The sequence below is a fragment of the Microbacterium sp. NPDC007973 genome (assembly GCF_042958465.1).
Classification (GTDB): domain Bacteria; phylum Actinomycetota; class Actinomycetes; order Actinomycetales; family Microbacteriaceae; genus Microbacterium; species Microbacterium galbum.
In genome coordinates, this window is the sequence record NZ_JBIBJJ010000001.1 from 111114 (window position 1) to 166802 (window position 55689).

57 protein-coding genes and 1 tRNA gene (2 of these 58 running past the window's edge) are annotated in these 55689 nt (G+C 71.4%); 23 read left to right on the forward strand and 35 right to left on the reverse strand.

The genetic code is table 11. The annotated features are described in order from the left end of the window. Positions 1-1908, reverse strand: the 5' portion of a protein-coding gene (locus tag ACFZA2_RS00575) for a pyruvate carboxylase (protein ID WP_391399257.1). 1500 nt of this gene lie to the left of the window's left edge; the window shows 1908 of its 3408 coding nt (coding positions 1-1908); it begins with the start codon at positions 1906-1908; its stop codon lies beyond the left edge, outside the window. Positions 1909-1976: 68 nt separating this feature from the next. Here ACFZA2_RS00575 and ACFZA2_RS00580 point away from each other — a divergent pair, with 68 nt between their 5' ends. Then, positions 1977-2789: a ParA family protein gene (locus tag ACFZA2_RS00580; RefSeq protein ID WP_298875452.1), complete on the forward strand. Its 813-nt coding sequence runs from the start codon at positions 1977-1979 to the stop codon at positions 2787-2789. A 280-nt stretch (positions 2790-3069) separates the two neighbouring features. On the opposite strand, the gene ACFZA2_RS00585 is transcribed toward ACFZA2_RS00580, so the two are convergent. The 3 genes from ACFZA2_RS00585 to ACFZA2_RS00595 form a co-directional block, all read right to left on the reverse strand. Beyond that, entirely contained in the window at positions 3070-3615 is a 546-nt protein-coding gene (locus ACFZA2_RS00585) for a MerR family transcriptional regulator (protein ID WP_315992998.1), read from the reverse strand. A 96-nt stretch (positions 3616-3711) separates the two neighbouring features. Next, positions 3712-4398: a MerR family transcriptional regulator gene (locus ACFZA2_RS00590; protein WP_391399262.1), complete on the reverse strand. Its 687-nt coding sequence runs from the start codon at positions 4396-4398 to the stop codon at positions 3712-3714. Further along, positions 4398-4886 (reverse strand): FHA domain-containing protein, encoded by a 489-nt coding sequence (locus tag ACFZA2_RS00595; protein ID WP_391399266.1) that lies wholly within the window; start codon positions 4884-4886, stop codon positions 4398-4400. The genes ACFZA2_RS00590 and ACFZA2_RS00595 overlap by 1 nt, the downstream gene beginning before the upstream one ends. A 514-nt stretch (positions 4887-5400) precedes the next feature. Between ACFZA2_RS00595 and ACFZA2_RS00600 the strand changes: the two genes are divergently transcribed. Together ACFZA2_RS00600 and lpdA are read left to right on the forward strand one after the other, a co-directional pair. Next, on the forward strand, positions 5401-6048 hold the full coding sequence (locus ACFZA2_RS00600; protein ID WP_391399269.1) for a copper resistance protein CopC: 648 nt from the start codon (positions 5401-5403) through the stop codon (positions 6046-6048). Positions 6049-6057: 9 nt separating this feature from the next. After that, complete coding sequence (gene lpdA, locus ACFZA2_RS00605; RefSeq protein ID WP_315993001.1) at positions 6058-7455, forward strand: dihydrolipoyl dehydrogenase; 1398 nt, start codon at positions 6058-6060, stop codon at positions 7453-7455. Between the two features lie 63 nt (positions 7456-7518). On the opposite strand, the gene ACFZA2_RS00610 is transcribed toward lpdA, so the two are convergent. After that, on the reverse strand, positions 7519-8166 hold the full coding sequence (locus ACFZA2_RS00610) for a CYTH domain-containing protein (RefSeq protein WP_391399273.1): 648 nt from the start codon (positions 8164-8166) through the stop codon (positions 7519-7521). After that, positions 8163-8390, reverse strand: a complete 228-nt coding sequence (locus ACFZA2_RS00615; RefSeq protein ID WP_315993003.1) for a response regulator — start codon at positions 8388-8390, stop codon at positions 8163-8165. Before ACFZA2_RS00615 ends, ACFZA2_RS00610 begins: the two co-directional genes overlap by 4 nt. A gap of 237 nt (positions 8391-8627) precedes the next feature. Here ACFZA2_RS00615 and ACFZA2_RS00620 point away from each other — a divergent pair, with 237 nt between their 5' ends. Further along, complete coding sequence (locus ACFZA2_RS00620) at positions 8628-9383, forward strand: glutamine amidotransferase (protein WP_391399276.1); 756 nt, start codon at positions 8628-8630, stop codon at positions 9381-9383. Positions 9384-9407: 24 nt separating this feature from the next. Here ACFZA2_RS00620 and ACFZA2_RS00625 read toward each other — a convergent pair whose 3' ends face one another. From ACFZA2_RS00625 to ACFZA2_RS00650, 6 genes are all read right to left on the reverse strand, one after another. Continuing rightward, positions 9408-10145 (reverse strand): NAD(P)H-hydrate epimerase, encoded by a 738-nt coding sequence (locus ACFZA2_RS00625; RefSeq protein WP_391399279.1) that lies wholly within the window; start codon positions 10143-10145, stop codon positions 9408-9410. Then, entirely contained in the window at positions 10138-11199 is a 1062-nt protein-coding gene (locus ACFZA2_RS00630) for a YihY/virulence factor BrkB family protein (protein ID WP_391399282.1), read from the reverse strand. The genes ACFZA2_RS00625 and ACFZA2_RS00630 overlap by 8 nt, the downstream gene beginning before the upstream one ends. Before the next feature lie 82 nt (positions 11200-11281). Further along, positions 11282-11770: a prepilin peptidase gene (locus ACFZA2_RS00635; RefSeq protein ID WP_391399285.1), complete on the reverse strand. Its 489-nt coding sequence runs from the start codon at positions 11768-11770 to the stop codon at positions 11282-11284. 13 nt (positions 11771-11783) lie between these two features. Then, positions 11784-12080 (reverse strand): DUF1905 domain-containing protein, encoded by a 297-nt coding sequence (locus ACFZA2_RS00640; protein WP_391399288.1) that lies wholly within the window; start codon positions 12078-12080, stop codon positions 11784-11786. A 140-nt stretch (positions 12081-12220) separates the two neighbouring features. Further along, on the reverse strand, positions 12221-12613 hold the full coding sequence (locus ACFZA2_RS00645) for a DUF2809 domain-containing protein (protein WP_391399291.1): 393 nt from the start codon (positions 12611-12613) through the stop codon (positions 12221-12223). Further along, a complete protein-coding gene (locus ACFZA2_RS00650) occupies positions 12610-13176 on the reverse strand; it encodes a mismatch-specific DNA-glycosylase (protein WP_391399294.1) in 567 nt (188 codons plus the stop codon). The genes ACFZA2_RS00645 and ACFZA2_RS00650 overlap by 4 nt, the downstream gene beginning before the upstream one ends. 56 nt (positions 13177-13232) lie before the next feature. On the opposite strand from ACFZA2_RS00650, the gene ACFZA2_RS00655 reads away from it, so the two are divergent. Then, entirely contained in the window at positions 13233-14027 is a 795-nt protein-coding gene (locus tag ACFZA2_RS00655; protein WP_391399297.1) for an alpha/beta fold hydrolase, read from the forward strand. A 172-nt stretch (positions 14028-14199) separates the two neighbouring features. Here ACFZA2_RS00655 and ACFZA2_RS00660 read toward each other — a convergent pair whose 3' ends face one another. Both ACFZA2_RS00660 and ACFZA2_RS00665 read right to left on the reverse strand, forming a co-directional pair. Continuing rightward, a complete protein-coding gene (locus tag ACFZA2_RS00660; protein ID WP_391399300.1) occupies positions 14200-16236 on the reverse strand; it encodes an ArnT family glycosyltransferase in 2037 nt (678 codons plus the stop codon). Positions 16237-16411: 175 nt separating this feature from the next. Then, on the reverse strand, positions 16412-18130 hold the full coding sequence (locus tag ACFZA2_RS00665; RefSeq protein ID WP_391399303.1) for a cellulase family glycosylhydrolase: 1719 nt from the start codon (positions 18128-18130) through the stop codon (positions 16412-16414). Between the two features lie 168 nt (positions 18131-18298). Here ACFZA2_RS00665 and ACFZA2_RS00670 point away from each other — a divergent pair, with 168 nt between their 5' ends. From ACFZA2_RS00670 to ACFZA2_RS00700, 7 genes are all read left to right on the forward strand, one after another. Further along, positions 18299-18769, forward strand: a complete 471-nt coding sequence (locus ACFZA2_RS00670; RefSeq protein WP_391399306.1) for an Lrp/AsnC family transcriptional regulator — start codon at positions 18299-18301, stop codon at positions 18767-18769. Next, positions 18766-20160, forward strand: a complete 1395-nt coding sequence (locus ACFZA2_RS00675) for an aspartate aminotransferase family protein (RefSeq protein WP_391399308.1) — start codon at positions 18766-18768, stop codon at positions 20158-20160. Before ACFZA2_RS00670 ends, ACFZA2_RS00675 begins: the two co-directional genes overlap by 4 nt. A gap of 261 nt (positions 20161-20421) precedes the next feature. After that, the gene (locus tag ACFZA2_RS00680; RefSeq protein WP_391401462.1) at positions 20422-21783 is read left to right on the forward strand and encodes an APC family permease; all 1362 of its coding nucleotides are present in this window, start codon (positions 20422-20424) and stop codon (positions 21781-21783) included. 170 nt (positions 21784-21953) lie between these two features. Next, on the forward strand, positions 21954-23966 hold the full coding sequence (locus ACFZA2_RS00685) for an ArnT family glycosyltransferase (RefSeq protein ID WP_391399311.1): 2013 nt from the start codon (positions 21954-21956) through the stop codon (positions 23964-23966). Positions 23967-24040: 74 nt separating this feature from the next. Beyond that, the gene (locus tag ACFZA2_RS00690) at positions 24041-25522 is read left to right on the forward strand and encodes a DUF3375 domain-containing protein (RefSeq protein WP_391399314.1); all 1482 of its coding nucleotides are present in this window, start codon (positions 24041-24043) and stop codon (positions 25520-25522) included. Then, complete coding sequence (locus tag ACFZA2_RS00695) at positions 25515-26273, forward strand: DUF4194 domain-containing protein (protein WP_391399317.1); 759 nt, start codon at positions 25515-25517, stop codon at positions 26271-26273. Before ACFZA2_RS00690 ends, ACFZA2_RS00695 begins: the two co-directional genes overlap by 8 nt. Then, positions 26270-29614, forward strand: coding sequence for an ATP-binding protein (locus ACFZA2_RS00700; protein ID WP_391399320.1), 3345 nt, complete (start codon positions 26270-26272; stop codon positions 29612-29614). The genes ACFZA2_RS00695 and ACFZA2_RS00700 overlap by 4 nt, the downstream gene beginning before the upstream one ends. Before the next feature lie 42 nt (positions 29615-29656). Here ACFZA2_RS00700 and ACFZA2_RS00705 read toward each other — a convergent pair whose 3' ends face one another. Then, on the reverse strand, positions 29657-30436 hold the full coding sequence (locus tag ACFZA2_RS00705; protein WP_391399323.1) for a hypothetical protein: 780 nt from the start codon (positions 30434-30436) through the stop codon (positions 29657-29659). Between the two features lie 260 nt (positions 30437-30696). Between ACFZA2_RS00705 and ACFZA2_RS00710 the strand changes: the two genes are divergently transcribed. Next, positions 30697-32469: a Na+/H+ antiporter gene (locus tag ACFZA2_RS00710; protein WP_391399325.1), complete on the forward strand. Its 1773-nt coding sequence runs from the start codon at positions 30697-30699 to the stop codon at positions 32467-32469. Positions 32470-32592: 123 nt separating this feature from the next. On the opposite strand, the gene ACFZA2_RS00715 is transcribed toward ACFZA2_RS00710, so the two are convergent. The 3 genes from ACFZA2_RS00715 to ACFZA2_RS00725 all read right to left on the reverse strand — a co-directional run bounded on the left by ACFZA2_RS00715 (position 32593) and on the right by ACFZA2_RS00725 (position 35628). Then, positions 32593-33618 carry a hypothetical protein gene (locus ACFZA2_RS00715; RefSeq protein ID WP_391399328.1) on the reverse strand — a complete coding sequence of 342 codons (1026 nt, stop codon included), beginning with the start codon at positions 33616-33618 and terminating at the stop codon, positions 32593-32595. 139 nt (positions 33619-33757) lie between these two features. Then, on the reverse strand, positions 33758-34426 hold the full coding sequence (locus ACFZA2_RS00720) for a response regulator (RefSeq protein ID WP_391399331.1): 669 nt from the start codon (positions 34424-34426) through the stop codon (positions 33758-33760). After that, positions 34423-35628 carry a sensor histidine kinase gene (locus tag ACFZA2_RS00725; RefSeq protein ID WP_391399333.1) on the reverse strand — a complete coding sequence of 402 codons (1206 nt, stop codon included), beginning with the start codon at positions 35626-35628 and terminating at the stop codon, positions 34423-34425. Before ACFZA2_RS00725 ends, ACFZA2_RS00720 begins: the two co-directional genes overlap by 4 nt. Positions 35629-35761: 133 nt before the next feature. Here ACFZA2_RS00725 and ACFZA2_RS00730 point away from each other — a divergent pair, with 133 nt between their 5' ends. After that, complete coding sequence (locus tag ACFZA2_RS00730) at positions 35762-36469, forward strand: ABC transporter ATP-binding protein (protein ID WP_391399335.1); 708 nt, start codon at positions 35762-35764, stop codon at positions 36467-36469. After that, complete coding sequence (locus ACFZA2_RS00735) at positions 36466-37767, forward strand: ABC transporter permease (RefSeq protein WP_391399337.1); 1302 nt, start codon at positions 36466-36468, stop codon at positions 37765-37767. The genes ACFZA2_RS00730 and ACFZA2_RS00735 overlap by 4 nt, the downstream gene beginning before the upstream one ends. Positions 37768-37861: 94 nt before the next feature. Here the strand turns inward: ACFZA2_RS00735 and ACFZA2_RS00740 are convergent, their stop codons facing one another. Further along, complete coding sequence (locus ACFZA2_RS00740; RefSeq protein WP_391399340.1) at positions 37862-38257, reverse strand: ribonuclease inhibitor; 396 nt, start codon at positions 38255-38257, stop codon at positions 37862-37864. A 328-nt stretch (positions 38258-38585) separates the two neighbouring features. Next, positions 38586-38933 (reverse strand): YnfA family protein, encoded by a 348-nt coding sequence (locus ACFZA2_RS00745; protein WP_391399343.1) that lies wholly within the window; start codon positions 38931-38933, stop codon positions 38586-38588. Between the two features lie 161 nt (positions 38934-39094). Between ACFZA2_RS00745 and ACFZA2_RS00750 the strand changes: the two genes are divergently transcribed. The 5 genes from ACFZA2_RS00750 (at position 39095) to ACFZA2_RS00770 (ending at position 41014) form a co-directional block, all read left to right on the forward strand. After that, positions 39095-39283 (forward strand): alternative tryptophan synthase beta-subunit, encoded by a 189-nt coding sequence (locus tag ACFZA2_RS00750; RefSeq protein ID WP_363578867.1) that lies wholly within the window; start codon positions 39095-39097, stop codon positions 39281-39283. 102 nt (positions 39284-39385) lie between these two features. Then, positions 39386-39631, forward strand: a complete 246-nt coding sequence (locus ACFZA2_RS00755; protein WP_315993028.1) for an alternative tryptophan synthase beta-subunit — start codon at positions 39386-39388, stop codon at positions 39629-39631. Between the two features lie 320 nt (positions 39632-39951). After that, entirely contained in the window at positions 39952-40098 is a 147-nt protein-coding gene (locus ACFZA2_RS00760; RefSeq protein WP_315993029.1) for a hypothetical protein, read from the forward strand. 91 nt (positions 40099-40189) lie between these two features. Next, positions 40190-40531, forward strand: coding sequence for a hypothetical protein (locus tag ACFZA2_RS00765; protein WP_391399348.1), 342 nt, complete (start codon positions 40190-40192; stop codon positions 40529-40531). Between the two features lie 108 nt (positions 40532-40639). Then, a complete protein-coding gene (locus ACFZA2_RS00770) occupies positions 40640-41014 on the forward strand; it encodes a hypothetical protein (RefSeq protein ID WP_391399351.1) in 375 nt (124 codons plus the stop codon). Between the two features lie 148 nt (positions 41015-41162). Here ACFZA2_RS00770 and ACFZA2_RS00775 read toward each other — a convergent pair. Further along, positions 41163-41236, reverse strand: a tRNA-Pro gene (locus tag ACFZA2_RS00775). Positions 41237-41375: 139 nt separating this feature from the next. On the opposite strand from ACFZA2_RS00775, the gene ACFZA2_RS00780 reads away from it, so the two are divergent. Together ACFZA2_RS00780 and ACFZA2_RS00785 are read left to right on the forward strand one after the other, a co-directional pair. Further along, positions 41376-41954 carry a GNAT family N-acetyltransferase gene (locus ACFZA2_RS00780; RefSeq protein ID WP_391399354.1) on the forward strand — a complete coding sequence of 193 codons (579 nt, stop codon included), beginning with the start codon at positions 41376-41378 and terminating at the stop codon, positions 41952-41954. 42 nt (positions 41955-41996) lie between these two features. After that, positions 41997-42380: an RNA-binding S4 domain-containing protein gene (locus tag ACFZA2_RS00785; protein ID WP_391399357.1), complete on the forward strand. Its 384-nt coding sequence runs from the start codon at positions 41997-41999 to the stop codon at positions 42378-42380. A gap of 121 nt (positions 42381-42501) precedes the next feature. Here the strand turns inward: ACFZA2_RS00785 and ACFZA2_RS00790 are convergent, their stop codons facing one another. Further along, positions 42502-43404 (reverse strand): NUDIX domain-containing protein, encoded by a 903-nt coding sequence (locus ACFZA2_RS00790; RefSeq protein ID WP_391399359.1) that lies wholly within the window; start codon positions 43402-43404, stop codon positions 42502-42504. 80 nt (positions 43405-43484) lie between these two features. Between ACFZA2_RS00790 and ACFZA2_RS00795 the strand changes: the two genes are divergently transcribed. Next, a complete protein-coding gene (locus ACFZA2_RS00795) occupies positions 43485-43898 on the forward strand; it encodes a GNAT family N-acetyltransferase (protein WP_391399362.1) in 414 nt (137 codons plus the stop codon). A 148-nt stretch (positions 43899-44046) separates the two neighbouring features. Here the strand turns inward: ACFZA2_RS00795 and ACFZA2_RS00800 are convergent, their stop codons facing one another. The 13 genes from ACFZA2_RS00800 to ACFZA2_RS00860 all read right to left on the reverse strand — a co-directional run. Further along, positions 44047-44490, reverse strand: a complete 444-nt coding sequence (locus tag ACFZA2_RS00800) for a DUF805 domain-containing protein (RefSeq protein WP_391399365.1) — start codon at positions 44488-44490, stop codon at positions 44047-44049. Between the two features lie 115 nt (positions 44491-44605). Then, positions 44606-45043: a DUF805 domain-containing protein gene (locus ACFZA2_RS00805; protein ID WP_391399367.1), complete on the reverse strand. Its 438-nt coding sequence runs from the start codon at positions 45041-45043 to the stop codon at positions 44606-44608. A gap of 153 nt (positions 45044-45196) precedes the next feature. Next, the gene (der, locus tag ACFZA2_RS00810; protein WP_391399370.1) at positions 45197-46723 is read right to left on the reverse strand and encodes a ribosome biogenesis GTPase Der; all 1527 of its coding nucleotides are present in this window, start codon (positions 46721-46723) and stop codon (positions 45197-45199) included. Beyond that, positions 46713-47450: a (d)CMP kinase gene (gene cmk / locus ACFZA2_RS00815; RefSeq protein ID WP_391399373.1), complete on the reverse strand. Its 738-nt coding sequence runs from the start codon at positions 47448-47450 to the stop codon at positions 46713-46715. The genes der and cmk overlap by 11 nt, the downstream gene beginning before the upstream one ends. Beyond that, entirely contained in the window at positions 47443-48576 is a 1134-nt protein-coding gene (locus ACFZA2_RS00820) for a prephenate dehydrogenase (RefSeq protein ID WP_391399376.1), read from the reverse strand. The genes cmk and ACFZA2_RS00820 overlap by 8 nt, the downstream gene beginning before the upstream one ends. 55 nt (positions 48577-48631) lie before the next feature. After that, positions 48632-49429 carry a pseudouridine synthase gene (locus ACFZA2_RS00825; RefSeq protein ID WP_391399379.1) on the reverse strand — a complete coding sequence of 266 codons (798 nt, stop codon included), beginning with the start codon at positions 49427-49429 and terminating at the stop codon, positions 48632-48634. Further along, entirely contained in the window at positions 49426-50088 is a 663-nt protein-coding gene (gene scpB, locus ACFZA2_RS00830; protein WP_391399382.1) for an SMC-Scp complex subunit ScpB, read from the reverse strand. The genes ACFZA2_RS00825 and scpB overlap by 4 nt, the downstream gene beginning before the upstream one ends. Continuing rightward, on the reverse strand, positions 50078-50839 hold the full coding sequence (locus tag ACFZA2_RS00835; RefSeq protein ID WP_391401464.1) for a segregation and condensation protein A: 762 nt from the start codon (positions 50837-50839) through the stop codon (positions 50078-50080). The genes scpB and ACFZA2_RS00835 overlap by 11 nt, the downstream gene beginning before the upstream one ends. A gap of 184 nt (positions 50840-51023) precedes the next feature. Further along, positions 51024-51926 (reverse strand): ParA family protein, encoded by a 903-nt coding sequence (locus ACFZA2_RS00840; RefSeq protein WP_315993052.1) that lies wholly within the window; start codon positions 51924-51926, stop codon positions 51024-51026. Between the two features lie 228 nt (positions 51927-52154). Further along, positions 52155-52946 carry a DUF4184 family protein gene (locus ACFZA2_RS00845; RefSeq protein WP_391399386.1) on the reverse strand — a complete coding sequence of 264 codons (792 nt, stop codon included), beginning with the start codon at positions 52944-52946 and terminating at the stop codon, positions 52155-52157. A 1-nt stretch (position 52947) separates the two neighbouring features. After that, a complete protein-coding gene (gene tyrS / locus ACFZA2_RS00850; RefSeq protein ID WP_391399389.1) occupies positions 52948-54261 on the reverse strand; it encodes a tyrosine--tRNA ligase in 1314 nt (437 codons plus the stop codon). 160 nt (positions 54262-54421) lie between these two features. Continuing rightward, complete coding sequence (locus ACFZA2_RS00855; RefSeq protein WP_391399392.1) at positions 54422-55330, reverse strand: DUF2510 domain-containing protein; 909 nt, start codon at positions 55328-55330, stop codon at positions 54422-54424. A gap of 60 nt (positions 55331-55390) precedes the next feature. Continuing rightward, a protein-coding gene (locus ACFZA2_RS00860; RefSeq protein ID WP_391399395.1) for a hypothetical protein crosses the window boundary here: on the reverse strand, positions 55391-55689 show its end. It continues 409 nt past the right edge of the window; only the last 299 of its 708 coding nucleotides appear in the window; its start codon lies beyond the right edge, outside the window; its stop codon occupies positions 55391-55393.

Genomic DNA, 55689 nt, shown 5'->3' on the forward strand with positions numbered 1-55689 from the left:
CCCGGATGCCGCCGCCTCGGCCACGAAGGCGTCGGTGACCTCCGTCGGGTACGGCGTGTACCCCACCGTGTTGCGGCCGCGCAGCAGCATCTGGATCGCGACGTTCGGAAGAGCCTGACGCAGCGCATCGAGGCGCTCCCACGGGTCCTCGCCGAGGAAGCGCAGCGCGACGTCGTAGGTCGCACCTCCCCAGGCCTCCACCGACAGCAGTTCAGGAGTCATGCGAGCGACGTAGGGGGCGACCCGGACGAGATCCCGCGTGCGGACCCGCGTGGCCAGCAGAGACTGGTGCGCGTCGCGGAAGGTCGTCTCCGTGACGGCGAGGGCGGTCTGCTCGCGCAGGGCGCGGGCGAAGCCCACCGGACCCAGCTCGCGCAGGCGCTGGCGCGAGCCCGCGGGTGCGGCATCCGTCAGATCGATCCGCGGGAGCTTGGCGCCGGGGTCGATCGAGAGGGGGTTGTCGCCGTGGGGGCGGTTCACCGTCGTGTCGACGAGCCACGACAGGATCTTCGTGCCGCGGTCCTTCGACTCCCGGCCCTTCAGCAACTCGGGGCGTTCGTCGATGAACGATGTGCTGAGATCCCCCGCAACGAACGCGGGGTCATCGAGCACGGCCAGCAGGAACGGGATGTTGGTGGAGACGCCACGGATGCGGAATTCGGCGAGGGCCCGGCGGGCACGCGCGACGGCCGCGGGGAAGTCACGTCCGCGGCACGAGAGCTTCGACAGCATCGAGTCGAAGTGCGGGCTCACCTGCGACCCCGCCGCGGTCGTGCCGCCGTCGAGACGGATGCCGGCTCCGCCGGGCGAGCGGTAGGTGGTGATCTTGCCGGTGTCGGGGCGGAAGCCCTGCGTGGGATCCTCCGTGGTGATGCGGCACTGCAGCGCGGCGCCGCGCAACTGGATGTCGTCCTGCTGCAGGTGGAGCTCGGCGAGGGTCTGCCCCGCGGCGATGCGCATCTGCGACTGCACGAGGTCGACGTCGGTGACCTCCTCGGTCACGGTGTGCTCGACCTGGATGCGGGGGTTCATCTCGATGAAGACGACCTCGCCGGCGCGCGGTCCCGCGGTCTCGAGCAGGAACTCGACGGTGCCCGCGTTCTGGTACCCGATCGACCGGGCGAAGGCGACGGCGTAGCGGTGGAGGTCCTGCCGCACGGCGTCGTCGAGGTTCGGCGCCGGGGCGATCTCGATGACCTTCTGGTGGCGGCGCTGCACCGAGCAGTCGCGCTCGAAGAGGTGGACGGTCTCGCCCGTGGCATCCGCGAGGATCTGCACCTCGACGTGACGTGGACGCTGCACGGCCTGCTCGAGGAACATCCGCGGGTCGCCGAACGCGCTCTGCGCCTCGCGCATCGCCTCGGCCAGAGCCGGCGCGAGCTCGCCCATGGCCTCCACGCGCCGCATGCCGCGGCCGCCGCCGCCGGCGACCGCCTTGGCGAAGAGGGGGAAGCCGATCTCCTCCGCCTGCGCCAGCAGGGCGTCGATGTCATCGGACGCCGGGGTCGAGCGCAGCACCGGCACGCCGGCTGCGATCGCGTGCTCCTTGGCGGTGACCTTGTTGCCGGCCATCGACAACACCTCGGCGGGAGGGCCGATGAAGGTGATGCCGTTCGCCGCGGCCTTCTCGGCGAGCTCCGGGTTCTCCGAGAGGAAGCCGTACCCGGGGTAGATGGCATCCGCTCCGCACTCCCTGGCGACGCGGATGATCTCGTCGACGTCGAGGTAGGCGCGTACGGGGTGACCGCGCTCGCCGATCTGGTAGGCCTCGTCGGCCTTCAGCCGGTGCAGCGACGCCCGATCCTCATACGGGTAGACCGCGACGGTGCGCGCTCCGACCTCGTAGGCGGCACGAAAAGCGCGGATGGCGATCTCTCCGCGATTGGCGACCAGGATTTTCGAGAACATGCGCACCTCACGTCAAGCTGGCGGGGCTGAATGTGCTCACAGCCTAGGGGACGGTAACGTGGACTCTCGTGCACGTACTCTCCGTCAGCTCTCTCAAAGGCGGGGTCGGCAAGACGACCGTGACACTGGGGCTGGCTTCGGCCGCCTTCGCGCGTGGCGTTCGCACTCTCGTCGTCGACCTCGACCCCCAGTCCGACGTGTCGACCGGGATGGACATCCAGGTCGCCGGTCGGCTCAACATCGCCGATGTCCTGGCGAACCCGAAAGAGAAGGTCGTCCGTCAGGCGATCACCTCGAGCGGGTGGGCGAAGGTGCATCCCGGCACCATCGACGTGCTGATCGGCAGCCCGTCGGCCATCAACTTCGACGGGCCGCACCCGAGCGTCCGCGACGTCTGGAAGCTCGAAGAGGCCCTCGCGACGATCGAGAGCGAGTACGACCTCGTTCTCATCGACTGCGCCCCCTCGCTGAACGCCCTCACGCGCACCGCGTGGGCCGCGAGCGACCGCGTGGTCGTCGTGACCGAGCCGGGACTGTTCTCCGTCGCCGCCGCCGACCGCGCGCTGCGCGCGATCGAGGAGATCCGCCGCGGTCTCTCGCCTCGACTGCAGCCCCTCGGCGTCGTGGTCAACCGCGTGCGCCCGCAGTCAATCGAGCACCAGTTCCGCATCAAGGAGCTGCGCGACATGTTCGGCCCCCTCGTGCTCAACCCGCAGCTGCCCGAGCGCACGTCGCTGCAGCAGGCCCAGGGAGCCGCGAAGCCGCTGCACGTGTGGCCGGGCGACTCGGCGCAGGAGCTGGCCGCCGATTTCGACGCGCTGCTCGACCGCATCGTGCGCACGGGCCGTATCCCGGTCGACAACGAGGCCCCGCAGGCCTGACCTCTTCTCGAGACGCCGTCCCGCTGCCGCGCAGCCGGGGCGGCGTTTCCTTTCGACACCGGACCGTCGAGAAGTCAGTCGACCCCGCCGGCACCGGTGGCTTCGACAGGCTCAGCCACCTCCGACGCGAAAAACCCTGCGCCCCGCGGCGAGTCCGGGAGACCGCCGGTACCCACGCGAGGGCCCTGAGCCTGTCGAAGGGTCCGGGCCGCGCGTGGGGTCGCTGCGCGCGGCCGCGCGACGAAACCCCGGATGCCGAGGCGTCCGGGAAGGGCGTGCCTCAGGCGGTGCGGGCGGCGCGACGGGCGGCGAGCTCGTCGACGGCCTCGGGCGTCGCGGCTTCGAAGTCGACGAGCGTCGACTCGACCTCGCGGAGCACCTTGCCGACGGCGATGCCGAAGACGCCCTGGCCGCGGCTGACGAGGTCGATGACCTCGTCGTTCGAGGTGCAGAGGTACACCGACGCTCCATCGCTCATGAGGGTGGTGCCCGCGAGATCGCGGATACCGGCGGCACGGAGCTGGTCGACGGCCGTGCGGATCTGCTGCAGCGAGATGCCGGTGTCGAGGAGTCGCTTCACGAGCTTCAGGACGAGGATGTCGCGGAAACCGTAGAGGCGCTGCGAGCCGGAGCCGCTGGCTCCGCGGACGGTGGGGACGACCAGTTCGGTGCGGGCCCAATAGTCGAGCTGGCGGTACGTGATGCCGGCGGCACGCGCGGCGACCGCGCCCCGGTAGCCGGTCTCGTCGTCCATCTCGGGCAGACCGTCGGTGAAGAGGAGGTCGGCGGCGAACCGGGGTTCACCGAGTGCATCGCCAGCGTTCATGCTCGCGTCCCTCCTCATCGGCTCGTTGGTTCCACGCTAGATCAGCGCGGGTCCCCCGGCAATGACATCCGCTCCGAGGGCCGCGGCGTGTCGCGATCAGGACAGCATTCGCTCGATCGCGTCGCGCACGAACAGGGTGCGCACCTCGTCGAGACGACCCGCGAGTTCGGGCGCGAGCTCGCTCGCGCGGGCCCGGGAGGCGGCGTCGGGGCGACGCAGGAGCGCGGAAAGGGCGGATTCGACGAGCGACACCTCGCGCTCGGCACTCTGGCGCAGCGTGCGGACGTGCCGCGGCTCGATCCCGTGACGGTCGAGGGCGACGAGGGCGCGCAGCAGCGTCACGGTCTGCTCGGAGTAGGTGTCGGCCCCCGCGATCACGCCCGTGCTCACGGCGTCGTTCAAGAGCTGCGGGCGTGCTCCGGCGGCAGTGAGCAGCTCGTCGCGGCGGTACCGGCGCGGCGCGGAGGTCATCGACGGGATCGACGTCGGCGGGGCGGGGTTGCGCCCCGCGTCGAGGTCTTCGAGATACTCGCGGATGACGACGAGCGGCAGATAGTGATCGCGTTGCAGCGTCAACGCGAGGCGCAGCCGTTCGAGATCGGCCGGCGAGAACTTGCGGTACCCCGACTCGGTGCGGGTGGGCGAGACGATGCCCTGCACCTCGAGGAAGCGCAGCTTGCTCGAGGTCAGCGCCGGGAAGTCGGGGGTCAGGCGCGCGAGCACCTGTCCGATGCTGAGCAGCCCCGCAGCCGCCTGACGACCACGGGAGGGGGCTGCCGCCATCAGCGCTCTGCCGCGGGCAGGTCGACCGGCGAACCGAAGAAGTTCAAGCGGAACTTGCCGATGCGCACCTCGGAGCCGTTCACGAGAGCGGAGCGGTCGACCCGCTCGCCGTTGACGTAGCTGCCGTTGAGGGAGCGCTGGTCGACGATCTCGAACGCCGAACCGGAGCGGATGATCTCGGCGTGGCGACGCGACACGGTCACGTCGTCGAAGAACAGGTCGGCCTCGGGATGACGCCCCACGGTGGTGACGTCGGTGTCGAGCAGGTACCGGGCACCGGTCGTGGGACCCGACCGCACGATCAGCAGCGCCGCCCCGGAGGGCAGCGCACCGATCGCTTCGAGCTCGGCCTCGGTGAGGTCGGCTCCGAAGGGGACGAACGACAGGTCGGCGTCGTGGGTCTGGGTCGTGTCGTGCGAACTGTCGCGGGCGACGGCGTCGGCCGCGCGTCGGATCTCGTCTCGATCGAATCGGCTGGTCTCGTCCACGGCTTCTCCTTCATATTCACCATAACCGATCGGTTCAGATCGAACGGGGGGAACCGACCGCGCGCGGGCCATGGTGATGCGTGATGTGTCTTCATTTCGTCGACACCGGACACCGCGGTTCGGGGCGCGGAAACGGCCGACGAGACACTCGAACCTATCGACCCGGGGTCCGTCGTGTCGAGTCCGGTGACGCCACGGGTGTGGCGGGTGAGGAGCGCGAGGACGCAGGTGACGAGAGCCTGAGCCGGTGAGGCCGCCGCCGGAGGACCCTCAGAGGGGCTCGGAGTCCCGCGCGCCGGGTGGGCGGAACCGCCGCGGGGTCCCGGCCCCTTCGACAGGCTCAGGGTCCTGGGGCACCGAGGTCGGGGTCCTGTGCGGGAGGTGGCTGAGCCCGTCGAAGCCACCGGAGCCGACGAGGTCCCGGCCCCTTCGACAGGCTCAGGGTCCTCCGGCGGGGAGAAGGGCCGGCACCCGGGGCGACCCGTCGCGCCGACGCCCTCGTTAGGGTCGAAGGATGACGTCCACCTCGGCGCCGCGTCGGCGCAGCCTCCCCGCCGTCCTGGCATCCCTCCTGTTGGCCGCCGCCGTGCTGTTCGTCCCCGCGACGCCGGCCTCCGCGCACGACGAGCTGGTGTCGACCGATCCCGCGGCCGACGCGGTGCTCGAGGCCGTGCCGCAGCGCATCACCCTCACCTTCAGCGCCGACGTCCTCACCGACCCGGGCGCCACGGTGGTCGAGGTGACCGATGCGAGCGGCGCGTCGCTCGCGGAGGGTGCCCCCGAGCCGTCGGGCACCGAGGTGACCCAGGCGCTGGCGGGGTCGGCATCCGGTGCCGTCACCGTGAAGTGGCGCGTCGTCTCCAGTGACGGACACCCGATCGACGGCTCCTTCGCGTTCACCGTCCCCGAGGCCGCCCCGACCCCGACGGCGACGCCCACGACCTCGGCGTCGGCAACCCCCTCCCCCACCGCCTCCGCCTCGGCCGCGCCGACGGAAGCGGAGACCCCCGCCGCGGCGCCGGTCGAGGAGTCGTCGGCGAGCTCTCCCCTCCCGTGGATCCTGCTGGCCGTGGCCCTGGTGATCGTCGCGGGCGTGCTCGTCTACGTCTTCGCCTCGCGCGGGCGTCGGAACGCCGCCGGTGGCGGCACGACCGGGCGATAGGCTGGAGCCATGCCTCATTACGATCTGGTCATTCTTGGTGCGGGTCCCGGCGGGTACGTCGCCGCGGTCCGCGGTGCGCAGCTGGGACTGTCGGTTGCGATCGTCGAAGAGAAGTACTGGGGCGGTGTCTGCCTCAACGTCGGCTGCATCCCCTCCAAGGCGCTGCTGCGCAACGCCGATCTCGCCCACACCTTCCACGCGAAGGCCGACCTGTTCGGCATTTCGGGCGACGTCACCTTCGACTTCGGCAAGGCGTTCGACCGCAGCCGCAGCGTGGCCGCCGGTCACGTCAAGGGCATCCACTACCTGATGAAGAAGAACAAGGTCACCGAGTACGAGGGTCGCGGATACTTCGCCGACGACCACACCATCGACGTGACCAAGACCGACGGCTCCAAAGAGCAGGTCACCTTCGACAACGTCATCATCGCCACGGGCTCGACAGTGCGCCTCCTCCCCGGCGTCACCCTGAGCGAGAACGTCGTCACCTACGAGGAGCAGATCCTCACCCGCGAGCTCCCCGAGTCGATCGTCATCGTCGGCGCCGGCGCCATCGGCATGGAGTTCGCCTACGTCATGACGAACTACGGCGTGAAGGTCACGATCATCGAGTTCCTCGACCGCGCCCTCCCGAACGAGGACGCCGAGGTCTCGAAGGAGATCCAGAAGCAGTACAAGGGCTACGGCGTCGACATCCTCACCTCGACGAAGGTCGACTCCGTCACCGACCACGGCGACAAGGTCACCGTCGCGTACACCGCGAAGGACGGCTCGACCGGCTCGATCGACGCCGACCGCGTGCTGATGTCGATCGGGTTCGCCCCCAAGGTCGACGGCTTCGGTCTCGAGAACACGGGCGTGAAGCTCACCGAGCGCGGCGCCATCGACATCGACGACCACATGCGCACCAACGTGCCGCACATCTACGCCATCGGCGATGTCACCGCGAAGCTGCAGCTCGCGCACGTCGCCGAGGCGCAGGGCGTCGTCGCCGCCGAGACCATCGGCAACGCCGAGACGCAGACCCTGGGCGACTACCGCAACATGCCGCGCGCCACCTTCTGCAACCCGCAGGTCGCGTCGTTCGGCCTGACGGAGCAGCAGGCCCGCGACGCCGGCCACGACATCAAGGTCGCGAAGTTCCCCTTCTCGGCCAACGGCAAGGCCAACGGCCTCGGCGAGCCGGTCGGCTTCGTCAAGCTCGTCGCCGACGCCGAGACGCTCGAGCTCATCGGCGGCCACCTCATCGGTCCCGACGTCTCCGAGCTGCTGCCCGAGCTCACCCTCGCGCAGAAGTGGGACCTCACCGCGCTCGAGGCGGCCCGCAACGTCCACACGCACCCGACGCTGTCGGAGGGCCTGCAAGAGGCCTTCCACGGCCTCGCAGGGCACATGATCAACCTCTGATCGCTCCACGCAGAAGGCCCGCCCGGTTCGCCCGGGCGGGCCTTCTCGCTTCTCTGCGTGCGCTCAGTGGCCGAGGGCGCGGGCGAGCTTCGAACCGGATGCCGCGCGGCGGCCACCGGCGGCGAAGACGGCCGCATCGACGGCGGCGAAGAACGCGGCACGACCCTCGTCGTCGGTCGGCCCGGCCGCGCCGAGCTCGACCTCCCATTCCCGCCAGGACGACTCCACGCCCCGGCGCTCGTCGCGCGCACGGACCCGGTCGTCGACGAACTCGGCGACCTCGTTGCCCTCGGCATCCCGGAGCGCGTACGCCGTGCGGTGGTTGCGCAGGCGGGCGAGGGCGGCGAAGGGCGGTCGAGCGATCGCGGAGACGGCATCCTGAACCGCCGGAGGCACGACCGGGTCGACCTCGGGGTCGACGTCATCGGCCTCGAGCGGCCACTGCGTCTCGGTGCGACCGGCGCCCTCGGCGGGCCCCTTCACGTGCCAGCCCGCGTCGGGACCACCCAGACGGCGCCGCATCGCCACGCCCGCACGGGCCAGATCGGCCGCGGGGGTGTCGAGGTAGCGCGCGTCGAGATCTCGCGGCTCGGGGTCACCGACCGTCGCCACCCCGGGAAGGGTCGACCAGTCGGGCAGAGGCGTGTCGTCGTCGACGTCGTACTTCGTCTCGACCTCGACGTTCGACGACCCGTTCGGGCCTGCGCTCAATCGTCGCGCCCGTCGGCGTCGGGGTTGATGTCCTCGGTCTCTTCGGCGAAGGCGAAGACCGCCTGGGTGGGGCCGTCGGAGTCGCCCGTGTTCGTGGGCTCGCCCTCGCGGCGGTAGACGAGCTGTCCCTCGCTGTAGGGCATGATCAGCGTGTCGTCGGTCTCGTTCTCGAGCGGGATCACCTGCCCGTCGAGCGGGCCTCCGGTCAGTCGTGCAATAGCCATTCCGTCAGCGTAGACCGCACCCGCGACGAGGCCCCGCGCCTTGACACCGCGTCGCCGCGATCGCTCGCGCCGCTGCTCCGGCAAGCACTCCGCGCCTCGCCGCCGCTCCCCCGGGGACTCCTCCGCGCCTCGCTGCCGGCGCTGCCCCGGGAACCACTGCGCGCCCCGCCGGCGGCGCTCCCCCGCCCGACGCGGGACCGCCCGACGGTCGCGGCCCGCTCGCCTAGACTCGCTCGGGTGAACGCGACGGACCTGCCCGGTGACCGCCCGTTCGTGCTGCTCGCGACGCGCGCCGAAGACGGCCCCGCCGATGAGGAGTACGCGCTGTTCCTGCGCTACACCGGGCTGCCGCCGCACCGTCTGCGCCGCGTGCGTCTCGAGCGCGAGACGATGCCCGCGATCGATCTCGACGAGGTGTCGGGGGTCCTCGTCGGCGGGAGCCCGTTCAACGCGTCCGACCCGTTCGAGCGAAAGTCCGCCGTGCAGCGTCGCGTCGAGGCGGAGATGGCACAGCTCGTCGCCGAGGTGGTCGCACGCGATGCGCCCTTCCTGGGCGCCTGCTACGGCGTCGGCACCCTCGGGACGCACCTCGGTGCGCCGATCGACGGCACGTATGCGGAACCCATCAGCGTCGTCGAGGTGACGCTGACCCCGGAGGGGCGCACCGACCCCCTGTCGGCGGGCCTCCCCGACGCTTTCACCGCGTTCGTCGGCCACAAGGAGGCCATCAGCATCCTTCCGCCGTCGGCGGTGCTGCTGGCGTCGTCGGCCGCGTGTCCGGTGCAGATGTTCCGCGTCGGACGCAACGTCTACGCCACGCAGTTCCACCCCGAACTCGACGTCGACGGGATCGTCACCCGCATCCACGCCTATGCCGGGTGCGGATACTTCGCCTCCGGCGACCTCGACCTCACCCTGTCCGCGGTGCGGCGGGCACCCGTCACGGCGCCGTCGCGCATGCTCCGCACCTTCGTCGAGCGCTACGCCCGCTGAGCGGCGGCCGGCACCGCTCGGCCCCTACGCCTCGGCGAGGGACCCCGGCGAATCGACCCGCACGACCTCGATCGGCGCGGTGACCGCCGGGTGCGCCCGCCGCAGGTACGGCTCGAGTCCCAGGTCGACCAGGTGCACCCGCCCGGCGAGTTCCGGGCCCCGACCGCGCACGAGACCCGACTTGATCGCACCGAACGTGACCGTGACATCAGCCGGGAGCACGGCGGCATCCGCGGATCCGTCATCGGGATCGAGTCCGCTCGGGAGGTCGACCGCGACGATGCGCGGACGGTGCGGGCGGGCGAGCAGGCACTCCACGATCGCGCGGGCGCTGCCCCGCATCCGCCGGTCGGCGAGACGGCCGATCCCCAGGATGCCGTCGAGCACGAGGGTGTAGTCGTCGATCGCGGCGCAGATCTCCGAAGCCTGCCGCACGACCACGCCGGCGGCGACGGCGGCGTCGAGGGCGGCGCGATGCACCCGGTCGCGCACGAGCACGACGTCGACGCGGGAGTCGGCGGAACGCGCCAGTTCGGCGGCGGCGTACAGCGCGTCTCCCCCGTTGTCGCCCGCGCCGACGAGCACCAGCGTCGGTCCGGGTGCCGTGTCGCGCTCCGCTGCGGCGACGACGGCCAGGGCATGCGCCGCCCACCGCATCAGCGGTCTCCCCTCCGCGAGGAGAGGCGCCTCGGCCGCGCGGACGGCATCCGCGGTGTAGGCGGCGACCCGCGCCGCCCCGGCGGGGGTCGGACCGTCAGACACGCGCGTCCGCTTCCGCCTCGTCCGCACGCGTGGCGGCGGCGGGGTCGCTCTCGGCGAGGGTCTCGCGCTCCTTCTTCTCGGCCGCGCGCGCGGCGTCGAGCTCGCCCGTCGCGGCACGGACGGCCTTCTCGGCGCGCCGCACCCGGAATTGGATCATCGTGGAGGCGCCGTACTTCGCGCGGACGCGATCGTGGTCCTCCTCGGTGGCGACGGTGATGTACGCGCCCGCGATCAGGATGACCTGGCTGGACAGGTTGAGCCACAGCAGCAGGGCGATGAGCGAGGCAAAGGTCGCCAGCAACGGGTTGTTGCCCGCACCGCCCACGAACAGGCCCGACAACTGCTGCAGCACCACCAGACCCACGCCCCCGAGCAGCGCCCCGCGCACCAGCGTGCGTCGACGGGTCTTCACGCCCGACAGCACGGCGAACGCCACCGCGACCGCCGCGGTGTCGAGGGCGAGGACGACGACCGTGGAGAGCGACCAGGTCAGCACGGCCGTGAGCCAGGAGTCCGCTGAGATGCCGAGCAGACCACGGACGAACGTGAGACCGGCCGTCGCGAGGAAGGTCACCGCAGCCGCCCCCACGAGCGCGACGCCGATGCCGACGGCGACGGCGAGGTTGCGCACGATGACGAGGACGGGCAGGGTGTCATCGGTCGCCACCCCCGCGATCTGGCGGAGGGCCGTCCGGAGGGAGCCGATCGCTCCGATCGCGGCGCCCAGCAGACCGATCGTTCCGATCACACCCGCGATGGTGAACTCGGTCGGCGCTTTGATCTCGCTGACATCGAGCAGACCGTCGGGGCCCACCAGGCCGGGGACGACGTTGTTGACCGAGCGCTCGAGCGCCGCGATTCCCTCGGGGTTGCCCGACAGCCAGACCGCCGCCGCCGAGAAGCCGAGCAGCACCGCCGCGAACAGACTGAACAGCGTGCGATAGGTGACGCTGTCGGCGAGGACGGGGCCGCGTGCCCCCGAATAGACGAGGAAGGCGCGCACGAGGCGGAGCGACAGGGCCCACGCGGTGACGCGACGGATGAGGTCGGCCATGGGGTCAGCGTATCGATGCGGCCGCACCGGGCCGGACGGGCTTGACCCGCCGCCCGTCGCGCGACAAGCGGCCGGGCACCGGTCACGACGCCGGGGTCAGCAGGCGCACCCACGCACCGAGCAGCAGGAACGGGCCGAAGGGCAGACTCGTTCCGCGCGCACCCGCCGCGAGCACGCCGACGGCGGCGACGCCGGCGGCCATGAAACCGAGGGCGACCCCGGATGCCACGGCCTCCGGGCCGAACCACCCGAGGTGCGCACCGACGAGGGCGGCGAGCTTGACGTCGCCTCCGCCGAACGCCTCGGGCCGCGACAGACGCACCAGCAGGCACGCGCCGAACGCCCCGAGGGCGCCGAATGCGACTCCGGCCGCGAGTGCCGGTCGTCCGGCGGTCGCCGCCGCGACCGACAGGATGAGAACCGCCGCCGCCGTCGCGGGCAGCACGACCACATCGGGCAGACGGCGTCGACGCACGTCGGTGATCACGAGCACGACGCTCACGACCGCGAACAGCGAGAGCGCGACGGTGGGGAGCGACGACGGTGCGTCTGACGACGACGGCCGCAGCACAGCGCCGTGCGTCTCAGGCGTCGAGCACGGCGAGGTCGACCACGACGGTCCCGCCCGGCTCGATCCCCTCGGCGTCGCGGACCGCCCGCTTCAGCGGCAGCACGTACACGCCACCCGCCTGCGGGAAGATCGACGTGCGGAACGACGTGGAGCCGATGGTGGCGTCGACACGCACCCCGCCGAACCCGCGGCGGAACGTCTGGGTCTCACGGATGTCGTAGCTCAGCTCGGCGGGGAGCGCGACGAAGTACCAGTCGCTGTCGCTGCGGGCCTCCCACCGGAACACGACGCCGTCGAACTGCACGAGCACGGGGCCCTCCTTTCGTCGCGGAACCGTCACGCTACCCCGCGACGTCCCCGGGGCGCGGCATCCCTCCCCGGGGAGGAGCCGTCGGGCGGAGAGACCGCGGATCCCCGCCGCGGCGCACGCACCGCGGGCGGTCAACCGGGTCAGCCCGTCTCCGCGCGCCGGGCACGCACCCTCGTCACCACGCCGTCGACGCCGAGAGCGCTCGCGACCGCGAGCACGTACACGACGAGGTCGCGCGCGTCGAACCCGGAGCCCAGCACGAGGGCCGCGACCGGCATCCGCTCCGCCAGCGTGATCGGCACCCCGGTGAGCTGCAACAGCTCGACGGCGACGCACCACGCGGCCGCGCCCGCCGCGAGAACCGGCGGTCGTGCGCGCGGGAGCAGCAGGACGAGCCCCGTGTACGCCGCCGCGGCGTACAGCGCGTCACCGGCGACGTCGGATGCCACCGAGGAGGGCATCAGGCGGTGCACCGCGAGCCCCGCGGCGACGACGACCGCGAGGGCGAGGACCGCCGCGAGACGCCGTGTCATGCAATCACCCCGGCCGCGCGCGCGGGAGCAGCGTAGGCGGTCGCGAGCGACTCGACGGTGTCGTGCGCGTTCAGACCGCTCGGGTTGGGCAGGACCCACGTCTCGCACCCGGCGATCGCCTCGTCCTGTCGACCCGCGACGGCTTTCGCACGGTCGAACCCCTGCCGATACGCGGTCAGTCCGACGACCGCGACCACCCGCGGCCGCCAGGTCGCGACCCGCTCCGCGAGTGCGTGCGCGCCCGCGCGCAGCTCGTCGCGCGTGAGCTCGTCGGCCCGGGCCGTGGCGCGGGCGACGAGGTTGCTCACCCCGATCCCCGCATCGAACACGAGACGCCGGTCGGCCTCCCCCAGCGTCGACGAGTACGCGGGCGAACGCGGCAGGATCCCGGCTTTCACCAGAGCCGGCCAGAAGCGGTTGCCGGGTCGCGCGAACGGGGTACCCGTGGCGGCCGTCCACAACCCCGGGTTGATCCCCACGAACAGCAGACGCACCCCGGGCTCCACGAGGTCGGGCACCGTGGCATCCCGGAAGGACTCGAGCTCGGCACGCGTGAAACCCATGAGACCACTATGACCAGTACCGGGCCCGCACGCGGCGTTCTGCCAGGATCGGAGGAATGGATGCCGTGCCCGCCCTCACCGAGATCCCTCCCGCGCAGTTCGTCATCGTCGGTGACAACGTGCGCCTCGCCACCTACTCCTGGGGCGATCCCGAGGCGGAACCGGTGCTGTGCGTGCACGGTTTCGGCTCGAGCACGCGCGACAACTGGATCAACACCGGGTGGGTGCGCGATCTGCTGCGCGCGGGCTTCCGGGTGATCGCCGTGGACCAGCGCGGGCACGGGGCGAGCGAGAAGCCCCACGACGCCGCGTCGTACACGATGCCCACCCTCGTATCCGACCTCGTGGCCGTGCTCGACACCTACCTCGTCGACCAGGTGCGCTACCTCGGCTACTCGCTCGGCGGTCGCGTGGGCTGGCAGCTCGCCGTCGACGCGCCCGAGCACGTCGAGCGCGCCGTGCTGGGCGGCATCCCCGACGGCCGGCCGCTCGCCCGACTCAAGGTCGAGCAGGCGCGCGCGTTCCTCGATCACGGCGAGCCCGTCCAGGATGCCACCACCCTGCGCTACGTCTCGCTCGCCGAGCGGGTACCCGGTAACGACCTGCGCGCGCTCGTGGCGATCGCCGAGGGGATGCGCCTCGGCGAGACCGACCCCGACCCGGCATCTCCCCCGCAGCAGCCCGTGCTGATCGCGACGGGGACCGAGGACCCCATCCACGACCAGTCCGCCCACCTGGCGAGCCTCCTCCCCCGCGGCGAGTTCGCCGACATCCCCGGCCGTCACCACGTCAACGCCCCCGGGGCACGCACGTTCCGCGAGGCGGGCCTGGACTTCCTCGGCCGCGCCTAGCTCGGCCGCCGCTCCGCCGCGGCGTGCGCGCTCCCGCTCCCGCTCCCGCTCCCGCTCCCGCTCCCGCTCCCGGTCCCGGCGAGTGTCCACAACACCCGGACGGTTTTCGAGATCGTCCGGGTATTTCGGACACTCGATCGCAAGCGCGCGCGGCGGCGACGCGCGCGCGGGCTCAGCCGCAGGCGTACACCGTCGAGGGGGCGCTGCTGTCGATCGCGCAGTTCTGCCCGACCCAATCGCGGATCTGCGCCGACGTGCTCGACGCGGCCGCGGCCGACGACCCGACCCCTCCGCCGCCGCGCTCCTGCCCCTCGATGACGTAGCGCACCTGGCCCGACTCGACGAGTGCGACGAACTCGTCGAGGGTGGGCACGGCATCCGTCCCGTTGAATCCGCCGATGGGGAGGAACGAGCCGCCGTCGCTGGCGATGATGAGGGATGCCGCGGACTGGGCGCCGAAGGTAGCGGCCAGGTAGGTCGACCCGGCGGCGTTCTGCTCCAGCCAGGAGATGAGGGCCGTGTCGGCGGTTCCCGCGCCGGCGCCTGCGCCTCCGCCGCGGTTCGAGCCGCCGTCGCCGGCCCCGCCGGGCGCTTGCGCGCCGCCGTCGCGCGCCGAGGAGCCGCCCGCGGCCGAACCCGGTGCACTCCCTCCCGGGGCGGCACCGCCCTGCGCCGAGCCCCCCGCAGCCGAACCGCCCGGCGCCGCACCGCCGGGCGCCGCACCGCCCCCGGGGAATGCGCCCGAGCCGCCCGCGCCGCGGCCGGCACCCGGCATCCCGCCGCCGAAGCCGGCGCCCGACATCTCCGACACGCCCCCGGCGACCGGGTTGATCGAATTCGGGTGCGCGATCGTGACCGCCGACCAGACCGCGGGGGTCAGCAACAGGCCGACCAGCATCGCCGCCGTGGTGAGGGTGCGCGACCCGCGGCGAGAGAGCAGGAGGGCGATCGCCACGGCGGCCACCGCGGCCTGCGCGAGGGAGACCGGGATGCTGTAGCCGCCCGAGGCGAGCCCGATCCCCAGCGCCGTCACCGCGGCCGTGCCGACGATCGCGACCTGCGGCCAGGTCCGCTCGGCGCGGTGCGCGACCGCCAGAGCCGTCGCCACGACGAGGCCGAGGGGCACGGCGAGGGCCGCGGTGTAGAACTGGTGCATCCCGGCCACCGTCGAGAACATGGCGACGAAGGTGGCCGTCCACACCGTGAGGAGCACCGTGAGCGGCCGCGGGAACCGCATCATCCACAGCACGATGAGCGCCACGACCGCCGCGGGGATGAGCCACGCGACCTGTCCGGCGAGCTGCGCGTTGAACAGGCGGAGCACCCCCGGGTCGCCGGAGAACGGCGGAGTGAACGACTCGTACGCGCTGCTGTCGCTCGTCGCCGTGAAGCGGCCCAGGCCGTTGTAGCCGAAGACCATCTCCCACGGGTCGTTCGACAGTGTGCTGCCGATGTACGGGCGGCTGCCGGCGGGGATCGCCGCGACGATCGCCACCCACCACAGCGAGGCGACGAGGCTCACGACACCCGCGACGAGCAGATGCACCAGACGGCGCCCCCACGATTGCCGCGTGCAGAGATACGCGGCCGCGAGAGCCGGCCACACCGCCCACGCCTCGAGCATGTAGAACTGGAACGACAGTCCCACCAGCGCGCCCGCGGCGATCAGCCACCCGGCGCTGCGCTGCTGGACGGCGCGCACGGCGGCGAAGGCGGTGAGGGCGAGCCCGAGGACGAAGAACGTCTCCGGCTGATTCGACCGGGCCACCGCGACGAGGATCGGGGTGACCGCCACGATCGCCCCGGCGACCAGACCCGCGCGGACGCCCGCGAGCCGACGCGCGGTCACCGCCGTCACCAGCGCCGCCCCGACGGCGGCGAGGGCATTCGGCAGGATCACCGCCCACGCCGAATAGCCGAAGACACGGACGAACAGCGCCGGGATCCAGAACGATCCGGGGATCTTGTCGAGCGTCACCGTGCCCGCGGGGTCGACCGCGCCGAAGAAGAAGTTCGACCACGACCGGCTCATCGACAGGGCGATCGAGGCGTAGTACTCGCTCGGCGCTCCCGCCCACACCTGCCATCCCGTCAGCACCAGGGCGAGCAGCCCGATCGCGGCGAGCCCGATCGTCCAGCCCCCGGGCCGCCGCAGCGCGCGCGGAGAGGAGACGGAGGGGACGGGAGCGGGGGTCAGGACGGCGGTCACCCGCGCAGCGTAGACAGCGATCCCCTCGACCAGCCCTCACGCTTGTTATGCGTGAGCGATGATTGCCGGCATCCCCGACTCGCCGTGTCCCTCCGCGCCACGGCGAGATGCACTGTCGCGGTCAGGGGTCGCGGTCGCGCCGTGTGCGGGCGCTGCGCCCGCCGAACGGCGGAGCTCAGGATGCCGAGACGCGGAGCGTCGGCGCGATCGGCGCCGTGGTCGCGGCGGCCTGGAACCCCACCCGCACGCTCTGGCCGGGCGCGAGGGCGGCCGCCCAGTCGCTCCCGGTGCACGTCACCGTGGTGCCGGCGACGCGGCACGACATGCCCCAGGCACTGGTCACCGCCGACGTTCCCGGCGCCTCGAACGACACCGACCAGCTCTTCACGGCCGCCCCGGCGGTGAGGGACAACTCGGCGACGTACCCCTCCCCCCAGGCGCTCTGCGGCACCCACGTCGCGGAGAGGCTCGTCGCCGAGGGCTTCGGCGAGGTCGAGGCGGACGGCTTCGGCGAGGCCGACGCGGTCGGCCGGGGAGACGTGGACGGGCTCGAGCTCGGCTTCGGCGAGGTGGTGGGCTTCGGCGACGTCGACGTCGACGGCTTGGGCGACGTGGACGGGCTCGAGCTCGGCTTCGGGGAGGCCGACGCGGTCGGCTTCGGGGATGCCGAGGCGCTCGGCTTCGGGGAGGTCGTGGGGGTCGACGTCGGCTTCGGAGTGGGCACCGTCACGGGCGTGAGGATCGGCCGCAGCGCGGCGAGCTTCGCCTTCTGGAGGGTGCGCCAGTCGTCGGTGACCAGGCCGCCGGTGTCGCCGCTGTTCGGATTGAACGACCAGTACGCGTAGCTGATCTTCGTCTTGGCGAGATAGGCGACGAGCGTGCTCATCCACTTCTTGTCGCTGTCGGTCTCGAGCTTCGTCCCGAATTCGCCCAGCAGCACGGGCGCGATGCCCTTGCGCACGAGGTAGCCCCAGTTGGCATCCCAGACCGCTTCGAGGTTGGCGGGGTAGTCCGGCGCCGTGAACCAGGACTGCTGGTGCACCGTGGCCGGGTAGTCGTGCGGGGAGTACACGACGCGGTTCTTCACCGACAGGGTCACGGGAGCCGCGCCGACGTCGCGCAGGCCGCCTCCCCACCACGTGCTCGAGCCGTCGTTCTGGCGCTCGACGCCCTCGACGACGATCAGCAGCTTCGGGTTGACCGACAGCACGGCGTTTCCGCCGCGCGTGGCTGCCGCGCGCCAGTCGCGGGCGGGATCGCCGCAGTTCCAGCAGGCCGGGCCGTGCGGTTCGTTGTGCAGATCGACACCGATCACGGCGGGCTCGTTCTTGTACCGCTGCGCGAGCATCTTCCAGTCGTCGATCCACCGCTTCTCGCTGTAGGCGCCGGTGTACCAGAGCTCGCTCTGCGCCGCGGAGTCGGGGCGATGACGGTCGAGGATGACCGACAGGCCATAGGCCTTCGCCCGGGCGATCACGGTGTCCATCAGCTTCAGGGGGCTGAGGGCGACGAGGTCGGCATTGACGGAGGTGTTGATCGAATTCGACGACGAGGCGGCGAGGCACTCGTTCGAGAAGGGCAGGCGGATGGTGTTGAAGCCCATGCCCGCGATCGCCCGCAGACCCTCGTCGAGCGAGAGGGACCACAGGCCGTGCGGTGCGCAGTTGGAGGTCTCCATGCCGAACCAGGCGACGGCCTTGATCGTGTACGGCGTGCCGGCGGAGGTGACGATGCTCGCCCCGCGGGTCGAGAGCCAGCCGGGAAGAGTCGACGCTGCGGTCGCGCTCGGTGCGGCGACAGCACCGGTCGCGGCGAGCGCGGCGACGGCGACCGCAGCCGCCGCGCGAAGGACGGTGCGGCGCGCAGACGACCACCGTTCGAGCCACCCCGACATCCGCACCTCCGCGGTCATCGTAGCGGCGCCGCGGACCGTCGCGCGGACGCGCGGCGCACCGTGGGGGCCGCGGCATCGCAGCAACGACGGTTTCCGCGGTGTTACGCCTCCGTAAATGTCGAGATCATCATTGATTCAGCCGATGTTGCGCTGATACCGTCGCCCATCATGAGTCCCACGGCCGAACGCAGTCCCGCCCTCGATCGCGTCTCCAAGGCGATCGTCGAACAGCTGCAGGAAGACGGCCGTCGCTCCTACGCCGAGATCGGCAAAGCCGTCGGTCTCAGCGAGACCGCGACGCGCCAGCGGGTGCAGAAGCTGCAGGATGCCGGCATCCTGCAGATCGTCGCGGTCACCGACCCTCTGCAGCTGGGCTTCGCCCGGCAGGCGATGATCGGGGTTCGCGTCTCGGGCGACACCCGCGTCGTCGCCGCGCAGATGATCGAACTGCCGGGCGTGATCTACGTGGTTTCCACGGCGGGCTCGTTCGACCTGCTCGTGGAGGTCGTCTGCGAGAGCGACGACGACCTCATCGATCTGCTCAACGATCGCATCCGGTCTCTCCCCGACGTCGTCTCGACCGAGACGTTCGTCTATCTCAAGCTCCACCGTCAGCTCTACAACTGGGGAACGCGATGACCCTCATCGAAACCGATCAGCACGCCGACCTGCAGGCGAAGGCCCGCGACCACCTCTGGATGCACTTCTCCCGTCAATCGACCATGACGGAGGGCCCGGGCGTGCCGATCATCGTCAAGGGCGAGGGTCACCACATCTTCGACGCCGCCGGGAAGCGCTACATCGACGGGCTCGCCGGTCTGTTCGTGGTCAACGCCGGCCACGGACGCCGCCGCATCGCCCAGGCCGCCGCGAAGCAGGCCGAGGAGCTCGCGTTCTTCCCCCTGTGGTCGTACGCGCACCCCGCGGCCATCGAGCTCGCCGAGCGCCTCGCCGACCTCGCCCCCGGAGACCTCAATCACGTCTTCTTCTCCACGGGCGGCGGTGAAGCGGTCGAGACGGCGTTCAAGCTCGCCAAGCAGTACTGGAAGACGCAAGGCAAGCCCACCAAGCACAAGGTCATCTCGCGCGCGATCGCCTATCACGGCACGACGCAAGGGGCCCTCGCGATCACGGGACTCCCCGTGATGAAGCACATGTTCGAGCCCGTCACCCCGGGCGGTTTCCGCGTGCCCAACACGAACTACTACCGGGCCGAGGAGTCCGGCTTCGGGGGCGGCACCCCCGAGGAGTTCGGCCTGTGGGCGGCCGACCGCATCGAGCAGATGATCCAGTTCGAGGGCCCCGAGACGGTCGCCGCGGTGTTCCTGGAGCCCGTGCAGAACGCGGGCGGGTGCTTCCCCGCCCCGGCCGGCTACTTCCAGCGCGTGCGCGAGATCTGCGACAAGTATGACGTGCTGCTCGTCTCGGACGAGGTCATCTGCGCCTTCGGTCGTCTCGGCCACTACTTCGGCGCCTCGGCATACGACTACCAGCCCGACATGATCACCTTCGCCAAGGCCGTCACCAGCGGCTACTCGCCGCTGGGCGGCACGATCGTCAGCGACCGCGTGTACGAGCCGTTCGCCCACGGCGACGCGACGTTCCCGCACGGCTACACCTTCGGCGGGCACCCCGTCTCGGCCGCCGTCGCGCTGCAGAACCTCGACGTGTTCGAGGAGGAGGGGCTGCTCGAGAACGTCCGCACCCACTCTCCCGTCTTCCGCTCCACCCTCGAGCGCCTGCTCGACCTGCCCATCGTGGGAGACGTGCGCGGTGACGGCTACTTCTTCGGCATCGAACTCGTCAAGGACAAGGCGACCAAGGAGACCTTCGACGACGACGAGTCGGAGCGACTACTGCGCGGCTTCCTCTCGAAGGCGCTGTTCGACGCGGGCCTGTACTGCCGCGCCGACGACCGGGGCGACCCCGTCATCCAGCTCGCCCCGCCCCTGACCATCGGACCGTCCGAGTTCGCCGAGATCGAGCAGATCCTGCGCTCGACCCTCACCGAGGCCTGGACCCGCCTCTGACACCCGGGGATGCCGACACCACGACCGTCGGCATCCTTCCCCCGCTCGCCGACGCCCCTCGTCGGTCGACGACCACCCTCCGGCACCACCCCGCCGCCCTTCCCGCTCCCCACCCCGAGCGGTGCTCCGATCGCTGTACCCCGACATCAGCCCACGGACGCGACACCCGATCGCGCACCGCACCCCCTAGGAGGAGCCACGAACGAGAACCTCGCCGCCGACGCGGCCACGTCACGCTCGGGAGCCAAACTCGCCCGCACCCTGGGCCTCTGGTCGATCGTCGGCCTGGGCCTGGGGTACATGACCCCCACCGTCGTGTTCGACACCTTCGGCCTCGTCGCCGAGAAGACGAACAACGTCGTCCCCGCGGCCTACGCCGTGGCCCTGGTCGTCCTCGTCTTCACGGCCATCAGCTACGGCAAGATGGTGCGCGTCATCCCCAGCGCCGGCTCCGCGTACACCTATGCGCGCGAGTCCATCCACCCCGGCGTCGGCTTCGTCGTCGGCTGGACGGCCCTCATCGACTACATGCTGCTGCCGATGGTGAACGCCCTCATCCTACGCAGCTACATGGAGGCGCTCTTCCCGGACGTGCCCGGCTGGCTCTGGGTCGTCGTCTTCACCGCCGGTGTGACCGGGGTCATCTACCTCACGATGCGCGGCACGTCGAACGTCAACATGGTGCTGCTGGTGTTCTCGATCCTCGTGATGACGGTCTTCGTCGTCATGGTCGTCGTGCAGTTGGCGGGTGGTGCGGGAGCCGGCACCGCCGTGTCGCTCGCTCCCTTCGCCCACAGCGACGTGCAGTTCGGCGCCGTGCTGGCGGGGGCCACGGTCGTGTGCTTCTCGTTCATCGGGTTCGATGCGGTGTCGATGTACTCCGAGGAGGCGAAGACCCCGAAGATCATGCCGCGCGCGATCGTGCTCACGCTCATCGTGGGCGGTCTCATCTTCCTCATCGCCTCCTACGTCACGCAGCTGCGCTTCCCCGAGGCGACGGCGTTCCCGCAGGAGGCGATCGAGGACAGCACGCTGCCCGAGATCGGCGTGCAGGTCGGCGGCCCCGTGCTGCAGGCCGTGCTCACCGCCGCGGGCTTCGCGGCGACCCTGGCGTCGTGGCTCGCCTCCCACGCCTCGGTCTCGCGCATGCTGATGGTGATGGGCCGCAACAACGTGTTGCCGCGCCGCATCTTCGGTTTCATCAACCCCAAGACCCACACCCCGACGTTCTCGATCGTCATCGTGGGTCTCGTGAGCCTGTTCGCGATCTCGTTCACCCTCGAACAGATCGCGGCCTACATCAACTACGGCGCCCTGGTCGCGTTCTCGTTCGTGAACATCTCCGTCATCGCCTGGTTCGCCGTCCGCAAGGGCCTGCACAAGACCCCGGCCGACGTGTTCCGCTACATCGTGATGCCCGGTGTCGGTCTTCTCCTCACCGCCCTGCTCTGGGTGAACCTCGACATGCACGCGCTCGTCGGCGGCCTCATCTGGACCGCCCTCGGTGTCGTGTACCTCGTCATCCTCACCCGCGGCTTCCGCCGCCCGATCGCCTCGTTCGACGAGAACCAGCCGGTCACAGGGGTCAACAAGGTGGCCCCGGGGCCGCGCTCGGAGATCTGACGCACCCCCGCACCGCGGCCGCGGCATCCCCACCGGATGCCGCGGCCCTCGCGTGCACGCCGCACCCGCCGTCCGCGGCTCGGGGGCGGACCGGACCGCCCGGAGTGGTCACAGCCCGCTGATAGTCCGGACATACGCGGTGCCGTTGCGGCGGGAGCACTCTTCTCGTCGTGACCTCTCCCGTCGTCCTCGCGCGCTGGTGGCGCGAACCCTGGTGGGCCCGCATCTCGCTGGCGCTCATCGTCGCGGCGTTCGTCGTCCTGACCTGCTGGAACCTCGCCCGTGGCGGCGACTTCTCCTTCTACGAGGCGTCAGCGCGGTCGATGGCGTCGTCGTGGCACGCGATGCTCTTCGGCGCGTTCGACCCAGCGGCGACCGTGACCCTCGACAAGCTGAGCGGGTTCGCGGTGCCGCAGGCGCTCGGCATCCGGCTGTTCGGCATGTCGACCTCCGCGATCGCCCTGCCCCAGGTGATCGAGGGCGTGGTGACCATCGTCGCGTGCGCGGTGCTGGGGCTGCGCTTCGGCGGGCGCGGGGTGGGCCTCGTCGCTGCCGCGTCCGCCGCATCGACGCCCATCTTCGTGTCGATGTTCGCGCACCCGATGGAGGACGGGCTGCTGACGATGGCGCTGGCCGTCGCGGTGGTGTGGTGGCAGCGGGCCGTGCTCACCTCCCGGTGGTGGCCGCTGCTGCTCTGCGCGGTGTTCATCGGCATCGGCTTCCAAGCCAAGATGATGTCGGCCTGGTTCGTGCTCCCGGCGCTCGTGGTCGCCACGGTCGCGGCCACGAGCGGTCGCCGCCGCGGCCTCGCACGGGCCGGCGTCGTGACGGGTGCCGCCGTCGCCGCCTCGATGGCGTGGATCACCGCGATCGCCCTCGTCCCGTCGGATTCGCGCCCGTACATCGACGGCTCGACGGACGACGACGTCTTCGCCATGGTCTTCGGCTACAACGGTCTCGACCGCTTCGCCCCGGGCGCGGTGCCCGGCTCGGTCGGCTCCCCCGCGGCTTCGGGCGGGTGGGGGGCCACGCTCACCGCGCTCGTGCACGCCGTGACGGGGCACGGCGCCGCGGCCGGCGGCGGGGCGTCGTCGTCGACGAAGCTGCTCGAGCTGCCGCTCGTCACGCAGATCGGGTGGCTCTATCCCGCGGCGATCGCCGGCATCGCCCTCGGACTGTGGCGCTGGTGGCCGCGTCGCAAGGAGGGGCGCGTCCGCGGGCGGCGAGCGGATGCCGCACGGCCCGGGGCCGAGGCGACGGCCATCGACGCGCGCGCCCGGTTCGCGCTGGTGGTCCTGGCGACGCTCTGGCTCGTGACCGCGGCCGCCGTGCTGTCGCTGACGCGCGTCCCGCACACGGCCTACGTCGCCGCTCTCGGCGTGCCGCTGGTGCTGCTGACGGCCGTCGCGTGGGGCGAGGGCGTGCAGCTCCTGCGCGCGGAGAGTCGGGGCCGACGTCTGGTGCTCCCGGGTATCGCGCTCGCGCAGGGGGCATGGTGGGCGGTGCTCGTCACGCAGGCCCGGCTGCCCGGCATCCTTCTCCTCCCGGCGATGGTCGTCGGGGCCGCCGGTGTCGTCGTCGGGGTGGTCGTGGCTCTCTCGCCTGCACGACTGCGGCGCGTGGCCCCCGCCGCCCTCGCTGCAGCCCTGCTGTGCCTGCCGGTCGCGATGAGCCTGCAGGTGCTCGACGACGCGCGCGACGGCAGCGGGGGCGACGCGTACGTGGGCGTCACCGCTCAGAAGAGCGATCCGGACGAGACGTTCGCGGTGTCGAGCCCGGCGCCCTGGGGCGGAAGCGCGGGGCTCACCCCGGCGATGGCGCAGCTCGTCGACGCCGCCCGCGCCCACGGCGGCGGGAGCAGCGGTCAGGCCCTGATGGTCACCGACTCGTGGGCGATCTCGGCGCAGATCATCGACGCCACCGGCGCCGACGTGCTCACCGACGGCGGTTACTCGGGCCACGTGCCGGTGTTCACGGTGCACGCGCTCGAGCAGATGGTCCATTCCGGTCGGGCGCGCCTCCTGGCGGTGGCGAAGGGGGCGCCCGAGTCCGACCCCGTCCGCCACGTCGCGACGGAGCCCGGATGCCGGCAGGTGGGCGAGTGGTCCTTCTCGGCGGCGCACGAAGGCGGCGACGTGAACAAGGTGTCGGGCGTCACGCTGTACGACTGCGAAGGGGCGTGAGAGCGGGCTCCGTCCCGTTCACCCACCCCGTCATCCGCGCGGGCGCGCGGGCCCGCGCCGGTAGACTTCAGCCAGTGACCCGCACTCGAGCCGAAGCCGCCTACCTGCGCTCGGCGACGGCGTTCAAGAACCCCACCCTCGACCTGCTGCACGGGCGTTTCGCGCCCTTCGTCGTGGCAGCCCTGTCGGTGGTGTTCACGCCCGATCGCCCCGCCGTCGCGGTCGCGGACGCCCACGTGGAGGTCGCGGAGGTCATCGAGGAGCTACGCGGCGCCGGCATCGACACCGACGACGATCGCCGCATCCCCGCGGGCTCCGCGCGTGAGATCTGCCGCGGCTGGGTGCGCGTGGGCTGGCTCGGCCTGCAGATCGAGGACGACGTCGAGGTCTACCGCCTCTCGGCGCACGCGGTCGGCGCCCTCGAGATCGCCGGCCGTGCCGGCGGCGGTCGCGCCCGGGTCTCGCGCTCGCGCGTGCGCACGCTGCTCGAGGCCGTCGAACGTCTCGCCCGCGACGCGGAGAGCGACCCCGGCCGCCGTCGCGAGGCGCTGCTGGCCGAACGCGCCGCCCTGGATGCCGAGATCGCGGCGCTCGACGAAGGCGTCGTCGAGCCGCTCGACGACGACCATCTGCTCGAGGAGGCCGAGAACGTCATCCACCTCGCCCGCGAGCTGCCCGCGGACTTCTCACGCGTCGCGGAGTCGATCACGGCGATGCAGCGCGACGTCGTGGCGGAGCTCCGCCGCGACGTGCGTCCGACGGGTGACGTGCTGCGGGAGTACCTCGAGCGCGGGCGGCAGGTGATGCAGGCCACCCCCGAAGGGCGCGCGTTCCAGGGCGCACTGCGCCTGATCGGCGACCCCGAGCACATCGACGACCTGACCGACCAGCTGCACGCGGTGCTCACCCAGCCGTTCTCCCGTCTCATGACGCCCGAGCAGCGGTCGGAGCTGGATGCCATCGCCCGTCGCGTCGAAGCCGGTGTGCAAGAGGTGCTCACCGCCCAGCGCCGGGCGTCGCACGTCATCACCGCGCAGGTGCGCACGCACGATCCGATCCGCGACCGCCAGGTCGACGACCTCCTGCGCGGCGTCATGGCGGGGCTGCACCGCTGGAGTCAGACCCGCGCGCCCGGCCGCGTCGAACCGGTGCGGACCCTCCCCCTCGCCGACATCGGGCATCTGCGCCGCTCGGTGAGCGACGTGCGGCCGCCCGGAGCTCCCGAGCCCCTGGCATCCGCATCCGAGACGGCGGACGTCGAGTTCGCCACGGTCGACACGCGCGCCTGGGGCGGACCGCACTACCCCGAGCTCGAGGCGTACGTCGCCGGCCTCGGCGGCGACTTCGATCTCGCCGCGGCCTTCGCGGGCGCCGACGCCGAGACACGGCGCCCCGTCGACCTGGTCGGCCTGCTCGAGATCGTGCACCGGGGCGGCCTCGTCGAGACCGACGAGGTCTCGATCGTGGAGGCCGTGCGCCCCGACGGAACGACCCGGCGCTTCGCGTTCGGCGCGGTCCGCGCCCAGAGCCACACAGAAACGGATGCCGATGACTGACCTCGAGTCCTCCCGCGCCGATACCGGCACCGAGACGGACACCCCTGCGTTCATCGCGCCCGTGGCGATGGAGAACGACCCTGACGCGCTCTTCGCCGGCGATCGCGGCGTCCTCGACGCGGACGTGCGCCGCGTGCTCGTGCGGATCCTGCAGCGCCGGTTCTTGCTGGCGAAGTCCACCCCGACGGAGTGGAAGCTGCTGCTCGCCCACCAGCAGATGATCGAGTCACGGCTGAACGACCTGTTCGTGCGCCTCGTCGTCGACCACTCCCGCGGGGTGGCCTACAAGGAGCAGGTGCGCAGCGACGAGCTCGACGTGCCGATCCTGCTCAAGGACGAGGCCTACTCGCGCGCCGAGACCCTCGTGCTCGTCTATCTGCGCACGGTGTTCCAGCGGGAGACCACCGCCGGCACGGGGTCCGCCCGCGTCGACGTCGAAGAGGTCGAGCAGACCGTGCTGACCTACTTCTCCGAGAGCGACGGCACGCGCGCGAGCCAGCAGCGCGCCGTGCGCACCGCGATCGCCCGCCTCGACCGCGAGGGCATCATCGAGGAGGAGTCAGAGGGCCGCTACCGCATCGGTCCCCTCATCGAGATCGTGCTGAGCGCCGAGACGCTGCGCGAGCTGCAGCGCTGGCTGGACGAGCAGACGACGGATGCCGCGACGCCGGCGGTGCGCAACGCCGAAGCCGAAGCCGAAGCCGAGGCGGAGCTCGTGGCATCCGGAACGACCGAGGGAGAGCTCCCATGACCATGCTCGAGACCCTCTTCGGGCTCATCCCCGCCGCCTCTCGCGGGCAGCAGTGGGTGGTGGAAGACCTGCAGCTGATCAACTGGGGCGGCTACGACGGGACGCACCGCGTGCGTTTCGCGCCGACCGCGACGCTTCTGTGCGGCGGGTCCGGCTCGGGGAAGTCGACGCTCATGGACGCGTACGTCGCGTTGATGATGCCGCACACGACCCCCTTCAACGGCGCCTCGAACGGGGCGGTCGTGGGACGCCCGCGCGGGCAGGAGCAGCGCAACATCCTGTCGTACGGGCGCGGCAAGCTCGACGAGTCGCGCACCGACGAGGGCACGAAGGTGCGGGTGCTTCGCGGCGACGGCGTCGACACGTGGACGGCGATCGGCATGACCTGGGCCGACCATGACGGCGCCCGCTTCACCGCGGTGCGGGCCTGGTACATCCCGGCCGCGGCCCGCACGCTCGACGACGCGGTCAAAGTGCGCGCGACCGTGCACGGCGCGTTCGACCTCCGCGACCTCGAGCGAGCGGCGCAGAGCCACCTCTCCGACGCGGCGGTCCGGGCCACGGGCCTCGACACCCTCGCCACCGACCGCGAGTTCTCGGCCCGCCTTCACGCGGTGCTCGGCATCGGCGCGGCGGGGTCCGGGGCGAAGGCGATGAGTCTGCTCGCGCGCATCCAGGCCGGGCAGCAGATCACCACGGTGGACGACCTCTACAAGCGCATGGTGCTCGAGGAGCCCGAGACGCTCGCCGTCGCCGATGCCGTCGTGTCGCACTTCGACGGTCTCGAGGGCACGCGGACGCGCATGCTGGAGGCCCGCCAGCAGGTGCGGGCGTTGCAGCCCATCCGCGCGATGAAGACCCGCATCGACGAGGCCGCGGAACGACTGCGCCTCATCGACGCGCTCGGACGCTTCGGCGACCCCGAATCGCGCGCCTCGCTCTGGCGCGCCCAGCGCCGCGTCGATCTCCTGACCGCAGTCGAGACCGAGCTGCGCGAGCGCACCCACGCCACCGACGCCCTCGTCCGCGAGCGACAGGCCCTGGCGGATGCCGCCGAAGCCGAGCGCGAGGGACTGGGCGACGTGCTGCGCGCGGCCGGGGGCGACCAGCTCGACGCCGCCCAGCGCGAACTGCGCGCGCTCGAGCGGCGGCTCGCCGGGATGCAGCGCGACCGCGAGAGGTTCGACGCCGCCCTGACGGTCTTGTCGGTCGAGGTCACCACGGACAAGCAGTTCGCCGCGCTCGTCGCCGAGGCGCGACGAACGCTCGCCGACGCAGATGGCAAGACAACCGTGCGCGACGCGTTCGTCGCCGCGAGCAGCCGGCACACCGACCTGCGCCAGCAGCTCTCCGCCCTCGAGGCCGAGCACCGCCGCACGCAGACGCGCGACGACAACATCCCCCCGCGCCTGCACGAGGCGCGCGAGGCGCTGGCCGAGGCCGCCGGTCTCACCGCCGCCGACCTGCCCTTCGTCGCCGAGCTCGTCGACGTCCGCACCGAGTTCGAGCCGTGGCGCGGGGCGTTCACCCTCGCCCTCGGGGGCTTCGCGACGACCCTCCTCGTGGATGCCGCGCACCTGGCATCCTTCCGTGCCGCCATCGACGGTGTGCGCCTGTCGGAGCGGCTGCGGTTCGAGGGCGTGTCGACCGACCTGCCCGAGCGCACCGGGCTCGACCCCGCGACCCTGCCCGGACGCCTCGAGTACCGCCGCTCCCCCTTCGCCGGCTGGCTGCAGGACCGCCTCGAGCAGCAGTTCGCGTTCGTCTGCGTGGATGCCGCCGCCGACCTGGCGCAGCACCGCCTGGCGCTCACGATCTCGGGGCAGACGAGTCAGGGCTCCCGCGGTGCGCACGGTGGATCGGTCCGCCAGAGCGTCCTGGGCTTCTCGTCCCGCGTGCGTCTGACCGAGCTCGGCGAGCAGATCGTCACGGTGCGTCGCGACCTCGCCACCGCGAAGTCGGCGGTCGACGAGGCCGCTGCGGCCCTCGACGCGTTCGACGAGCGGCGCAGCGCCCTCGAGAAGATCGCCGATCTGTCGTGGGACCAGGTCGACACGGCATCCGTCGAGCGCGACCTCGAGCGCTGGAACGAGACGATCGTCGAGGTGACCGCGGGCAACCCGCGCATCGCCGAGCTGCAGGAGCAGATCTCCGGCACGCGCGCCCGCGCGGCGCGGCTGCGCGAGGAGATCGGGGCCGCCAAGACCGAGCAGCAGGCGCTCGCCGCACGCTGGGCCGAGGTCACCGACGAGGTGGATGCCGCGAACGAGCGCCTGGAGCGGGCGGAAGACGCCGCGATGACGCTGACGGTCGACGAAGCCGCATACCTCGACGGGCTGTTCGTCGCGCCCTCCGACGACGCCTCCCCCTCGCAGCTGCTCTCCCGCTTCGACGCCGCCCTCGAGTCCGCTTCGAAGCGTCTGCTCGAGGAGCAGCGCGCCGCCCAGGAGACGTGGAGCGATCAGCGCGAGAGCCTGCGCCGTACCCTCACCGCCTTCACCGACCGGTGGCCGAGCCCGAACCTGCTGGCCGACCCCGACGAGTCGCTCGGCGACTTCGAGCGCATCCTCGCCGACCTCGAGGCGAGCGGCCTGCACGAACTCGAGGCGGAGTGGCGCGACTCGCTGCTGCAGCTGTCGGGCAACGACCTCACGAACCTCGACTCGGCGCTCACGCGGGCCCTGCGCGAGATCCGCGAGCGCATCGCGCCGATCAACGACATCATGCAGGATCTGCCGTTCTACGACGACGACCACCGCCTGCAGATCGTGCCGCGCGAGAACCAGTCCGAGGTGCGGCGCCGTTTCCGTCGCGAGCTGCGCGACGTGCGGGCGGCGATCGACGCGGCATCCACCGACGACGAGCGCGAGGCCGTGTACGGCCGCATGGCGCGGCTGATCGGCCGGATCCGCCCCACCGCACCCGACTTCGCCGATCTCGTCGACGTGCGCAACCACGTGCGCGTGAGCGCCGAGCGTTTCCGCGCCGACACCGGCGAGCACGTCGCCCTCTACGACCACATCGGCGAGAAGTCCGGCGGCGAGTCGCAGGAGCTCATCGCGTTCATCGTCGGCGCGGCCCTGCGCTACCAGCTCGGGGATGCCGGATCGGAGCGTCCGCGGTACGCCCCGGTGTTCCTCGACGAGGCCCTCATCAAAGCCGACGCGCACTTCACCAAGCGCGCGATCGGGGCGTGGCGCGGTCTCGGTTTCCAGCTCGTCATCGGCGCTCCGAACGACAAGTACAGCGCGATCGAGCCGCACGTCGACGTCGAGTACGACATCCTCAAGGACACCCGCGGGCGGTCGTGGGCGAAGGCGAAGGTGGGCCTCGCCGGCTGACGCGAGCGGCGGCGCCTCGGCTCTCGCGGGCGCAGCGCGCGCTCATCCCTCACGGGCGCGGAGCGCGTCGTCGACGCCGCGGAGGACGGCGGGTCCGGGGCCGTTCAGCTCCGCTCGCGCCGAAGGGACATCGCGGAAGAACCGCACCACCGTGGCGACCTGGTTCGGGTCCGAACCCAGCGCCAGCATGGGCGCTTCGATGCCGGGTCCCCCTGCGTCGGCGACGAGCCGGAGCTTCGCGACCGGTCCCGTGCCCACATCCACCTCGGCGAGCTCGTCCCAAGTCCAGTCGATGCGGCCGCGACCACGAACACCTGTGAGCCCCTCCACCGTCACGTGGAGGCCGGCCGCCTCGCGCAGCCGCACGGTGTTCACGACGATGATGCCGAGGCCGAGCAGTCCGAGCGCAGAGGGCGCGCGCGTGAGCAGGAACGACGGCATCGTCGCCAAGTCCGCCACGTCGACAACGATCTGCGCGACCGCGGGGAGCAGCAGAAGGCTCCCGATCACGAACGGCATCGCCGTCGCGGCCGGGGCAGGGCGGAACCAGATGCCGGATGCCGACTCGTCGATGCGCACCACCCTCTCCCGCATCGTGCGGAGGAGCAGGTTCAGGCAGCCCGCGACGCCGAGGAGGGTGACGGTCGACGCACCCGTCACGAGGCGCAGTCCGGGCCGGTCATCGGCGACCGCCATGACACCGGGCAGTACGGCGAAGAGCACGATGACGACGACGAGCCAGGTGGGTCGCCGGCCGTTCGGGAAGACGGGCAGACGCGCCTCGGCGGATGCCAGTCGAGGCGAGGTCGTGACGACGCCCATGATCACGCTCCCCCGTCTCGCCGGTGCGATCGCGCCACCGGTCGATCGCCCCGTTCCTCCGCCAGAGTATTGCAGACGAGAACTGCTGCCCCCTTCGGTGCTCCTACGCACCCTCCACGGCATGCTCATCCGTAGCCGGTCGCCGAACGCGGCGACGCCGTCGTCGAGAGCGCGCCGCCCCGACCGGCGCGAACACCCCTCGGGAATGTCCGGACCCTTCTCTACGCTGAGTCCTGAGGGCATGGCGAAAGGCGGCACGGATGCAGGGACTCGAGATCACGGTTCTGCTGGGCCTCGCGATGCTCGTGGGCACGGTGCTGGCGCCGCGACTGCGCGTCGCGACGCCCCTCGTCCTCCTCGTCATCGGGCTCGCCCTGGGCTTCATCCCCGAGCTCCGTCAGATCGAGCTCCCGCCCGAGACCGTGCTGCTGCTGTTCCTGCCGATCATGCTCTTCCGTGAGGCGTGGACAACGTCCCTCCGCTCGGTGCGCCGGTCGCTGCGCTACATCATCCCGATGAGCACGCTCCTCGTCGTGGCATCCGCGTTCGCCGTCGCCGGGGTCGCGACGCTGCTGGGCGTGCCGTGGGAGGCCGCCCTCGTGCTCGGCGCGGCGGTGGCACCGCCCGACGCCACGGCGGTCGCCGCGCTCGGGCGCCTGCTGCCCGCCAAGACCTTCATGAAGCTCAAGGCCGAGAGCCTGACGAACGACGGCACCGCCCTGGTCCTCTACGCGATCGCCGTCGCGCTCCTGCTGGGCGACCAGATCACGCCGCTGCAGATCACCGGCATGGTGCTGCTGTCGTACCTGGGTGGAGCGGCCGCGGGGATCGCGGTGGCCGCTGCGGCGTTCTTCGCCCTGCGACGGATGCAGTCGACCCTGACGATCAACCTCACCATGGTGCTGGTCCCGTTCGTCTCCTTCCTCATCGCCGAGCTCATCGAGGCCTCGGGGGTGCTGGCGGTCGTCTTCGCGGGCCTCATCATGGCCTGGGTGTCGCCGCGGATCACCACCGCGATGTCGCGGAGGGCGGCGGATGCCACGTGGCCTTTCGGCGTCTACCTCCTCAACGGCGCGCTCTTCGTGCTGATCGGCCTCGAAGTTCAGCTCGTGCTGCACGAGATCTCGGGGTCGGAGATCGGCATCCTGCTGATCGTGACGGTCGCCGCCTGGATCGCCCTGTTCGTGGTGCGCTATCTGTTCCAGTGGATGTTCTCGCCCTTCTCGCGGCCCGCCGCGGGATCGTCGCGGTCGCTCCGGCACCGCTCGCGGGTCGTGAGCACCGTGGCCGGGTTCCGCGGAGCCGTGTCACTGGCCATCGCCCTGTCGGTGCCCGTCACCACGGCCGCGGGCGACCCGGTGGCGGGACGCGACGCGATCGTCTTCGTGACGGCGGGCGTCATCGTGCTCACCCTTCTCGTGCAGGGTCCGCTCCTTCCCGCGGTCATCAAATGGGCGAAGCTCCCCAACGACGATGCGGCGATCGAGGAGTACGAGCTCGCCGAACGCGCCATCTCGGGAGCCGCCCTCGCCGCCCTCGACGACCTCGCGGTCGAACACGGCATCAGCGATCGGGTGCGCGACCGCGCGCGGCGTGAGGGCTACGAGCGTCTCGAGCTCGCGAACGCGCGGGCCGTCGCCCGGCAGCGCGCCATCGAGGAGCGCGACCTCGCCGAACTCGACGCCTCTCTCGACGACGACGGCTCCGCGACCGGACCCGTCCCCCCGGACGGTCACGAAACCGACCGGCGCGGCGATCGCCGGGTCGAGGACGCCGACGCGGAGGGCACGGCTTTCACCGGGCCCCTCCAGATGATCGCCGTCAGCGAAGACATCGACGTCACGCAGCGCTCCCCGCTGCTGCGTCACAAGGAGGCGCAGAGGCTGCGGCTTGCGGTCCTCGACCGTAAACGCGAGGTGCTGCTCCGGCTGCGCCGCGAGGGCACGATCGACGACCTCGTCGCACGCAAGATCCTCGCCGGCCTCGACCTCGAAGAGATCCGCACCCGCGGTCTCGAGAAGGCGGGCGAGTAGCCGCGCCGAGGGGAAGCGGCCTTTCGGCGAACGGGCGGCAGCGCTCGTCAGCGCCCCCTCAGACGAGGGCGTGAGTACATCGGTCCCCGGTCGCGCGCGACAGGCGTTGCGCGCCGGGGCGGATCAGCGACGGGCGACCCCGCCCGAGCGGAGCGCCGCAGACGCCACCTGATCGCGCGCGAGCACATCGTCGCCGCCGCGACCGCGCGTCTCGCGCGCTGACAGCCCCGCGTCGGTCAGCCGCCGGCGCAGACCCGACGGCAGCTCGGGCAGCGTCGCCGCCATCCCTGCGGGCCGATGGGAGAGACCGAACAGCAGCACGAGCCCGGGGCCGTCCACCGGCCGCAGCTCGACGCGGGTCGGCGCCTCGCTCGCCGCCCAACGGAGCGACCGGAGCTCGGCGAGACCGAGGTCGACGATCGGTGCGCCCTCCGGCATCCGTTCCACCACCATCCGATCGGTGGTCACCCGCACGCGCGCGTCGACGGTGCGAGAACGTGCGATCAGCAGTAGGCCGCCGTAGACGGGCAGGCCGACGAGCCAGCCCAGGACGATGACGATGAGCAGCGGGCTCATGCGCATCGCGACATCGGAGAATCCGACCACGAGAGCGATCAGCGCGCCCCCGCCGCCCCCGATCAGGATGCCGAGCACGAGCCGATACGTCGACAGCCGCAGCGGCACGACCGGCAGGCGCAGCCCCCACACGTCTCCGCTCCGCTCCCACTCGGCAGTCACCAGCCGTGCCGCGCGCCGAGCGGAGTCCGCGCGGACGAGACCGGACACCCGCCCGATCAGCGTCAGCCAGACCCATCCCGCGGCCGGGACGGCCGCGAAGGACGCCGCCGTGACGATCGTCGCATCGACCGGAGCCGGCGCCGCGTGCTGCGTCAGCGCGTACAGAGCGACTCCCGCGGCCGCCGCGAGCCCGAGGTGCAGCGAGAGCGACAGCGCGAACGAGCGCAGCGTCATCAACGCGCGGATGACCGCATGCGCAACGAGCCAGCCCGCGGCGAGACAGAGGAGGAACCCCCCGAAGTCGAACGGAGTGCCCAGCAGGGGCACGGCCGCGAGACCGCACACCACCGCCCACACCATCGGATGCCCGAGCGCACGACGAACCCCGATGAGGCGTCGCCCTCCGCTCATGCGATCCCCCGCTCGTCCACGCCGGCCCACCCCGCCGGTGTCACGATCCTACGAGGCCCTGTCTTCCGACCCCCGATGGCCCCCGGGGAGAGCGGCGACCCGCCGCCGTCCGCACGGGAGACGATCGTGACGGTCGCCGTCACTCCCCCGGGACCAGCAGCCCGCTCTCGTACGCCGCGATCACCAGCTGCGCGCGGTCGTGCGCGCCGAGCTTCAGCATCGTGTTCTTCACGTGGGTCTTCGCCGTGTGCGGGGAGATGAAGAGGGAAGCCGCGATCTCGTCGTTCGACCGCCCCCGGGCGATGTGGCGCAGGACTTCCCGTTCCCGGTCGGTCAGCACGTCGAGCGACGGCGCCTCCCCCGCGACCGGCGCTGCGCGCCGCACGTACTTCTCGATGAGACCGCGGGTCGCCGCGGGCGACAGCAGCGCGCCCCCGTCGTCGACGGCGAGCACGGCGTGGATGATCTCCTCCGGCTCGGCGCCCTTGCCGATGAAGCCGCTCGCTCCGGCGCGCAGCGCTGCGACGACGTAGTCGTCCTCCTCGAACGTGGTGAGGATCAGCACGCGGGTGTCGGCCAGCGCCGGGTCGGTGCAGATACGGCGGGTGGCCTCGATGCCGTCCATGCGCGGCATCCGGATGTCGCACACCACGACATCGGGGCGAAGCGCCTGGGCGAGCGCGACGGCGTGCTCGCCGTCGGCGGCGTCGCCGATCACTTCGATGCCGTCGGCCGCGTCGAGGAGGTCGCGCACCGCGGCGCGGATGAGGGCCTGATCGTCGACGACGATGACGCGTGTCGAGCTCATGCGGAACCTCCGGGTCGAGCAGTCGGGCGGGGGGCGGGCACCGGCAGACGCGCGGCGAGACGATAGCCGCCGGGCGCCGGCCCCGCGTCGAGGCGACCGCCCGCCGACTCGACGCGCTCCCGCAGGCCGATCAGGCCGAAGCCCGACGGGGAGGGCTCGGCGGCGGCCTCCTCGGGGCGGAAGGGGTTGGTGACCACGACCTCGAGATCGTCGCCGTCACGACGCAGCAGCACGTGCACGCGACGGGCCGTGCCGTGCTTGAGGGCGTTGGTCAGCCCCTCCTGCACGACGCGGTAGGCGACGATGTCGACGCCGAGGGGCAGCACCTCGTCGGGGTCGCGCTCGTCGCGGACGGCCGCATCCCACCCGGCAACGCGCACCGACTCCACGACCGCCCCGAGACGCGCGAGCCCCGGTTGGTCGCGGGCGTCCACGTCGTCGGGGGTGCGCAACACGGCCAGCATCGAACCGATCTCGGCGAGCACGTCGCGGGAAGCGGTGCGGATCGTGGCGAGCGCCTCGCGGGTCTTGTCCGGGCGGGTGTCCAGTGCCGAGCTCGCCACTCCCGCGTTCAGGCTGATGACCGAGATCTGGTGGGCGACGGCGTCATGGAGGTCGCGGGCGATGCGCAGGCGTTCTTCGCTCACGCGGCGCCGCGCTTCGGCCTCGCGCGTCTGCTCGGCGCGCCGGGCGCGCTCGAGAACCGCCGCGACGTACGCGCGGCGGGAGCGCGCGGCATCTCCGATCGCTCCGGCGAGCGCGACGGCGAGGCCGACCTGCAGGAACCGCGTGTCGAGCCCCGTCACGAGGCCGACGACGATGCTGGCGCCGACGAGCCCCACCACCCCCGCGATGGCCACGGGCGCGGCCTCCCTGCGCCCGACGCGGTCGGCCATCCCGTACGCCGCGATCGCCGTCGCCAGCGCCGCCCCCGGCGCGAGTGTTCCGAGCACGAGGGCTCCCACGAAGATGGCGATGCAGGCGACGAAGACGAGACGCGGCCACCGGCGGCGCAGCGGCAGCAGCAGCGCCGGCAGCACGACGAGCACGTGCACCAGGGGGCTCGACGGCCGCAGCTCGGGGAACGGGACCGGCGCGAACGAGGGCACGACGACCAGTACGGCGACGACCACGTCGACGAGCCAGGTGCGCCCCGCCGGCACCAGGCGCGGCGGCGTGTCCGTGGCCGGGTCGGGTCGCATCCTCCCAGTGTGGACTGCTCGCTCCCTCGCGGGTATCGCCCGCACGGGGCATTCGCGGAATACCCCCGTGGGGGGAGCCGGCCACCCCGCGCGAGCGACGCGGAGCAGTGTGCTCGCGAGCGACAGTGAGGTCATGGCATCCGAACCTCCTCCTCCCCTGCTCTCCGTCACCGATCTGCACAAGTCGTACGGCCGCGGATCCGCGCGCTTCGACGCGCTGCGCGGTGTGAGCCTCGACATCCACCGCGGCGAGAGCATCGCGATCGTCGGCAAGAGCGGATCGGGCAAGTCGACCCTCATGCACCTGCTCGCGCTCATGGACGCCCCCTCGAGCGGAACCGTGCGTCTGGAGGGGGAGGATGCCGCGACCCTGCGCGGGCGCCACCTCAACCGCACGCGCAACAAGACGTTCGGCTTCGTGTTCCAGCAGTTCTTCCTCACCCCCAGCGCCTCGGTGCTCGAGAACGTGATCCTGCCGTTGAAGATCGCGGGCGTCGGACGCGCCGAACGCCGCCGGCGGGGACTCGCGGCGCTGGCCGAGCTCGACATGCAGGACAAGGCGAAGAACAGGGCCACGGCCCTCTCGGGCGGGCAGAAGCAGCGCGCGGTGATCGCCCGCGCTCTCGTGAACGACCCGCGGGTCATCTTCGCCGACGAGCCCACGGGCAACCTCGACTCCGCCACCGGCGCCGTGGTGGAGGACATCCTGTTCCGTCTCAACCGCGAGCACGGCATCACCCTCATCGTGGTGACCCACGACGACGAGCTGGCGGCGCGGTGCGACCGCCGGGTGCAGATCCGCGACGGCGTCATCGTCACCGAGGAACGGAGCGCGGCATGAAGACCACCGACCTGGTCGCCACGGCCGCCGCGAACACGTTCCGTTCCAAGACCCGCACGATCCTCACCGTGCTCGCGATCTTCGTGGGCGCCTTCACGCTGACGTTGACGAACGGTCTCGGCACCGGCATCAACCGCTTCATCGACGACACCGTCTCCTCCATCGGCGCTGCCGACGTGCTGACCGTGACGAAGACGGGAACGGGGGCCGCGGCATCCGCAGAACCGCAGAAGTACGACCCCGACGCGGTCTCCTCGGCGAACACGAACCCCGGTCGCCCCGGCGCCACCGCGACCGTCTCGGCACTGACGGATGCCGACATCCGGACGATCGAAGACCTTCCCGGTGTCGCGTCGGTGAGGCCCACCCGCGCCGTGCAGATCGACTACGTGCAGGTCGACAGCGGCGAGCGCTACGTCGCGAGCGCGGGCTCGCTCATCGGCGGCCAGACTCCGCTGCTGGCGGCGGGCGCCGCGCCCGACGAGTCCTCCGACGCGCTCGAGACCGCGATCCCCGAGTCGCTCGTGACGCCCCTCGGCTTCGCGGACGCCGCGGATGCCGTCGGGGCCACGCTGACGATCGCCGTGTCCGACCCGGTGCGCACGCAGCACGTGGTCTCGGCGACCATCACGGGCGTGACCGAGGGCGCCTTCGCCTCCACGACCTCGTTGACCACCAACACCGCTCTGGAAGACGCGTTGTTCACCGCTCAGAACACCGGGGTCCCGGCCGATGAACTCGATCGGTACGCGAGCGCGAGCGTGACCCTGTCGTCGGCGGCGGCGCAGAACGTCGACGACGCCAAGACCGCGCTGTCGGATGCCGGCTACTCCGGCCAGACCGTCTCGGATCAGCTCGGCACGTTCAAGGCGGTCATCGACGGGATCGTGCTCGTCTTGAACGCGTTCGCCGTCATCGCACTGTTGGCGGCGAGCTTCGGCATCGTCAACACCCTGCTGATGTCGGTGCAGGAGCGCACGCGCGAGATCGGGCTGATGAAGGCGATGGGCATGGGCAGCGGCCGGGTCTTCTCGCTGTTCAGCCTCGAGGCGGTGATGCTCGGACTGTTGGGCAGTCTCATCGGCGCCGTCGTCGCGATCGGCGTGGGCACGGCCGTGAGCGCGCAACTGGGACAGACGCTCTTCAGCGATCTGCCGGGGCTGCAGCTCATCGCCTTCGACCCCGTGTCGATCCTGGTGACGACGGTGGCGATCATGGCGATCGCGTTCCTCGCGGGGAGCCTCCCGGCCGCGCGGGCGGCACGCGCCGATCCGGTGGAGTCGCTGCGGTACGAGTGACGGCGGGACGGGCCCGGGGTGACGCATCCCGGGCCCCGAGCGTAACGCTGCACACGGCACGGCGCTCGGTCCACCGGGACGTCGACAGGGGCCCTCAGGCGAACACGAGCTCGATGTTCGCGTGATCGCGGAACACCCCGACGACGAGGTCGAAGTACGTCTCGCCGCGTCCGGCCTCGAGCTCGTCGAGGGCACGTCGCGCCGGCGCGACCGCATAGACGTCCGGACGCTCGAGCTTGCGCCGCAGGTAGGCGAGGGTCGTCTCCACCCCGAGCGCCGCTCGCGCCGCCTCCGCGTCGCGCCACAGCACGCGCACCGGTTCCGAGCCGTGCAGGACCCCGAACCCGCCGTACAGCAGATCGTCCAACGCGTCGAGGCTCTCGCCGAGGGTCCAGGGCTCGTCCGGCATGAAGACGCGGTCCAGCTCCGCGTACAGCGACGGGATGCCGTGCACCCGCGATCCGTCGATCTCGATGATCCGTGCGGTCATGGCATCCGCCCTCCTTCCGCGGGATCACGACGAAGGACCGGAGCCTGTCGGCATCCGGTCCTGTCGTGAGTGGCCCTGGCGGGCCGCGGGACGATCAGTCTCCGCCGTTGATGACCGAGAGGTACGAGCCGAAGGGGCGCGCGGTCTCGGGGGCGGAGAAGTCGTCGGCGAGGCCCTCGTGGGGCGTGGTGTCGAACTGCATGCCTCGAGTGTGCCCGCACGGGCGCATCGCCGCGGGGTGCTTGACAATCCACAGATATCTCGTCTAGCTAACTACTCGACGCTCTAAGGGATTGATCCCGCCCACCGGATCCCGAACCGGATGCCGTCACTCCGGCGCCCCGGCCGAGGTGGGCGCGAGCACGATGATCCCCGCCCCCACGAGAGCGACGGCCGAGCCGACGTAGTCCCACACCGTGGGACGGAAGCCGTCGACGACGATGCCCCAGGCGAGAGAACCCGCGACGAACACCCCGCCGTAGGCGGCGAGGACGCGCCCGAAGTGCGCGTCCGGCTGCAGCGCCGCGATGAAGCCGTACGCGCCGAGCGCGACGATCCCGAGCAGCGCCAGCCACCAGCCCCGGTTCTCGCGCACCGCCTGCCAGATGAGCCAGGCACCGCCGATCTCGGCGATGGCGGCGAGAGCGAAGAGCACGACGATGCGGGCGGTGACCATCGGGCCATTATGGCCGCGACCCACCCACGGCACGCTGCCGCATCCGTCCGGAAGACGGTCCGGAGACGCCGGGGTTACGGTCGTCCACGCGCGCATTACGGAGAGGAAAATTCTCGGCCAGAACCTATCTCCGAGGGCTACATTCCCCGCAGGGGGTGATGATGACTCGACCTCGCACCTTGACACACATCTACACACTCGCGGGCGGCTGGCAGAAGGCCCCCCACGAGCCCCTCACGCCGGAACGAGCCGCCGCGTTGCGCGACCAGGGGATCATGCTGGTACGCGCGCGTCGCGGCTTGTTCGACACGCGTGAGATCTCGCTGCGGCAGTATCCGCCGACACGCTGACCCTCCGAAGAGGGGACAGACACCCCCACCGACGACGCGTAACGTCGTCCTCCCCCGCTCCAATGGTGCAGCGCCCTCGAAAGCTCGAGTTCTGGAGTGGAAATGACTCGCCCTCGCACCGTGACCCACGCCTATCGCATGCCCGGCGGATGGGAGACGCTCCCCCACCGCCCCCTCACCGCCGAGACCGCCCACGCGCTGCGTGACGAGGGGTACACCCTCGTCCGGGCTCGACGCGGGTGGGGCAACTCGAAAGAGCTGTCGCTCTCGCATTACACCCAGCAGCCGGCCGGCGCCGCCCCGTGGTCCGACGCCGACATCCGCCCGTCGGGGTCGTCCGCGGCCTGACCACACAGCCTCCCCCTGAGGGGTGAGGACGCGGATGCCGTGCGTATCGTCTCGCGGGCATCGAGCGCGGCGGCCGACCTCGCGGCATCCGCGTCCTCGTCGTGCGCCCCCAACTCCGCGCCCGGATTCCGGGGACGGCCCGACGGGGAAGGCCGATCGAACCGGAGCTCCGGCGAATCCCGGTAGTGCGAGCGGAAAGCGATTGCCCCACCGGCAGGTAAAGTCGCTTGAATCGGTCCACTGCATTCAAGGGGGCAATGCCGATGCCAGGGTCGCAGACGATCACGCACGCCTATCGACTGCCGGGAGGGTGGGAACCCGTGCCGAAGCAGCGATTGAGCGTCACGAACGCTCTCGCTCTGCGCGCTCAGGGCTACACGATGATCCGCGCGAAGCGGCGGTTCCGCAGCCCGTACAACCACTCGATGGTGCAGTTCCTTCAGGCGGCCGGTCACTCGGACCGCTGAGGCACGACCTCTTCAGAGACCGTGCTCTCGCGGTGCCTGCGCATCTATGCGACCCCGCCGACGTGCGTCGTATTCCGTATAGCCTTGGCGGATGACGTGCACTCGCCCCGCATTCGACGAGATCTCGCAGTGGGTCGCCGACTACGAGCAGCACGACCGCGTCGCCCATGCGACCGTTCACGTCCTCCCGCAGGACGACGCCGAGCACGCCGACTCGGGCATCGTCGCCGTCCACCTCAACCACGGCCCGGCGTCGATCTACCTCAACGTCGACTGCGAGCGCACCTGGACCGCGACCCTGACCGAACGTTCCGGGGAGTTCCCGCTGACCGGCGGAGACCTGATCGCCCTCGGCGAGGAGCTGTTCACCACGGGCAAGCTCTGCAAATACCTGCAGAAGCGAACGGATGCCGCGACGGCGGAAGCCGTCTGATCTCCCCCGCGGCGGACGTGTCACCGTAGCTCGGAGCCCCGCGTCCGACGTCCGAGGTACACGCGCAAAGTGTGCGCGCTGCTCGACCTCGGATGCGAGACTGCCGGTATGGAATCGCTCGAGGACTCGCCGCCCCGCCGCTCCCGCGAACAGCTCGAAGCATGGGTCGCGGAGTTCGAAAGCGAGGAGCACTGCATCGCGGGTTCGATCTCGGTCGCCCCTCAGGAGGACGACGGCGAGGACGACACGGGGCTCGTCATCCTGCGCCTGCGCAACGCGTCGGCATCCATCCACATGCGACCGCGCAGCTACGACGACCCGATGTGGGAACTGACCCTCAGCGAGCAGCCAGAGAGTCTGTCCATGTCGATCCACGACATCACGAGCCTCGCCGCCGAGTACGTGATCGCCAGCAACCTCTGCACCTTCCTTCAGTGGAAGTCGCTCGAGTGGGACCGCGACAGCGGGCGGCACGCGGGCTGAGACGGCGAGGGCATTTTGCGCGGGTCGCCGTGGTCGGGGCGCGGCCACGGCGATGCGGCCCGCGAGGACAGCCGTGAGCCCCCCCCCCCCCCCCCGGGGGGAGAGACGACGAAGGGCCGGAATCCCGCAGGATTCCGACCCTTTTCCGTCGGGATGACAGGATTTGAACCTGCGACCCCTTGACCCCCAGTCAAGTGCGCTACCAAGCTGCGCCACATCCCGTTACCCGCGAGCGGGCAACTCCCCTATATTAGCCCCTCCCCGACACCGTCGCGAACCAGCGCCCACCCCGGGCGTGTGGCGCCGCGTCGAACGGCGGGATGCCCTTGTCGATGTCGGACCCCCTCGCTAGCGTCGCGACATGACGATCGAGATCCTGCCCGCCACCGGTGACCGCTTCGACGACGCCGAGACGGCCCTCGGCAGCGGCGACGGCCCCGGCTGTCAGTGCCAGTGGTGGCTGCTCACCAACGCGCAATTCAACGACGAATCGCGCAGCCAGTTGACGGAGCGGTTCCGCGCCGAGACGCGGAGCGAAAGGGCGCCCGGCCTCATCGCCTACGTCGACGGCGAGCCGGCCGGGTGGGTCCGCATCGGTCCGCGTCTCGCGCAGCCGCGCCTCGCCCGCACGCTCGACGTCAAGACCGCGACCGTGGAGCCTCTCGACGCCGACGACGTGTGGGCCGTGTCGTGCTTCGTGGTGCGGAAGCAGCACCGGGGTACCGGCCTCACCCGTGCCCTCCTGGATGCCGCGGTGACCTTCGCCCGTGAGGGCGGTGCCCGCGTCGTCGAGGGCTACCCCCTCGATCCGTCGGTCGAGAAGCGCTCGGCTGATCAGCTGTTCCGCGGCACGGTGGCGGTCTTCCAGGATGCCGGCTTCGACATCGTCGACCGCCCCAAGCCCGACCGCGCCCTGGTCTCCCTCACCCTCCGCGACTGACCGCCCGTCTTACGATGGAGATTCGCCGACGAAGGACCTGAGATGACGGATGCCGCGACCACCGCTCGCGTCGACGCGTGGCTGTGGGCGGTGCGCGTCTACAAGACGCGGTCGGCCGCGACCACGGCGTGTCGCGCCGGACACGTGCGCGTTAACGGCGAACGGGCGAAGGCGGCTCAGCCGGTGCGGCCGGGCGACGAATTGCGCGTGCGCGTCCAGGGGTTCGATCGCATCCTCGTCGTGAAGAAGACCATCGCGAAGCGCGTCGGTGCCGCTCTGGTGGCCGAGTCGGTCGACGACCGCACTCCCCCGCCCCCGTCGAAGGAGAGCATGCCGTTCGTCCCCGTCCGCGACCGCGGCGCGGGACGCCCCACGAAGCGCGACCGCCGCGAGATCGAGAAGCTGCGCGGCCGCGAGCTCGACTGAACCCGCCGGCGTCGCACCACGCGGGGCTGCGTCCGGTCGTTGCGCCGGTCGCGGGGACCGGTGGCTTCGACAAGATCAGCCACCTCGCCGGCAAGGGAGTCCCCGCCGGGCGGAAGCGCCGTCAGCCCAGCTGATCCAGCGCCCAGCGTGCGCCGCGCACGGTCGCGCCGAGAGCCTCGACGCGGGCCGCGAGCTCGCGGTCGCCGGTCACCACCACGACGGGATCGAACGCCCCCACGAGCCCGCGCACGGCCTCGACGATCTCGTCATCACCCTCACCCGGGGCGCGGCGCACCTCGAGGGCCGGAGCCACCGGCTCGGCCGCCCGAGACTGTCCCTCCAGCACGGCGACCACCCGCGGGAACCAACGCGTGGCGGAGAGGCCGAGGAGGTCGGCATCCACCCCCTGCTCGGCGAGACGGGAGAGCTTCGTGACGAGGCGGGTCGCGGCTCCCGCGCGATCCTTCCACCAGCCATCGGGGACCGACCCCATGACGTTGGCCACGTCGACCACGATCGCCGGACGAGAGCCCAGCGCTGCGCGCAGCGCCGGCCAGGCCGCGGCGAATCCGGGGTGCAGCGGAAGGTCCGTCACCCGATCGACCGCGACCCACTCGAGGGCCACGCTCTCGGGGTCGCTGATGACCGGCTCGAAGGGCGTCGTGACGTCGGCGACGAGGGTGGAGTACGACCAGATACCCAGATCGAGGACGCTCTCGAAGCGCGCGCGCACGGCATCCACGGGCACACCGGCCTCTTCCGTCGACTCGCGTAGGGCACCGTCGCGAGCGGACTCCCCCTCGTGACGCGCTCCACCGGGCAGCGCCCAGGTGCCGCCGAAGTGGCTCCACGAGACCCGGTGCTGCAGCAGCACGCCGCGCTCGGGGTCGAGGGCGAGCAGGCCGGCGGCGCCGAAACGTCCCCAGTACTTCTCGCCCGTGGGCGCGACGACCCACGCGTCGCCGGGGTCGCGCGGCCCGTGCGGTCGCCGCGGTTCGCCCGGGGCGGGAGGCTCGATCGTCATCCCGTCCAGCCTGGCACAGCCGTCGGGTGGGAGCGCCGCCGTGCGTCATATCCCGCCGCGGAACGCGCCACACTTGACGGGTGGAGTACGAATTCGACGACGACCCCCGGCGCATCGACCGTGACGCGGTCTGGCAGTGGCTGAGCACCGAGGCCTACTGGGCCCGGTGGCGCACCCGCGCCGACGTAGAAGCCCAGCTCGACAGCGCGTGGCGCCTCGTCGCCGCCTATCGCCGCGACACCGGCGAGCTCGTCGGCTTCGCACGGGCGATCTCCGACGGCATCGCGTTCGGCTACCTTGCCGACGTCTTCGTCGTCGAGGGGCACCGGGGCCACGGCATCGGCCGGGGCCTCGTGTCGCTGATGATCGACGAGGGTCCGGGCCCGCATTTCCGCTGGACGCTCTTCACCAGCGACGCGCACGGCCTGTACCGGAAGTACGGTTTCGTCGAGCCCGACCAGACCGCCCTCGTGCGTCCGGCGGCGTCCGTCTGACAGCGACCCCGAGACGGCGCGGTGGACTGGCAGGGGCCCACCGACGCCACGCGCGAGCGGATGCCGAGCGCAGCGCCGGCGGCATCCATCCTCCCCGCACACGCGAACGTCCCGACCCCCATGGGGGCCGGGACGTTCGGTATCGAGATCAGGCGTCGAATCGCGCTCCGCGCGGATCGCTGGGCAGCAGCTCGAAGACGAAGAGGATGATGCCGCCGACGAGCGGAACGAACGCGATGAAGATCCAGAACCCGCTGCGGTTGGTGTCGTGCAGACGGCGCACGATGAGCGCGAGATGCGGCACGAACGTCGCGAGGCCCCACAGCAGCAGGATCACGTAGAAGACGAAGCCGAGACCCGACGGCGCGGCGGTCTGTCCGTATTCGTCGACCGCCGGTCCGCCGGTGAGGAGCGCGAGCACGCTGAGCACGATGGAGACCAGCGCGTTCGCGAGGATCCACCACCAGAACTCGCTGCGGCTGGCGCGACCGCGGAAGGTCGCGTACTTCTTGAAGAATCGCTGCACGGCGGCGCCGAAAGAGGCTCCGTAGAGCGGCTGAGAAAGCGGAGCGGTGCTCTGCGTGTGTGACATGTGTGTCCCCCTGACACGATGACGGATGATTCGCGACGCGGCGGCCGATCGCCCCCGTTCGTGCACTGTATCGAGAGCGCACACCCGCCGTGCGAGAACGACGCTCCGTGTCGACTCAGACGTCGAAGCGTGCGCCCTCCGTCCGCGGCCCCTGCACCGTGAAGACGAGGAGCACCAGGATGCCGATGAGGGGCACGATCCCGACGAGCACCCACAGGCCGCTCCGCCCGGTGTCGTGGAGGCGGCGCACGAGCACGGCCAGTGTCGGCACGATCGTCCCGAGCGCCCAGACGATCCAGATCAGCGAGAGGATCACCCCGTGCGGTCCCGTGATGGTCGTCGAGCCGTCGGCCTCGATCCTCACGCCGTCGGTCAGCGTCGGCAGCGCGTTCAGCACGGTGCCCACGACGGCCCCGGTCAGGACCCACCACCAGTACTCGCTGCGACTCGCCCGTCCGCGGAAGGTCGCGTACTTCGCGAAGAACCGCCTGACGGCAGCGCGAAGCGGCGCGCCGTAGTAGGGCTGGTCGAGGGGTGGTGCGATCGCGGTCATGGCGCGCCTCCGGGAGGGATCAGGGATGCCACGGCCCCCGCCGTCGCCCGTGCACTGTATCGGCACCCGGCTCGCGGCCGCGGGCCCTTGCATCCGCGGCGACGCGAACGCCCCGACCCCCGTAGACGGGGACCGGGGCGTCGGACGCGCGGCTCAGCGCTGGCGCTTCTCGCGGATACGCATGTTCAGCACGATCGGCGTGCCCTCGAAGCCGTAGATCTCGCGCAGGCGCCGCTGGATGAACCGGCGGTAGCCCGGGTCGAGGAACCCGGTCGTGAACAGCACGAATGTCGGCGGACGCGTCGCCGCCTGCGTCCCGAACAGGATGCGGGGCTGCTTTCCGCCGCGCAGCGGATGCGGGTGCTCGGCGACGAGCTCCGAGAGGAACGCGTTGAACTTGCCGGTGGGGATGCGGGTGTCCCACGACTCCAGCGCCTGCTCGAGGGCCGGCACGAGCTTGTCGAGGTGACGGCCGGTGCGGGCCGAGATGTTCACGCGCGGAGCCCACGCGACGTGCGCGAGGTCCTGCTCGATCTCGCGCTCGAGGTAGCGGCGACGGTCCTGGTTCTCCATGTCGTCGTCGTTCAGGCGGTCCCACTTGTTGAACGCCAGCACGAGAGCACGACCTGACTCGAGCACGAGGTCGATGATGTTGAGGTCCTGCACGCTGATGGGCTGCGACACGTCGAGCACGACGACGGCGACCTCGGACTTCTCCAGCGCGGTCGAGGTGCGGAGAGAGGCGTAGAAGTCGGCGCCCTGCGACAGGTGCACGCGGCGGCGGATGCCGGCGGTGTCCACCAGCGTCCAGAGCTTGCCGCCGAGCTCGACGACCTCGTCGACGGGGTCGCGGGTGGTGCCCGCGAGCTCGTTGACGACGACGCGCTCCTCGCCCGCGGCCTTGTTCAGCAGCGACGACTTGCCGACGTTCGGGCGACCGAGGATCGCGACGCGGCGCGGTCCGCCGATCTCGTACTTCGCGACCGCCGAGACCTCGGGCAGCACCTTCATGAGCTCGTCGAGCAGGTCGGCGACGCCGCGACCGTGGATGGCGGAGACCGGGTGCGGCTCGCCGAGGCCGAGGTTCCACAGGGCCGTGGCCTCGGGCTCCTGGCGGGCGTCGTCGACCTTGTTGGCGATGAGGAAGACGGGCTTCTTGCTCTTGCGCAGGAGCTTCACGACGTGCTCGTCGGTCGAGGTCGCCCCCACCGTGGCATCCACCACGAACAGCACGACGTCGGCGAGGTCGATCGCGACCTCGGCCTGGGCGGCGACGGAGCGGTCGATGCCCTTGGCGTCGGGCTCCCACCCGCCGGTGTCGACCAGCGAGAAGCGGCGGTCGAGCCACTCGGCCTTGTACGTGACTCGGTCGCGCGTGACACCGGGGGTGTCTTCCACGACCGCCTCACGGCGACCGAGGATGCGGTTCACGAGCGCCGACTTGCCGACGTTCGGCCGACCGACGATCGCGACGACCGGCAGTGCGGGCAGGAACTCGATCTCGCCGTCGCCCGAGGCCAGCCCCGCGAGCAGTTCGGCGTCGTCCTCGTCGAGGTCGAAGTCGGCGAGGCCCGCACGCAGCGCTTCGGCTCGCTGCTCGGCGAGCGCCTCGTCGAGGTTCTGCATCTTCTCGGCGAGCTGGTCGGGCCCGCCTTCGTATTCGTCTTCTTCAACGCCCATCGCGGGCTCCCATCGTGTTCTCGACGACGCTCAACACGGCGTCGACGGTCTGTGCGAAATCGAGGTGGGTCGAGTCGACGACCTCGACGCCGGGCGCGGCGGTGAGGAAGTCGACGACCGTGGAATCAGCGGCATCCCGCTTGTGCAGAGCCGCGGCGACGGCCGCGGCGTCCTGCGAGGTGAGCTCTTTGCTGCGTCGGGCCGCCCGCACCTCGGGGGCCGCGGTCAGCAGGATGCGCACGGTCGCGTCGGGGTACACGACCGTCGTGATGTCGCGCCCCTCGACCACCACGCCGGGAAGACCCGCGGATGCCACGAGCCGACGGAACAGCTCGTTCACCGCGTGCCGCACGGGGGCGACGCGCGCCACCCCGCTCACCGCGTCGGTGACCCGGGGCTCCCGGATCGCGGCCGTGACGTCGGTGGACCCGACGCGCACCCACCGGTCGGTGGTGTCGAGCGAGATGGCGTAGTCGAAGTCGCCGAACACCTCGAGCACCGCGGTGGCGTCGGAGGTGTCGACCCCGTGTTCGAGCGCGTGCCACGCGAGGGCGCGGTAGGCGGCGCCGGTGTCGAGGAAGCCGTAGCCGAGGCGCGCGGCCGCGGCCTTCGACACGCTCGACTTGCCGCTGCCGGCGGGGCCGTCGATCGCGACGACGACGGGCACCGCGGACGCCGACCCCTCGGCCGGGGCGCCGAAGGCGGGCTTGAGGAGGGACTCAGTCATGGGTGGTGCTCGCAATCCGCCATCCGCGCTGCTGGAGCCCGTCGACGGCTCGACGGACCGCGTCGGGCACGACGCTGATCTCGGCGAGGCCGAACGGGGCACCGGGCGAGTGCTCGAGGCGCAGGTCTTCGACGTTGACGTCGAGGTCTCCGAGCTCGCCGAAGAGGCGGCCCAGCTGTCCGGAGGTGTCGTCGACCATGACGACGAAGGTATCGAAGCGGCGGTTCTGCCCGTGCTTGCCCGGCAGGCGTTCGACGCCCTCGTTGCCGCGGCGGATGGTGTCGGCCACCGTCCGGCGGGCACCGGGCACATCGGGATCGCGCAGGGCGTCGGCCACGTCGGTGAGATCGGAGGCGAGCCGATCGAGCACGTCGACCACGGGGGCGGCGTTCGCGCCGAGGATCTGCACCCAGAGTTCGGGAGCGGATGCAGCGATGCGCGTCGTGTCGCGCACGCCCTGGCCGGCGAGACGGAGGGAGCCGTCGGGCGCCTCCACGAAGCGTCCGGCGAGCAGGCTCGCGACGAGCTGTGGCACGTGCGACATGAGCGCGACGGACTCGTCGTGCTCCTCGGGCGTCATCTCGAGGAGCGTCGCGCCGAGGTCGAGAGCCAGGCCCTCGACGAGAGACAGATCGTGCGCCGAGGTCTCGCCGTCGCGGCAGACCACCCACGGGCGGCCCACGAAGATGTCGGCGCGCGCCGAGATGGCTCCCCCGCGCTCCCGCCCCGCCATGGGGTGGGAGCCGATGTAGTGGGTCAGGTCGACCCCGCGTCCCCGCAGAGTGCGCAGGGGCTCGAGCTTCACGCTCGCGACGTCGGTGACCACGGCATCCGGGTATCGGGCGAGCTCGCGCTCGACGACGTCGGCCGTGACGTCGGGCGGTACCGCCACGACGATCAGCGAGGGGGCGTCGTCGGGGCGCTCCGCGCGACCGGCGCCGTAATCGATCGCCAGCCGCAGCTGGGAGGGCGACGCGTCGACGAGGACCACGTCGACCCCGCGCGCGGTCAGTGCGTGGCCTATGCTCGCGCCGAGGAGACCGGAGCCCACGACGCGGACCGTGCCGCTCGTGCGGGTCGCCAAAGGCCCCGCCGCGCGCGCGGACGCCTCGTTCGATTCGCTCATCGGGTCTCCTGCTGCCCTGGGCGGTGCCGCACGCACCGCGAGACGCCCGGGAGGCTCACTCCACCGGAGCGTCGCCGTCTCGACGAGACAGCGTGAGCAGGGCACCACGTTCTACTGTAGTCAACTCGCGCGCCTTGCCCACCGGGAGTGTTCCCAGGTGAAGAGGTCCGAACTGCCGCCGCACCAGCTCGACGACCGGATGACCGACCTCGGCCATCATGCGGCGCACGATGCGGTTCTTGCCCGAGTGGAGGGTCAGCTCCACCAGGCTCTCCCCCCGCGAGGCGTCCAGGAGGCGCGCCTTGTCGGCGGCGATGCGTCCGTCTTCGAGCTCCACGCCCTTCAGCAGGCGCTGGATGGTCTGCGGCAGCACCTGCCCCTCGACCTTCGCGATGTAGACCTTGGTCACCCCGAACGAGGGGTGCGCGAGCACGTGGGCGAGGTCGCCGTCGTTGGTCAGTACGAGCAGGCCGCTCGTGTCGGCATCCAGTCGTCCGACGTTGTACAACCGCTCGTCCCAGTCCTTCGTGTACCGACGCAGGTCGGGGCGACCGCGGTCGTCGCTCATCGAGCTCACGACCCCGGTGGGCTTGTTGAGGATGACGTAGCGCTTCGACTCGTCGAGCTGGATGGCGGTGCCGTCGACGTCGACGAGGTCGGTCTCGGGATGGATGCGGCGGCCCAGCTCGGTGACGACGAGGCCGTTCACGCGCACGCGCCCCTCGACGATCATCTGCTCGGCGACGCGGCGCGACGCCACTCCCCGGTTGGCCAGCACCTTCTGCAGACGCACGCCCTCTTCACCCGCCGAGCCTGCGCCCCCGGTCGTCGAGCCTGTCGAAGCGTCGCTCATTTCAATACCTCTCCGTCGAATCCGTCCGAGCCGTCGTCGAGCAACGGCGAGATGTGCGGCAGCTCGTCGAGCGAGTTGATGCCGAGGTTGATCAGCAGCTGATTGGTCGTGCCGTAGTGGATCGCCCCCGTGTCGGGGTCGGTGAACACCTCGGTGATCAGTCCGCGGGCGAGCAGGGTGCGCACGACCGAGTCGACGTTGACGGCGCGGATGGATGCCACCTGCCCGCGCGTGACGGGCTGCTTGTACGCGATGACGGCCAGGGTCTCGAGCGCCGCCTGCGACAGTCGCGACGGCGCTTGCGTGTTGACGAACTCCCCCACGACGTCGTCGTACTCCTCGCGCACGTACAGGCGCCATCCGCCCCCGACTTCGCGCAGCTCGAACCCGCGGCGCGGTCCCCCGGTCTCGCCGTCGTAGTCGGCGACGAGCGCCTCGACCGCCTGGCGGACGGCCGGAACCGGAGCGCCGACCGCGGCGGCGAGGCTCACGAGACTCTGCGGCTCCTCGAGCACGAGCAGAATCGCCTCGAGGCGACGAGCGACGGATGCCGGGTCGGCCGACCGCGGCGCGGGAGATGGCGCGGGCGCGGTCTCGGCGGTCGGGGGCCCCGCAGGCGCTTCCTGCGCCGCGGGCGGAGTCATGGGATCAGCGGTCATAGTCGGCTCCGAGGGCGGCGAGGTTCTCTTCGGACCACCGTTCGGCGGTCCAGCGCAGCGTCAGCTCGCCGAGGGGCTCCAGCTGCTCGAACGACAGGGCGGCGTGGCGGTAGAGCTCGAGGATCGACAGGAAGCGCGCGACGACGACCCCCGTCTCGGTGACACCTGCGACAAGATCCCGGAAGTTCAGCGTGCCCGCCGAGCGCAGCAGCGTGACGACGATCGCGGCCTGCTCGCGGATGCTGACAAGCGGGGCGTGCAGGTGATCGAGTCCCACGGTCGGGATCTGCTTCGGGGCGAGGGCGACGACGGCCAGCGCCGCGAAGTCGTCGGCGGTGAGGGTCCACTTCAGCTCGGGGACGGCGCTGCGATACTTCTCGTCGAGGCGCACGGCACGCGTGTGCCTCTTGTCCTCACGCTGGAGGCAGCGCGCGAACCAGGCCGAGACCTCCTTGAACGCGCGATACTGCAGCAGACGCGCGAAGAGCAGGTCGCGGGCCTCCAGCAGCGCCACCGATTCGGCATCCACGAGCTCTCCCTGCGGGAGCAGTCCGGCGATCTTCATGTCGAGCAGGGTGGCGGCGACGACGAGGAACTCCGATGCCTCATCGAGGTCGGCGTCGGGGCCGAGGGCGCGCAGATAGGCGATGAATTCGTCGGTCACCCGGCTGAGGGCCACCTCGGTCACGTCGAGCTCGGCGCGCGAGATGAGCGTCAGCAGCAGGTCGAAGGGTCCGTCGAAGTCGGGCAGGGAAACGCGGAAACCGGCAGCGTCGGTCCCGGTCCCATCGACAGGCTCAGGGACCTCAGCAGGGAGGGGGTCGCCGGTCGCGAGGTGGCTGAGCCCGTCGGAGCCACCGGGACTCTCGGCGTCGGCGCCTTCCGCAGGCTCGGGACCCGGCCGCACCGCGACGGGGCTGCCCGTGGGAATGTCGTCAGGCGACGGCGCCACGGGCGACCAGCTCCCGCGCCAGCCGCAGGTAGGCCTGTGCGGCGGCGTGTTCGGGGGCGAACTCCGTGATCGGCATGCCCGAGACCGACGCGTCGGGGAACTTCACCGTGCGACCGATCACCGTCTCGAGCACGTCGTCGCCGAACGCCTCGACCACCCGCTCGAGCACCTCGCGCGAGTGGAGGGTGCGGGGGTCGTACATCGTCGCGAGCACCCCGTCGAGCTCGATCGCCGGGTTGAGGCGGTCGCGCACCTTATCGATGGTCTCGACCAGCAGTGCGACACCGCGCAGGGCGAAGAACTCGCACTCGAGCGGGATGAGCACGCCGTGCGCCGCGGTGAGGGCGTTGACGGTGAGCAGACCGAGCGAGGGCTGGCAGTCGACGAGGATCACGTCGTAGTCGGCCGCGACCTTGCGCAGCACGCGGGCCAGGATCGTCTCGCGGGCGACCTCGTTGACCAGATGCACCTCGGCCGCCGACAGGTCGATGTTGGCCGGGATCACGTCGAGACCCTCGACGCGGGTGTGCACGATGACCTCGCGCGGGTCGCGCTTGGTGTCCAGCAGCAGGTCGTAGATGGTCGGCACGTCGTGCGTCTGGATGCCGAGACCCGCCGACAGCGCGCCCTGCGGGTCGAAGTCGATCGCGAGGACGCGACGGCCGTAGCCCGCGAGGGAGGCCGCGAGGTTGATGGTCGTCGTCGTCTTGCCGACGCCGCCCTTCTGGTTGCAGAGCGCGATGATGCGGGCGGGACCGTGTCCGTCGAGCGGCTTCGGGGTGGGGAACCCCTGGTAGGGGCGTCCGGTGGGTCCGAGGATGACCTCGTCCGCGCCCGTCTTCGTGCCCTTCGTGCTCGCCGACACCGAGTCTCCCGCCTTCGTCATAACGGTTCCGAGTCTAACCGCCGCCCGCTCTCCCACCCGGTGTGACCCGCGGGCGGCGCCCCCGAACCGTGCAACCGAGGTTCCGAACCACGCAGCCGAGGTCCCTGAGCCTGTCGAAGGGACCGGGCCCCGCTGCCCATCGCTTTCCGAGGCGCCACCACCCCGCGCACGGTCGCCCGGTGACTTCGACAAGCTCAGCCATCTCCCCACCGAGGGCTCCGAGCGCGGCTACCCCGCGCGGACGGCCACCCGCGCGCGACGCGCCTGCACGAACAGCGCCAGGGCCACCGTCAGCGCGGCCCACGCGGCGGCGACCTTGGTCAGCACACCGTAGATGAGGTGGGTGGTGGTGTACTCCTCGCCGAACCCGCCGTTCGCCCCCAGCGCCACGAGGGATGCCACGACCAGCAGAACCGGGAGCGAGAGCCACCACGCCCAGCGGGCGGCATCCGGAAGCACCCTCCGTACGGGCTGGGGCGCATGCCGTGACAGCCACACCAGCGCGAAGATCCCCAGTACGGCCAGCCCGAACACCCCCGACCCGTACTGCAGCCACTTCGTCACCGAGAAGGGGCCCCAGCGCTCCGCGAGGGCGGGGAGCACTTCCTCCCCCGTGCGCCCCTCGTGGGTGAAGAGGTCCCAGGCGATGTGCGAGGCGACGCCGAGCGCGAGCGAGAGGACGAGCCAGAGGATGCCGAGGGCTCCCCCGGCGACGCTCTCGCGCATCCCCGCGCGGGCATCCGCATCCCATTGCGCCGGCAACCGCTCGGCCATCGGCCGCGGCAGCAGCTCGCGCGTCGCGGGGCGCAGCGCGCACCGCCACACGAGCAGCAGGACGAAGGCGACGACGACCGTCACCGGCAGCCAGGCGAAGTCGTGGGTGAGGCCGTAGTCGGGCCACATCCCGCGCACGAACAGCGGCAGGTCGGGGGTCATCGCCCCGATCGCGATCGCCGCCGGGACCAGCCGCGTGCGCACGAAGGGCAGTGCGACGACGGCGTGGCTCGGCGTGAACGGCATGTCAGCTGAGGAAGAGTCCCGCGAGGGTCTTCTTACCGCGCCGCAGCACCGACACCCCGCCCGGGAGCGTCCCTTCTACGATCACATCATCGCTCATCACTTTGACCCCATCCAGCGAGACACCGCCCTGCGCGATCGCGCGACGAGCGTCGCTGAGACTGCCCGACAGCTTGGTCTCTAGTAGCGCCTCGACAATTGTTCGGCCGCGCGCGATCTTGGCGTTTGGAAGCTCCTTGAGGGCAGTGCTGAGGACCTTGGGATCCAAATCCTGCAGAACTCCCTGGCCGAACAAGGCGTCCGCCGCTGCGATGACCTTGTCGGTGACCTCCTGCCCGTGCACGGTCGTGACGACCTCGCGCGCGAGACGCTTCTGCGCGGCGCGACGGAAGGGCTCGTCCTCGACCAGACGGGCGTACTCGTCGATCTCGGCACGCGAGAGGAACGTGAACACCTTGAGCCGCTCGATCACGTCGCGATCGTCGGTGTTGAGCCAGAACTGGTACATCACCCACGGGCTGCACATCTCGGCATCCAGCCAGATGGCGTTGCCCTCGCTCTTGCCGAACTTCGTGCCGTCGCTGTTGGTGATGAGCGGCGTGCCGATGGCGTGCACCGAGGCGCCCTCGACCTTGCGCACGAGGTCGGTGCCGCTGGTGAGGTTGCCCCACTGGTCGCTGCCACCGGTCTGCAGCACGCAGCCGTACTGCCGGTGCAGCTCGAGGTAATCCATGCCCTGGAGGATCTGGTAGCTGAACTCGGTGTAGCTGATGCCCGCCTCGGAGTTCAGGCGCGCGCTCACGGCATCCTTCTTCAGCATCGTGCCGACGCGGAAGTGCTTGCCGATCTCGCGCAGGAAATCGATCGCGCTGAGGGGGGCGGTCCAGTCGAGGTTGTTGACGATGCGCGCGGCGTTGTCGCCCTCGAAGCTCAGGAAGCGCTCGACCTGGGCGCGTAGGCTCGCCACCCACTCGGCGACGGTCTCGCGCGTGTTGAGCGTGCGCTCGGCCGTGGGACGCGGGTCGCCCACGAGCCCGGTGGAGCCGCCCACGAGTCCGAGGGGGCGGTGGCCGGCGAGCTGCAGACGGCGCATGGTGAGCAGCTGCACGAGGTTGCCGAGGTGCAGGCTCGGCGCGGTCGGGTCGAAACCGCAATAGAAGACGATTGGCTCCCCCGACAACAGTTCGCGCAGCTCGTCCTGGTCGGTGGAGACGTGGACCAGGCCGCGCCACAGCAGCTCGTCCCAGACGTTGTCGAACGTCGGATCGTTGGCGGGTGCGAGGGCGCTCACGGGCGCCGCATCGGTGGAGGCAGACACCGGTTCAGGCTACCAGCGGGCTCGCCGGGCGCCGGATGCCGGGGTCCGGTTCCACCGACGGACACGCACGCTGGGGGCGCGGATGGCTGTCGACGGCGTCCTCGGGCCGAGGGTGCCGGAGCGCGGGCGGGGCGCCGCGATGCGCGACACCCGGGAGCGCTCAGCCCTGAAGCGGAGACGTCGCGACGGACGGCGGCTCGCTCGGCAGCAGGAGCAGGCGCGTCTGCGTGCGGGTCATCGCCAGGATGACGCCCACCAGAGCGGCGAAGACGACCCCGCCCCCGGCGAGCATCCACCCCCGGACGATCGCGGTGATGTCGCTCCCGCCCGCGGCGAGCACCAGCGTCACGATCCCCGTGATCACGGCCGCGACCGCGAGGACGGCGACGAGGATGGCGACGATCGCGAGCGTCTGCAGGGCCGCTTCCGCGTGGAACGTCGGACGGATGCCCCACCGGCTCAGCGTGTACGCGGTCCACCGCGTCCCCGTCCACCACCGGCTCATCGTGCGGGAGATCGGATACCACCCCGCTCCGGGGCCCTCCACCACCCCGGGCAGCGGCCGCACGGCATCCGGGTCGAGGGGGTCGCCCTGAGGTGCGGGGGTGCGCCGCACCGCCGTGGTCTGCGCAGCCATCGCGAGGAACAGCGCACCGAGCAGCAGCGTCGTCACCGCGGAGAACGGCCAGCTGCCGGCCGTCGCGGCGAACGTCCCCTGCAGGACCGCGAGCGAGAGGAAGACCGCTCCCATCGTCCACGCGACAGCGGGCGATTCGGTGACGGCCCAGTCGACGCCGACCCGGCCTCTCCGGATGCGCGAGCCGGACCAGACTTTCCCGTCCCACCAGCGCACGACCTCCGACCGGGTCGTGTACCACCCGGACCGCGGCCCGTCCGCCTCGCCGGCGGAGGACTGCGGATGCCGATCCTCGGCCACCATGGACGGCCGCGCCTCCTCGAGAGCCCGGCCCTCGGGAACGGGGGCCTCGTGCGCTGTCCACTGCGCCCCGTCCCACCAGCGCAGCTTCCCCGGCGTCCCGGCGTCATACCATCCCGGCTCAGCGGTCATCGCGTCCCCCCTCGCATCGCTCGACCCTAACCGCACGCCGTCGCCCGCGCGAGCGGTTGCTCACCCGGCGTTCACACCCCACCAGACGAGGAATGCCGCGGCGAGCGAGGTCACCCAGCTGACGAGGCTGCCGATCAGGAAGTACTCGGCGCGGTCGCCGTCGTCTCGATCGCGCGAGATCTCGGGGAAGCGCACGATGCCCTTCGCGGCCAGCACGGCCGCGAGCAGCGTGTAGGCGCCCGCGAGGGTGAGCACGAACACGAGGATGCGTTCGAGGGGGCCGATGAGACGACCACCCTTGAGGGTGGGAGGGGACTGCTCGTCGCCTGCCGCCCCGCCCATCTCGGAGCGCAGCGCGA

Coding starts and splice junctions, on each gene's coding strand:
- ACFZA2_RS00585 (WP_315992998.1), bottom strand. CDS start 3,615: ATGAACGCTGGCGATGCACTCGGTGAACCCCGGTTCGCCGCCGACCTC.
- ACFZA2_RS00590 (WP_391399262.1), bottom strand. CDS start 4,398: ATGGCGGCAGCCCCCTCCCGTGGTCGTCAGGCGGCTGCGGGGCTGCTC.
- ACFZA2_RS00600 (WP_391399269.1), top strand. CDS start 5,401: ATGACGTCCACCTCGGCGCCGCGTCGGCGCAGCCTCCCCGCCGTCCTG.
- lpdA (WP_315993001.1), top strand. CDS start 6,058: ATGCCTCATTACGATCTGGTCATTCTTGGTGCGGGTCCCGGCGGGTAC.
- ACFZA2_RS00615 (WP_315993003.1), bottom strand. CDS start 8,390: ATGGCTATTGCACGACTGACCGGAGGCCCGCTCGACGGGCAGGTGATC.
- ACFZA2_RS00630 (WP_391399282.1), bottom strand. CDS start 11,199: ATGGCCGACCTCATCCGTCGCGTCACCGCGTGGGCCCTGTCGCTCCGC.
- ACFZA2_RS00645 (WP_391399291.1), bottom strand. CDS start 12,613: ATGACACGGCGTCTCGCGGCGGTCCTCGCCCTCGCGGTCGTCGTCGCC.
- ACFZA2_RS00650 (WP_391399294.1), bottom strand. CDS start 13,176: ATGGGTTTCACGCGTGCCGAGCTCGAGTCCTTCCGGGATGCCACGGTG.
- ACFZA2_RS00655 (WP_391399297.1), top strand. CDS start 13,233: ATGGATGCCGTGCCCGCCCTCACCGAGATCCCTCCCGCGCAGTTCGTC.
- ACFZA2_RS00665 (WP_391399303.1), bottom strand. CDS start 18,130: ATGTCGGGGTGGCTCGAACGGTGGTCGTCTGCGCGCCGCACCGTCCTT.
- ACFZA2_RS00670 (WP_391399306.1), top strand. CDS start 18,299: ATGAGTCCCACGGCCGAACGCAGTCCCGCCCTCGATCGCGTCTCCAAG.
- ACFZA2_RS00675 (WP_391399308.1), top strand. CDS start 18,766: ATGACCCTCATCGAAACCGATCAGCACGCCGACCTGCAGGCGAAGGCC.
- ACFZA2_RS00695 (WP_391399317.1), top strand. CDS start 25,515: ATGACTGACCTCGAGTCCTCCCGCGCCGATACCGGCACCGAGACGGAC.
- ACFZA2_RS00700 (WP_391399320.1), top strand. CDS start 26,270: ATGACCATGCTCGAGACCCTCTTCGGGCTCATCCCCGCCGCCTCTCGC.
- ACFZA2_RS00705 (WP_391399323.1), bottom strand. CDS start 30,436: ATGGGCGTCGTCACGACCTCGCCTCGACTGGCATCCGCCGAGGCGCGT.
- ACFZA2_RS00710 (WP_391399325.1), top strand. CDS start 30,697: ATGCAGGGACTCGAGATCACGGTTCTGCTGGGCCTCGCGATGCTCGTG.
- ACFZA2_RS00715 (WP_391399328.1), bottom strand. CDS start 33,618: ATGAGCGGAGGGCGACGCCTCATCGGGGTTCGTCGTGCGCTCGGGCAT.
- ACFZA2_RS00720 (WP_391399331.1), bottom strand. CDS start 34,426: ATGAGCTCGACACGCGTCATCGTCGTCGACGATCAGGCCCTCATCCGC.
- ACFZA2_RS00725 (WP_391399333.1), bottom strand. CDS start 35,628: ATGCGACCCGACCCGGCCACGGACACGCCGCCGCGCCTGGTGCCGGCG.
- ACFZA2_RS00730 (WP_391399335.1), top strand. CDS start 35,762: ATGGCATCCGAACCTCCTCCTCCCCTGCTCTCCGTCACCGATCTGCAC.
- ACFZA2_RS00735 (WP_391399337.1), top strand. CDS start 36,466: ATGAAGACCACCGACCTGGTCGCCACGGCCGCCGCGAACACGTTCCGT.
- ACFZA2_RS00740 (WP_391399340.1), bottom strand. CDS start 38,257: ATGACCGCACGGATCATCGAGATCGACGGATCGCGGGTGCACGGCATC.
- ACFZA2_RS00745 (WP_391399343.1), bottom strand. CDS start 38,933: ATGGTCACCGCCCGCATCGTCGTGCTCTTCGCTCTCGCCGCCATCGCC.
- ACFZA2_RS00750 (WP_363578867.1), top strand. CDS start 39,095: ATGACTCGACCTCGCACCTTGACACACATCTACACACTCGCGGGCGGC.
- ACFZA2_RS00755 (WP_315993028.1), top strand. CDS start 39,386: ATGACTCGCCCTCGCACCGTGACCCACGCCTATCGCATGCCCGGCGGA.
- ACFZA2_RS00765 (WP_391399348.1), top strand. CDS start 40,190: ATGACGTGCACTCGCCCCGCATTCGACGAGATCTCGCAGTGGGTCGCC.
- ACFZA2_RS00770 (WP_391399351.1), top strand. CDS start 40,640: ATGGAATCGCTCGAGGACTCGCCGCCCCGCCGCTCCCGCGAACAGCTC.
- ACFZA2_RS00780 (WP_391399354.1), top strand. CDS start 41,376: ATGACGATCGAGATCCTGCCCGCCACCGGTGACCGCTTCGACGACGCC.
- ACFZA2_RS00785 (WP_391399357.1), top strand. CDS start 41,997: ATGACGGATGCCGCGACCACCGCTCGCGTCGACGCGTGGCTGTGGGCG.
- ACFZA2_RS00790 (WP_391399359.1), bottom strand. CDS start 43,404: ATGACGATCGAGCCTCCCGCCCCGGGCGAACCGCGGCGACCGCACGGG.
- ACFZA2_RS00800 (WP_391399365.1), bottom strand. CDS start 44,490: ATGTCACACACGCAGAGCACCGCTCCGCTTTCTCAGCCGCTCTACGGA.
- ACFZA2_RS00805 (WP_391399367.1), bottom strand. CDS start 45,043: ATGACCGCGATCGCACCACCCCTCGACCAGCCCTACTACGGCGCGCCG.
- der (WP_391399370.1), bottom strand. CDS start 46,723: ATGGGCGTTGAAGAAGACGAATACGAAGGCGGGCCCGACCAGCTCGCC.
- cmk (WP_391399373.1), bottom strand. CDS start 47,450: ATGACTGAGTCCCTCCTCAAGCCCGCCTTCGGCGCCCCGGCCGAGGGG.
- ACFZA2_RS00820 (WP_391399376.1), bottom strand. CDS start 48,576: ATGAGCGAATCGAACGAGGCGTCCGCGCGCGCGGCGGGGCCTTTGGCG.
- ACFZA2_RS00825 (WP_391399379.1), bottom strand. CDS start 49,429: ATGAGCGACGCTTCGACAGGCTCGACGACCGGGGGCGCAGGCTCGGCG.
- scpB (WP_391399382.1), bottom strand. CDS start 50,088: ATGACCGCTGATCCCATGACTCCGCCCGCGGCGCAGGAAGCGCCTGCG.
- ACFZA2_RS00840 (WP_315993052.1), bottom strand. CDS start 51,926: ATGACGAAGGCGGGAGACTCGGTGTCGGCGAGCACGAAGGGCACGAAG.
- ACFZA2_RS00845 (WP_391399386.1), bottom strand. CDS start 52,946: ATGCCGTTCACGCCGAGCCACGCCGTCGTCGCACTGCCCTTCGTGCGC.
- ACFZA2_RS00855 (WP_391399392.1), bottom strand. CDS start 55,330: ATGACCGCTGAGCCGGGATGGTATGACGCCGGGACGCCGGGGAAGCTG.